General features: G+C 70.9%; 53 protein-coding genes and 3 tRNA genes (1 of these 56 only partly in view). 22 read left to right on the forward strand and 34 right to left on the reverse strand.

Annotated features, from left to right (window positions below):
• From ABD329_RS10860 to pdhA, 3 genes are all read right to left on the reverse strand, one after another.
• The coding region (locus ABD329_RS10860) for a biotin/lipoyl-containing protein (RefSeq protein WP_344316273.1) at positions 1-725 on the reverse strand (725 nt) is incomplete at its 3' end.
• Positions 725-1774, reverse strand: coding sequence for an alpha-ketoacid dehydrogenase subunit beta (locus ABD329_RS10865; protein ID WP_344316274.1), 1050 nt, complete (start codon positions 1772-1774; stop codon positions 725-727). The genes ABD329_RS10865 and ABD329_RS10860, both read right to left, overlap by 1 nt.
• Positions 1774-2916, reverse strand: a complete 1143-nt coding sequence (gene pdhA, locus ABD329_RS10870; protein ID WP_344316275.1) for a pyruvate dehydrogenase (acetyl-transferring) E1 component subunit alpha — start codon at positions 2914-2916, stop codon at positions 1774-1776. The genes ABD329_RS10865 and pdhA overlap by 1 nt, the downstream gene beginning before the upstream one ends.
• Positions 2917-3098: 182 nt before the next feature.
• Between pdhA and ABD329_RS10875 the strand changes: the two genes are divergently transcribed.
• Entirely contained in the window at positions 3099-3587 is a 489-nt protein-coding gene (locus ABD329_RS10875) for an Lrp/AsnC family transcriptional regulator (RefSeq protein ID WP_344316276.1), read from the forward strand.
• 98 nt (positions 3588-3685) lie between these two features.
• On the opposite strand, the gene ABD329_RS10880 is transcribed toward ABD329_RS10875, so the two are convergent.
• Together ABD329_RS10880 and ABD329_RS10885 are read right to left on the reverse strand one after the other, a co-directional pair.
• On the reverse strand, positions 3686-4279 hold the full coding sequence (locus ABD329_RS10880; protein ID WP_086885330.1) for a TetR/AcrR family transcriptional regulator: 594 nt from the start codon (positions 4277-4279) through the stop codon (positions 3686-3688).
• Positions 4280-4281: 2 nt separating this feature from the next.
• Entirely contained in the window at positions 4282-5799 is a 1518-nt protein-coding gene (locus ABD329_RS10885) for a 3-hydroxyacyl-CoA dehydrogenase (RefSeq protein WP_344316278.1), read from the reverse strand.
• Positions 5800-5928: 129 nt separating this feature from the next.
• On the opposite strand from ABD329_RS10885, the gene paaN reads away from it, so the two are divergent.
• Positions 5929-7653, forward strand: coding sequence for a phenylacetic acid degradation protein PaaN (gene paaN / locus ABD329_RS10890; protein WP_344316279.1), 1725 nt, complete (start codon positions 5929-5931; stop codon positions 7651-7653).
• 61 nt (positions 7654-7714) lie between these two features.
• Here the strand turns inward: paaN and ABD329_RS10895 are convergent, their stop codons facing one another.
• Genes ABD329_RS10895 through ABD329_RS10905 form a run of 3 tightly spaced genes read right to left on the reverse strand, consistent with a single transcriptional unit; the run spans position 7715 to position 10294 of the window.
• Positions 7715-8467: a TrmH family RNA methyltransferase gene (locus ABD329_RS10895; protein ID WP_344316280.1), complete on the reverse strand. Its 753-nt coding sequence runs from the start codon at positions 8465-8467 to the stop codon at positions 7715-7717.
• Between the two features lie 4 nt (positions 8468-8471).
• On the reverse strand, positions 8472-9704 hold the full coding sequence (locus tag ABD329_RS10900; protein WP_344316281.1) for an HTTM domain-containing protein: 1233 nt from the start codon (positions 9702-9704) through the stop codon (positions 8472-8474).
• Positions 9701-10294: a DUF5819 family protein gene (locus tag ABD329_RS10905; protein WP_425574311.1), complete on the reverse strand. Its 594-nt coding sequence runs from the start codon at positions 10292-10294 to the stop codon at positions 9701-9703. Before ABD329_RS10905 ends, ABD329_RS10900 begins: the two co-directional genes overlap by 4 nt.
• Positions 10295-10776: 482 nt before the next feature.
• Here ABD329_RS10905 and paaA point away from each other — a divergent pair, with 482 nt between their 5' ends.
• The 6 genes from paaA (at position 10777) to ABD329_RS10935 (ending at position 15628) form a co-directional block, all read left to right on the forward strand.
• Positions 10777-11727, forward strand: coding sequence for a 1,2-phenylacetyl-CoA epoxidase subunit PaaA (paaA, locus tag ABD329_RS10910; protein ID WP_344316283.1), 951 nt, complete (start codon positions 10777-10779; stop codon positions 11725-11727).
• Positions 11724-12020 (forward strand): 1,2-phenylacetyl-CoA epoxidase subunit PaaB, encoded by a 297-nt coding sequence (paaB, locus tag ABD329_RS10915; protein WP_344316284.1) that lies wholly within the window; start codon positions 11724-11726, stop codon positions 12018-12020. The genes paaA and paaB overlap by 4 nt, the downstream gene beginning before the upstream one ends.
• Complete coding sequence (gene paaC, locus ABD329_RS10920; protein ID WP_344316285.1) at positions 12017-12718, forward strand: 1,2-phenylacetyl-CoA epoxidase subunit PaaC; 702 nt, start codon at positions 12017-12019, stop codon at positions 12716-12718. Before paaB ends, paaC begins: the two co-directional genes overlap by 4 nt.
• The gene (paaD, locus tag ABD329_RS10925; RefSeq protein WP_344316286.1) at positions 12712-13260 is read left to right on the forward strand and encodes a 1,2-phenylacetyl-CoA epoxidase subunit PaaD; all 549 of its coding nucleotides are present in this window, start codon (positions 12712-12714) and stop codon (positions 13258-13260) included. The genes paaC and paaD overlap by 7 nt, the downstream gene beginning before the upstream one ends.
• Positions 13260-14366 (forward strand): 2Fe-2S iron-sulfur cluster-binding protein, encoded by a 1107-nt coding sequence (locus ABD329_RS10930; protein ID WP_344316287.1) that lies wholly within the window; start codon positions 13260-13262, stop codon positions 14364-14366. Before paaD ends, ABD329_RS10930 begins: the two co-directional genes overlap by 1 nt.
• A 113-nt stretch (positions 14367-14479) precedes the next feature.
• Complete coding sequence (locus ABD329_RS10935) at positions 14480-15628, forward strand: acyl-CoA dehydrogenase family protein (RefSeq protein WP_344316288.1); 1149 nt, start codon at positions 14480-14482, stop codon at positions 15626-15628.
• A 129-nt stretch (positions 15629-15757) separates the two neighbouring features.
• Here ABD329_RS10935 and ABD329_RS10940 read toward each other — a convergent pair whose 3' ends face one another.
• The 4 genes from ABD329_RS10940 to ABD329_RS10955 all read right to left on the reverse strand — a co-directional run bounded on the left by ABD329_RS10940 (position 15758) and on the right by ABD329_RS10955 (position 19178).
• Entirely contained in the window at positions 15758-16111 is a 354-nt protein-coding gene (locus ABD329_RS10940; protein WP_198282040.1) for a rhodanese-like domain-containing protein, read from the reverse strand.
• Positions 16112-16154: 43 nt separating this feature from the next.
• Entirely contained in the window at positions 16155-16979 is an 825-nt protein-coding gene (locus ABD329_RS10945) for a hypothetical protein (protein ID WP_037954507.1), read from the reverse strand.
• Between the two features lie 96 nt (positions 16980-17075).
• Positions 17076-18566, reverse strand: a complete 1491-nt coding sequence (locus tag ABD329_RS10950) for a DUF2252 domain-containing protein (RefSeq protein ID WP_344316289.1) — start codon at positions 18564-18566, stop codon at positions 17076-17078.
• A gap of 234 nt (positions 18567-18800) precedes the next feature.
• Positions 18801-19178: a winged helix-turn-helix transcriptional regulator gene (locus tag ABD329_RS10955; RefSeq protein WP_198282136.1), complete on the reverse strand. Its 378-nt coding sequence runs from the start codon at positions 19176-19178 to the stop codon at positions 18801-18803.
• 114 nt (positions 19179-19292) lie between these two features.
• Between ABD329_RS10955 and ABD329_RS10960 the strand changes: the two genes are divergently transcribed.
• Positions 19293-19949: an FMN-dependent NADH-azoreductase gene (locus tag ABD329_RS10960; protein WP_198282135.1), complete on the forward strand. Its 657-nt coding sequence runs from the start codon at positions 19293-19295 to the stop codon at positions 19947-19949.
• A 220-nt stretch (positions 19950-20169) separates the two neighbouring features.
• Here ABD329_RS10960 and ABD329_RS10965 read toward each other — a convergent pair.
• Positions 20170-20256: transfer RNA gene (locus ABD329_RS10965), tRNA-Leu, on the reverse strand.
• A gap of 325 nt (positions 20257-20581) precedes the next feature.
• Here ABD329_RS10965 and ABD329_RS10970 point away from each other — a divergent pair.
• The 6 genes from ABD329_RS10970 to pknB all read left to right on the forward strand — a co-directional run bounded on the left by ABD329_RS10970 (position 20582) and on the right by pknB (position 28715).
• Positions 20582-21427, forward strand: a complete 846-nt coding sequence (locus ABD329_RS10970; RefSeq protein ID WP_344316290.1) for an FhaA domain-containing protein — start codon at positions 20582-20584, stop codon at positions 21425-21427.
• Between the two features lie 10 nt (positions 21428-21437).
• Complete coding sequence (locus ABD329_RS10975; RefSeq protein ID WP_198278847.1) at positions 21438-21962, forward strand: FHA domain-containing protein FhaB/FipA; 525 nt, start codon at positions 21438-21440, stop codon at positions 21960-21962.
• A 75-nt stretch (positions 21963-22037) separates the two neighbouring features.
• Positions 22038-23627: a PP2C family protein-serine/threonine phosphatase gene (locus ABD329_RS10980; RefSeq protein ID WP_198278854.1), complete on the forward strand. Its 1590-nt coding sequence runs from the start codon at positions 22038-22040 to the stop codon at positions 23625-23627.
• 22 nt (positions 23628-23649) lie between these two features.
• Complete coding sequence (locus tag ABD329_RS10985; RefSeq protein ID WP_198278848.1) at positions 23650-25062, forward strand: FtsW/RodA/SpoVE family cell cycle protein; 1413 nt, start codon at positions 23650-23652, stop codon at positions 25060-25062.
• Positions 25059-26531: a peptidoglycan D,D-transpeptidase FtsI family protein gene (locus tag ABD329_RS10990; RefSeq protein ID WP_198278849.1), complete on the forward strand. Its 1473-nt coding sequence runs from the start codon at positions 25059-25061 to the stop codon at positions 26529-26531. The genes ABD329_RS10985 and ABD329_RS10990 overlap by 4 nt, the downstream gene beginning before the upstream one ends.
• Positions 26532-26696: 165 nt before the next feature.
• On the forward strand, positions 26697-28715 hold the full coding sequence (gene pknB / locus ABD329_RS10995; RefSeq protein ID WP_198278850.1) for a Stk1 family PASTA domain-containing Ser/Thr kinase: 2019 nt from the start codon (positions 26697-26699) through the stop codon (positions 28713-28715).
• Between the two features lie 137 nt (positions 28716-28852).
• Here pknB and ABD329_RS11000 read toward each other — a convergent pair whose 3' ends face one another.
• From ABD329_RS11000 to ABD329_RS11025, 6 genes are all read right to left on the reverse strand, one after another.
• Complete coding sequence (locus ABD329_RS11000) at positions 28853-29593, reverse strand: class E sortase (RefSeq protein ID WP_198278851.1); 741 nt, start codon at positions 29591-29593, stop codon at positions 28853-28855.
• Positions 29594-29633: 40 nt separating this feature from the next.
• Positions 29634-31304, reverse strand: coding sequence for a class E sortase (locus ABD329_RS11005; protein ID WP_198278852.1), 1671 nt, complete (start codon positions 31302-31304; stop codon positions 29634-29636).
• The gene (locus ABD329_RS11010) at positions 31301-31951 is read right to left on the reverse strand and encodes an aminodeoxychorismate/anthranilate synthase component II (protein ID WP_037954544.1); all 651 of its coding nucleotides are present in this window, start codon (positions 31949-31951) and stop codon (positions 31301-31303) included. Before ABD329_RS11010 ends, ABD329_RS11005 begins: the two co-directional genes overlap by 4 nt.
• Positions 31948-32124 carry a hypothetical protein gene (locus ABD329_RS11015; RefSeq protein ID WP_044572551.1) on the reverse strand — a complete coding sequence of 59 codons (177 nt, stop codon included), beginning with the start codon at positions 32122-32124 and terminating at the stop codon, positions 31948-31950. Before ABD329_RS11015 ends, ABD329_RS11010 begins: the two co-directional genes overlap by 4 nt.
• Positions 32125-32208: 84 nt before the next feature.
• Entirely contained in the window at positions 32209-32886 is a 678-nt protein-coding gene (locus ABD329_RS11020; protein ID WP_198278853.1) for a class E sortase, read from the reverse strand.
• Between the two features lie 53 nt (positions 32887-32939).
• The gene (locus ABD329_RS11025) at positions 32940-33710 is read right to left on the reverse strand and encodes a DUF881 domain-containing protein (RefSeq protein WP_344316294.1); all 771 of its coding nucleotides are present in this window, start codon (positions 33708-33710) and stop codon (positions 32940-32942) included.
• 145 nt (positions 33711-33855) lie between these two features.
• On the opposite strand from ABD329_RS11025, the gene crgA reads away from it, so the two are divergent.
• Entirely contained in the window at positions 33856-34113 is a 258-nt protein-coding gene (crgA, locus tag ABD329_RS11030) for a cell division protein CrgA (RefSeq protein WP_020869949.1), read from the forward strand.
• 320 nt (positions 34114-34433) lie between these two features.
• Here the strand turns inward: crgA and ABD329_RS11035 are convergent, their stop codons facing one another.
• The gene (locus tag ABD329_RS11035; protein ID WP_198280819.1) at positions 34434-35318 is read right to left on the reverse strand and encodes a rhomboid family intramembrane serine protease; all 885 of its coding nucleotides are present in this window, start codon (positions 35316-35318) and stop codon (positions 34434-34436) included.
• 134 nt (positions 35319-35452) lie between these two features.
• Entirely contained in the window at positions 35453-35986 is a 534-nt protein-coding gene (locus ABD329_RS11040) for a peptidylprolyl isomerase (protein ID WP_086886471.1), read from the reverse strand.
• A gap of 296 nt (positions 35987-36282) precedes the next feature.
• On the opposite strand from ABD329_RS11040, the gene ABD329_RS11045 reads away from it, so the two are divergent.
• A complete protein-coding gene (locus ABD329_RS11045) occupies positions 36283-37005 on the forward strand; it encodes a DUF5324 family protein (protein WP_198280820.1) in 723 nt (240 codons plus the stop codon).
• 96 nt (positions 37006-37101) lie between these two features.
• Here the strand turns inward: ABD329_RS11045 and ABD329_RS11050 are convergent, their stop codons facing one another.
• Together ABD329_RS11050 and ABD329_RS11055 are read right to left on the reverse strand one after the other, a co-directional pair.
• Positions 37102-38253 (reverse strand): response regulator, encoded by a 1152-nt coding sequence (locus tag ABD329_RS11050; RefSeq protein WP_198280821.1) that lies wholly within the window; start codon positions 38251-38253, stop codon positions 37102-37104.
• Between the two features lie 187 nt (positions 38254-38440).
• Positions 38441-38513: transfer RNA gene (locus tag ABD329_RS11055), tRNA-Ala, on the reverse strand.
• Between the two features lie 118 nt (positions 38514-38631).
• Between ABD329_RS11055 and ABD329_RS11060 the strand changes: the two genes are divergently transcribed.
• Both ABD329_RS11060 and ABD329_RS11065 read left to right on the forward strand, forming a co-directional pair.
• Entirely contained in the window at positions 38632-39177 is a 546-nt protein-coding gene (locus ABD329_RS11060; protein WP_037954566.1) for a helix-turn-helix domain-containing protein, read from the forward strand.
• A gap of 45 nt (positions 39178-39222) precedes the next feature.
• Positions 39223-40977 carry a serine/threonine-protein kinase gene (locus ABD329_RS11065; protein WP_344316295.1) on the forward strand — a complete coding sequence of 585 codons (1755 nt, stop codon included), beginning with the start codon at positions 39223-39225 and terminating at the stop codon, positions 40975-40977.
• Positions 40978-41040: 63 nt separating this feature from the next.
• On the opposite strand, the gene ABD329_RS11070 is transcribed toward ABD329_RS11065, so the two are convergent.
• From ABD329_RS11070 to dnaA, 11 genes are all read right to left on the reverse strand, one after another.
• Positions 41041-42396 carry a hypothetical protein gene (locus ABD329_RS11070; RefSeq protein ID WP_198282357.1) on the reverse strand — a complete coding sequence of 452 codons (1356 nt, stop codon included), beginning with the start codon at positions 42394-42396 and terminating at the stop codon, positions 41041-41043.
• Positions 42397-42672: 276 nt separating this feature from the next.
• Positions 42673-42807 (reverse strand): DLW-39 family protein, encoded by a 135-nt coding sequence (locus ABD329_RS11075; RefSeq protein WP_003958712.1) that lies wholly within the window; start codon positions 42805-42807, stop codon positions 42673-42675.
• A 191-nt stretch (positions 42808-42998) separates the two neighbouring features.
• Positions 42999-43072, reverse strand: a tRNA-Ile gene (locus tag ABD329_RS11080).
• A gap of 61 nt (positions 43073-43133) precedes the next feature.
• Positions 43134-43904 carry a DUF3566 domain-containing protein gene (locus ABD329_RS11085; protein WP_344316297.1) on the reverse strand — a complete coding sequence of 257 codons (771 nt, stop codon included), beginning with the start codon at positions 43902-43904 and terminating at the stop codon, positions 43134-43136.
• Positions 43905-43907: 3 nt separating this feature from the next.
• Positions 43908-46532 (reverse strand): DNA gyrase subunit A, encoded by a 2625-nt coding sequence (gene gyrA, locus ABD329_RS11090; RefSeq protein ID WP_198276362.1) that lies wholly within the window; start codon positions 46530-46532, stop codon positions 43908-43910.
• A gap of 42 nt (positions 46533-46574) precedes the next feature.
• Positions 46575-48605 (reverse strand): DNA topoisomerase (ATP-hydrolyzing) subunit B, encoded by a 2031-nt coding sequence (gyrB, locus tag ABD329_RS11095; RefSeq protein WP_198276363.1) that lies wholly within the window; start codon positions 48603-48605, stop codon positions 46575-46577.
• A 306-nt stretch (positions 48606-48911) separates the two neighbouring features.
• Positions 48912-49475, reverse strand: a complete 564-nt coding sequence (locus tag ABD329_RS11100; RefSeq protein WP_425574317.1) for a DciA family protein — start codon at positions 49473-49475, stop codon at positions 48912-48914.
• Positions 49476-49483: 8 nt separating this feature from the next.
• Positions 49484-50626, reverse strand: a complete 1143-nt coding sequence (recF, locus tag ABD329_RS11105; RefSeq protein WP_198276365.1) for a DNA replication/repair protein RecF — start codon at positions 50624-50626, stop codon at positions 49484-49486.
• A 55-nt stretch (positions 50627-50681) separates the two neighbouring features.
• Positions 50682-51563, reverse strand: coding sequence for a phosphogluconate dehydrogenase (NAD(+)-dependent, decarboxylating) (gnd, locus tag ABD329_RS11110; protein ID WP_198276366.1), 882 nt, complete (start codon positions 51561-51563; stop codon positions 50682-50684).
• A 105-nt stretch (positions 51564-51668) separates the two neighbouring features.
• Positions 51669-52799: a DNA polymerase III subunit beta gene (gene dnaN / locus ABD329_RS11115; RefSeq protein ID WP_198276367.1), complete on the reverse strand. Its 1131-nt coding sequence runs from the start codon at positions 52797-52799 to the stop codon at positions 51669-51671.
• 860 nt (positions 52800-53659) lie between these two features.
• Complete coding sequence (gene dnaA, locus ABD329_RS11120) at positions 53660-55546, reverse strand: chromosomal replication initiator protein DnaA (protein ID WP_198276368.1); 1887 nt, start codon at positions 55544-55546, stop codon at positions 53660-53662.
• A gap of 436 nt (positions 55547-55982) precedes the next feature.
• On the opposite strand from dnaA, the gene rpmH reads away from it, so the two are divergent.
• The 3 genes in view from rpmH to yidD are tightly spaced (at most 24 nt apart) and all read left to right on the forward strand, a layout consistent with a single transcriptional unit that may run on beyond the window.
• Positions 55983-56120, forward strand: coding sequence for a 50S ribosomal protein L34 (rpmH, locus tag ABD329_RS11125; protein WP_003949374.1), 138 nt, complete (start codon positions 55983-55985; stop codon positions 56118-56120).
• A gap of 24 nt (positions 56121-56144) precedes the next feature.
• The gene (gene rnpA / locus ABD329_RS11130) at positions 56145-56528 is read left to right on the forward strand and encodes a ribonuclease P protein component (RefSeq protein WP_037954594.1); all 384 of its coding nucleotides are present in this window, start codon (positions 56145-56147) and stop codon (positions 56526-56528) included.
• Positions 56525-56727: the 5' portion of a membrane protein insertion efficiency factor YidD gene (gene yidD, locus ABD329_RS11135; protein ID WP_020869966.1), read on the forward strand. It continues 115 nt past the right edge of the window; the window shows 203 of its 318 coding nt (coding positions 1-203); its start codon is at positions 56525-56527; the stop codon falls past the right edge of the window. The genes rnpA and yidD overlap by 4 nt, the downstream gene beginning before the upstream one ends.

Below are 56727 nucleotides of genomic sequence, written 5' to 3' on the forward strand. Positions count from 1 at the left end.
GGCGCGGAGGCGGGCACGGGCGCTACGGGCGCGGAGGCGGCAGGCGCGGGCGCCGTGCCCGCGACCGCTCGCTCGACGTCCGCCCGCAGGATCAGCCCCTCGGGGCCCGAGCCCCTGAGCTGCCGCAGATCGACATCGTGCTCCCGGGCCAGCCGCCGCACCAGGGGCGAGATCACCGGAAGGGGCCCGGCGGGAGCCGTCACCGCCTCACCCACCGGCCCGGCGGGGGCCGCCGCCGTCCCGCGCACGGGCGCGGCAGGGCCCGCCGCCGTCTCGCGCAACCGCGGGGCGGGGGCCCCCGCCGTCTCGGGCAGCGGTCCGCCAGGAGCCGTGGGCATCTCACGCAGCGGCCCGGGGGAGAGCCGGACGCGACGGCGCCGCGCGGCGGGACCGGCCGTGCCATAGCCGACCAGTACATTGCCCGAGGTGCCGTCGATCGCGCTCTCGGTGACCGGCGGCCCGGATCCGCCGTCCGAGCCCTCCGGCACGGCGACCGTGATCAGCGCCGCCCCGACCGGCACCTCCGCGCCCTCCTCGCCGTAACGGGCCGTCACCACACCGCCGTACGGGCACGGCACATCCACCATCGCCTTGGCCGTCTCGACCTCGACCACCGGCTGGTCGACCGCGACCACATCGCCGACCTGGACCAGCCAGCGCACGATCTCGGCGCCGGTCAGCCCCTCACCCAGATCGGGCAGGGTGAACTCCCTTACGACAGCCATCAGACCGCGCTCCCCTCGGTCCACTCCGACTCCCACTGGAGCCGGGCGACGGCGTCCAGCACCCGGTCCACCCCGGGCAGATGGTGCCGCTCCAGCATGGGCGGCGGGTAGGGGATGTCGAATCCGGCCACCCGCAGCACGGGCGCCTCCAGATGGTGGAAGCAGCGCTCGGTGACCCGGGCGGCGATCTCCCCGCCGGGCCCGCCGAAGCCCGTGGACTCATGGACGACGACCGCGCGGCCGGTGCGGCGCACGGAGGCGCACACCGTCTCGTCGTCGAAGGGGACGAGCGAGCGCAGATCGACGACCTCCAGATCCCAGCCCTCGGCCCGGGCCGCCTCGGCGGCTTCGAGGCACACCGGCACGGAGGGGCCGTAGGAGATCAAGGTGGCGCTGCGCCGACCGCCGCTGCCGGGCCCGCGCACCACCGCGCGCCCGATGGGCGGCACCTGCTCGGGGGCGTCGGCCGACCAGTCGGCCTTGGACCAGTACAGCCGCTTGGGCTCCAGGAAGATCACGGGGTCGTCGGAGGCGATGGCGGCGCGCAGCAGCCCATAGGCGTCGGCGACGGTCGCGGGGGCGACGACGTGGAGGCCGGGGGTGGCCATGTAGTAGATCTCGGAGGAGTCGCTGTGGTGCTCGACGCCGCCGATGCCGCCCCCGTAGGGGACCCGCACGGTGATCGGCATGGGCATCGCGCCCCGGGTGCGGTTGCGCATCCGGGAGACATGGCTGATGAGCTGCTCGAAGGACGGATAGGCGAAGGCGTCGAACTGCATCTCGACCACCGGCCGCAGCCCGTACATCGCCATGCCCACGGCGGTGCCGAGGATCCCCGCCTCGGCCAGCGGCGTGTCCGTGCAGCGGTCCTCGCCGAACTCCTCGGCGAGTCCGTCGGTGATCCGGAAGACGCCGCCCAGGGTGCCCACGTCCTCGCCGAGGACGTGGACGGACGGGTCGGCGGCCATGGCGTCGCGCAGCGCGCGGCCGAGGGCCTGGGCCATGGTGGCGGGCTTACGGGCGGTGTCGGTCCCGACTGCGGTGGTCATCACTCCCCCTTCCCGGCGTCCGCGGCCTCGGCGTCGAGCTCGGCGCGCAGCTGGGCCGCCTGCTCGCGCAGCTGGCTGGTCCGGTCGGCGTAGACGTGCTCGAAGAGCGCCATGGGGTCGAGGACCGGGTCCTGGTGCATCCGCGTCCGCAGATCGGCGGCGAGCCGCTCCGCGGACTCCCGCGCGGCCCGGGCCCCCTCGTCGTCCAGCAGATGGCGGTCCCGCATGGCCTCCTCCAGGAGCGCTATCGGGTCATGGGCGCGCCATGCCTCGACTTCGGAGTCGGGGCGGTAGCGGGTGGCGTCGTCGGCGTTGGTGTGCGCCTCCATGCGGTAGGTGACCGCCTCCACCAGGGTGGGGCCGCCTCCGCCGCGGGCCCGGCGCACCGCCTCCGCCAGGACCTCGTGGACGGCGGCCGCGTCATTGCCGTCGACGAGCCGGCCGGGCATCCCGTATCCCACCGCCTTGTGGGCGAGGGAGGGCGCGGCGGTCTGCTTGGCGAGCGGGACGGAGATCGCGAAGCCGTTGTTCTGGACGAGGAAGACGACCGGGGCCTGCCAGACGGCCGCGAAGTTGAGGGCCTCGTGGAAGTCGCCCTCGCTGGTGCCGCCGTCGCCGACCAGCGCGAGGGCCACCACATCGTCGCCCTTGAGGCGGGCGGCGTGGGCGAGGCCGACGGCGTGCGGCAGCTGGGTGGCCAGCGGGGTGCACAGCGGGGCGACGCGGTGGGCGTGGGGGTCGTACCCGGAGTGCCAGTCGCCGCGCAGCAGGGTCAGGGCGTCGACGGGGTCGAGCCCGCGGACCACGGCGGCCAGGGTGTCGCGGTAGCTGGGGAAGAGCCAATCGCGGTCCTCCAGCACCAGCCCGGCCGCGACCTGGCAGGCTTCCTGCCCGGTGGAGGAGGGGTAGACGGCCAGCCGGCCCTGCCGGGTGAGGGCGGTGGCCTGCGTGTTGTACCGGCGGCCGCGCACCAGCTCGCGGTGGAGCCGGATCAGCAGATCCGGGGAGATGTCGGCGGCAGCGGCGGTGCCCAGCAGGCGGTACGGCTCCGCGTCGGGCAGCAGCGGCGCGGCGTCGACGCGGGGCTGCCAGCCGGGCGGGGGAGTGGGCCGGTAGGCACCGGGCTGCTCAAGGACCGTCATGACGCGACCTCCTGGGCGTGGCGTACGGCGGGAGGGCGGGGCGTGCCGGGCGGCATCGCCCTCCCCTACCGATTGTTCGGTCGTTGACGCATTTTGGCTACAGGCGACCCAAGCCTGTGGACAAACGGTTCTGCTGCCCCTGAGATGAAGACAGGACGTCCATGAAGGGGAGGCGGGACGATATGTCGGGCGAACAGATGGCCAATCCGGACGGCAAACCCCCGGCGCGTCCGTTGGACTCCATCGACCGCGACATCCTGCGTCTGCTCCAAATGGACGGCCGCGCCTCCATACGCTCCGTGGCCGAGCAGGTGCACGTCTCCCGCGCCAACGCCTACGCCCGGATCAACCGCCTGCTCGACGACGGAGTGATCCGCGGCTTCAGCGCCCGGGTGGACCAGGAGCGGGCCGGGCAGGGCGCGTCCGCGTACATCACGCTGAAGATCGTCCAGAACTCCTGGCGCACCGTGCGCGAAGAGCTGCGGCAGCTCCCAGGGGCCACCCACCTCGCCCTGGTCAGCGGGGACTTCGATGTGCTGCTGCTGGTGCACACCGAGGACAACCGCTCACTGCGCGAGCTGGTCCTCACCCGCATCCAGGCCATACCCGAGGTGCTGAGCACCCGGACGCTGCTGGTCTTCGAGGAGACGGACCTGGACGCGGAGCCGTAGCGGGGCCAGGGCCGTGGCCGGGGTCCACAACCGGGCGCGGGCGCGGGTGTGGCGCGCCAGGGCCGGGCGCGTGCGTACCGCCCCGCCGACCTCGCGCGTCAGGTCTGCGTGCGCAGGCCCGCGAAGGCCGTACGGATCACGGCCTCGGCCACCTCATGGGAGGTAGCGGCCCCGCCGCGGCCCGGCCGGTACCACTCCACAATGGAGTTGATCATGCCAAAGAGCAGCCGGGTCGCCAGCCGGGCGTCCACGTCGGACCGCAGGTCGCCATCGGCCGCCGCCTGCTTGAGCAGCTCGGCCACCTGGTGGTCGAACTCCCGGCGCCGCTCCATGGCCCACCGCTCGGTGTCCGTGTTGCCCCGGACGCGCAGCAGCAGCGTGACGTAGGGCAGCTCCTCCATCAGCACCTCGGCGGTGCGCCGGGCCACGTGCTCCAGCCGCTCGATCGCCCGTCCCTCGCGCGCGGCGGGCTCCTGGAGGATGCCGAACAGTCCGTCCAGGGCCCGGCTTATGGCCAGCCTGAGCAGCTCCTCCTTGCCCTTCACATGGTGGTAGATGGAGGACTTGGAAATCCCGGCGGCCCGGGACAGGTGCTCCATGGAGGTGCCGTCGTAGCCGCGCTCGTTGAACACCTCCACGGCGACCGCGAGCAGCGATTCGGGCGTGTAGGTGTCGCGCTTGGCCATGGTCATGATTAGAGCAGCCTCTCATCGGCGGCCGCACGCCGGATCAGCGCCTGGGAAGGGGCGTAGCGGCCGGTCGGACAGGCGTGGTGGAGGTTGCGCAGGGTGTCGCGCACCCAGCGGGCGCCGAGCGCGCGTCCCCAGGCCAGCGGCCCGCGCGGGTAGTTGACGCCGGTCAGCATGGCGGTGTCGATGTCCTCGGGGCTCGCCACCCCGCGGGCGACGGCGTCCTCGGCGAAGTCCACGAGCATCGCGACCGTGCGGGCCACGACCATGCCGGGGACGTCCTGGACCACGCTGACCTCCTTACCGAGCGCCTGGAACAGGCCGACCGCGGACCGCAGGGACTCCTCGGGGGCGGCCGCGGACGCCGCGAGCGCGACGCGGGTGGCGGTGCGGTAGTCCAGCGCCAGGTCGAAGCGGACCGACGCGGCGAAGGGGTCGTCGGTGGCGGTCGTGCCGTCGGCCAGGGACAGGCGGGTGCCGTCGGGCAGGGCGAGATGGGCCCCGACGGGCTCGCGGGTCACCGGTATGCCCGCCTCCTCGATGAGGCCGACCAGCCCCTGTGCGGGCCCCAGGTCGCCATGGAGGGCGACCTTGCCGGGCGGCTCGCACGGCTCCGCGGTGTGCGGGGCGGGCCGCCCGGCGCCCTCCGCGTGGTCGTACCAGCCGTGGCCCGTCTTGCGTCCGTGCCGCCCGGAGGCGACGAGCTGCCGCTGGGCGAGGGGCGGGGTGAATTTCGGATCGTGGAACAGCGCTTCCCAGACGGATCGGGTGACGGCCTCGTTCACGTCCTGGCCGATCAGGTCGGTGAGCTCGAAGGGGCCCATTCTGAAGCCACCGGACTCGCGCAGCACGGCGTCCAGGGTGGCGGGGTCGGCGGCGCGCTCCTCGTACGCCCGGAACGCCTCGGCGTAGAAGGGGCGGGCGATCCGGTTGACGATGAACCCGGGGGTGTCGGCGCAGCGCACGGGGGTCTTCCCCCAGGCCGCGACGGTGGCGTGGGCGCGGTCGGCGGCGGGCTCGTCCGTGGCGGCGCCGCGCACCACCTCCACCAGTGGCATCAGCGGGGCCGGATTGAAGAAGTGCAGACCGAGGAGGCGGCCGGGGCGGCGCAGGACGCCGGCGACGGCGGTGACGGAGAGGGAGGAGGTGTTGGTGGCGAGCAGACAGCCGTCGGAGACCACCGACTCCAGCGCGGTGAACAGCTTTTGCTTGGCGTCGAGTTCCTCCAGGATCGCCTCGATCACCAGCTCCGCCCCGGCCAGGTCCGCGAGGTCGGCCACGGGGGTGAGCCGGCCGAGGGCGGCGTCGCGGTCGGCGGCGGAGAGGCGCTCCTTGGCGACCAGCCGGCCGAGCCGGTCCGCGATGGCGTCGGCGGCCCGCGAGGCACGGCCGGGAGCGGCGTCGTAGAGCCGCACCGGATGGCCCGCGGCCAGCGCCACCTGGGCGATCCCCTGGCCCATCGTGCCGGTGCCGACGACGGCGACGAGGCCGGCGCGGTCGGTCCCACGGTCGATCGCAGTCATGCCGCAGATCCTTTTCGACGAAGTTGTCCACAGGTTCGCCAGGCCCTCTTGTCCCGACCGATCGTTCGGTTACTCTAACCCTGTCGCCCATTCCAGCCCAGCCCCAGCTCGACGAGGAGTTGGTCAGTCGTGACCGCCGCACTCACCACCGCGCAGTTGACGCAAGAGCACCGCCCCACCCTCGACCAGGCCCTGGAGGCGATCCGTACCCGCGCCTATTGGTCCCCGCACCCCGAGCACCCGAAGGCTTACGGCGGCGAGGGCCAGGGCGGGCGCCCGAGCCTGAGCGTCGCCGAGGGCCAAGCGGCGTTCGAGGCGCTGCGCGGCAAGCGCTTCGAGCTGGACCAGCCGGGCACCGACGGCTGGGCGGGCTCCGAGGTCTCTCCGTTCGGAGCGGAGATGGGCATGGAGTATCCGCATCCGGACATCGATGCGCTCCTCCCGGCGATGCGGGCGGGGATGCCCGCCTGGCGGGACGCCGGTCCCGAGACACGGGCCATGGTGTGCCTGGAGATCCTGGCCCGGATCGGCGCCCGGTCGCATGAGTTCGCCCAGGCCGTCATGCACACCAGCGGACAGGCGTACATGATGGCGTTCCAGGCCGGCGGCCCCCACGCCCAGGACCGCGGCCTGGAGGCGGTGGCGTACGCGTTCGCCGAGCAGACCCGCACTCCGGGCGCCGCCGACTGGTCCAAGCCGCAGGGCAAGCGCGACCCGCTGCGCCTGCGCAAGACGTTCACGGCCGTCCCGCGCGGTATCGCGCTGCTGATCGGTTGCAACACCTTCCCGACGTGGAACGGCTATCCGGGGCTCTTCGCCTCGCTCGCCACCGGCAATCCGGTGCTGGTCAAGCCGCACCCCCAGGCCGTGCTGCCGCTGGCGCTGACCGTCCAGGTGGCGCGCGAGGTGCTGACGGAGGCGGGGTTCAGCCCCGATCTGGTGGCGCTCGCCGCCGAACGGCCGGACGAGGGGATCGCCAAGGTCCTCGCCGTCCGCCCCGAGATCCGCATCATCGACTACACGGGGTCCACCGCCTTCGGCGACTGGCTGGAGACCCACGCCCGCCAGGCCCAGGTCTTCACGGAGAAGGCGGGGGTCAACACGGTGGTGATCGACTCCACCGACGACTACCAGGGCATGCTCGCCAATCTGGCGTTCTCCCTCTCCCTCTACAGCGGCCAGATGTGCACCACCCCACAGAACCTGCTGATCCCCCGCGACGGCATCACCACCGACGCCGGTCCCAAGACCTATGACGAGGTGGTGGCCGACCTGGCGGCGGCGGTGGACGGGCTGCTGGGCGACGACGCACGGGCGAGCGCGCTGCTCGGCGCGATCGTGGGCCCGCGGGTCCAGGAGCGGCTGGAGGCCGCCCCCGGCCTGGGCGCGGTCGCCCTGGTCTCCCGCACGGTGGCCCACCCCAAGTTCCCGGGCGCCACGGTCCGCACGCCGCTGATGGTCAAGGCGGACGGCGCGCGGAAGTTCTGGGAGGGGGCGGACGCGGACGCGCCGTATCTGGCCGAGTGCTTCGGCCCGGTCTCCTTCGCCGTCGCCGTCGCCTCCACGGAGGACGCGGTGGCGCTGCTGCGCCGGACCACCCGGGACAAGGGCGCGATGACGGTCGGGGCGTACACCACCTCGCCGGAGGCCGAGCGACTGATCGAGGAGGCGTGTCTGGAGGAGTGCGCCCAGCTGTCGCTCAATCTGACCGGCGGAGTGTATGTGAACCAGACCGCGGCCTTCTCGGACTTCCACGGCACGGGCGGCAACCCGTCGGCCAACGCCGCGCTGTGCGACGGGGCGTTCGTGGCCGGCCGCTTCCGGATGGTCGAGGTCCGCCGCCCGGCGGAGTAACGGGCCCAGTGGGCGGGGCGGTGCGGGGCGAATCACCGCGCACGCCCCGCCCGGACAGACCCTAGGCGGGGCCGCCCCAGTGGAAGAGGGCCATGGCCACGCTGGTGGCCAGGTTGTAGCTGGACACCTGTGGCCGCATGGGAAGGGCCACCAGCCTCGTGGCCCGCTTCCGCAGCTCCGGGGAGATCCCGTGCCGCTCGGAGCCGAAGGCGAGCAGCGCGTCATCGGGGATGGTCAGGGACCGGATGTCCGCCCCCTCCGGGTCCAGCGCGTACAGCGGCCCCTCCGGAAGGGCGTCGTCCGGCAGCCGCTCCACCGCCGTGGCGAAGTGAAGCCCGGCGCCCGAGCGCACGGCGTTCGGATGCCAGGGGTCGATATCGCCGGTGGTGACCACGCCCGTGGCCCCGAACCCGGCGGCGAGCCGGACCACGGCCCCGACGTTCCCCAGGTTGCGGGGGTTGTCCAGGACGACCACCGGGGCCCGCCGGGGCCGCCGGGACAGCTCGTCCAGATTCGCCCGACGGCCGCGCCGGACCGCCAGGGCGGCGATCCGGGTGGGATGCACCCTGGGCACCAGATCGCGCAGGATCCCGGCCTCCACCTCCACCAGAAGGTCCGCGATCACCTCGGTGAGGTCGTCGGCCAGGTCCTCGGCGAGTTCCACGGCGGCCGCCTTGTCGCTGGTGACCGCGGCGCGTACCTCCGCACCGAACCGCAGCGCGTGCTTCAGCGCGTGGAAGCCGTCCAGCAGCACGGTGTCGGGGGCCGTCGCGCGCCAGTGCCGTACGGCCCGCGCGGACTCGTCATCGATCATCCCCTCAGCGTACGAGGGTGCCGGCCGGGGATTCCTCGTCGCGCTCCCGCGCTCGCTGCCCCGGCAGCCATACGGCGCGCGCCGCCAGCCGGTCCCGGGCCCGGCCCAGCCGCGCCTCGGCCCAGCGCAGGGCGTTCGTCGGCAGGAAGACCGAGTCAGCCGCGATCACGGCGAGCGAGAAGAAGGGCAGCCCCAGCATCACGGCGATGCCGAGGTGCTCCATCATCAGCAGGACCAGCATCACGTTCTTGGCCCGCCGGTTGAGCAGGGTGAACGGAAACGCCACCTGGACGATGACCGTGCCGTAGGTCAGCACCATCACCAGGGTGCCGCTGGACGCCATGGTGTCGGCCAGCCAGGGCCAGGGCGAGAAGTAGTCCAGGTGCAGTGGGTAGTAGAGGGCGGTGCCGTCCTGCCAGCGCGAACCCTGGATCTTGTACCAGCCGGCCGAGGCGTACAGCAGACAGACCTCGGCCATGATCACCAGCAGGGCGCCGTTGTGCGCCACATTGGCGAGCACGTCCAGGACGGTGCGCGGCTCCCCCGGCGCGTAGCGCCGGACGAACCACCATCCGGCCTGGACGAGCCACAGCCCCCACAGGACGGTGCCCCAGCCCAGCCCGGGCAGCGGGCCGTCGGCGGTCAGGAACAGCCGGGCACCGGTGAACAGCTGCGCCCAGAGCAGGGCGGTCCCGGTGACGGCCCACAGCACGATTCCGGTGGTGTCGCGCGGCGGCCATGCGCGGTCCGCCCACCGGGCCGCCCGGCGCGCGTCCAGGGACCACACCTGGCCGCACCGGGTCAGCACCAGATACATCGACATCAGATGGATGAGATTGTCGCCGCCGTCCCCCACGAAGATGCTGCGGTTCTGTAGCGACAGCACCCCGATCATGAACAGCACGGACATGGTGCGGGTGCGCCAGCCCACCAGCAGCAGCGCGCTGGAGACGATGGCGAGGGCGTAGACGATCTCGAACCACACCGTGCTGTCGGCCCACATGAGCGCGGTGAAGGCGCGGTTGCCGTCGATCAGCCGGGCGGCCATGTCCCAGTTCCACGGGCCGTCCGGCCCGTACAACTCACGGCGGTGGGGCCATTCGCGCACCAGGAAGAGCAGCCAGGTGAAGGAGAAGCCGATGCGCACGACGGCGCTCTGCCGGGGGCCGAGCGCGGATGCGGTGACGCGCGTGTAGCCACGCGCCACGGCGGTCTGGAGGCGGGCGGAGGGGGTCACCGGCGCTTCGCCTCCGGGAGGTCGTCGGAGGTCACGGTCCACCACGGCAGCGTGCGGTAGACCGTCTTGGTGTCGATCTTCTCGTCGCTCCAGGACGGTGGGGCCACCGGAGTGGTCGCGGAGCGCACCTGTATTCGCTCGACCGTGCCGCCGTCCTCCTCGCGGCCGAGGCGGAGCATCACGATCCGGCGGATGTACTGCTCGGAGAGGTTGCCGCGCATCCCCTGCGGCCGCTCCCGCACATCATGCGAGCCGACGTAGAACTCCCAGCCGCGGCGCAGCTCGTTCTGCTGGGTGTGGCTGGGCAGCGGGTTGTGGTGGATGGCCGCGCCGTCCTGGGCCGAGAGGTCGCGCCAGCCGGTGGTCGCGGTGCCGCCGTCGGAGGTGCGGATCTCGGCGCGGGCCTGGACGGCGATGTTCTGCTGGAGGGGGTTGGGGGCGAAGAGCTTCCAGACCCGTTCGAACTCCGGATAGACGTAGTCGTCTATCGCCGCGCCGTGCCGCTTGGTGAGGGTGTTGGGCGGTGAGACGTTCAGGAAGGCCGCCGAGAGGTGGATCGCGGCGGCGACGGCGGCGACCGCGATGGCCACCGCGATGATCAGTTGTGCGGGCAGGGAGAGCGTGGTGAGCGGTTCCGCCGCGTCGCCGTCCGGTGCCGGATCAGTCAGTTCCGTCGGTTCCGATTCGCTCGGCTCCGGGTCTGTCTGTTCCGGTCCCGTTGGTTCCGATCCCCTCGACTCCGATCCCCGCGGCTCCGGCCCCGTCGGTTCGGGGGCCGTCGGCTCCGCTTCCCGCGGCTCCGGCCCCGTCGGCTCCCCATCCGCCGGTTCCGGCTCCGTGTCCGCCATACCCCGCCCCGCTCCCGATGGTCCAGGTCTTCGCGCACGCCGGTCGACCGCGCGCCCCCGTGGCCCCCACGCCCCCGGCACCGTACCGATGCGGAACCACTCGGCACAGCGTCCTCAGCGTTATCCACAGGGTTGACACCCTACGTTCCTCAGCACACCATTGAACCGAACGATCGGTCGGTCGGCTGACCGGTCGGCGGAGACGAGTGGCGGAGGGGCTTCGCATGACGACGATGGCGGCGGACGCGGGGGCGTACGAGGCGGTGTTCGACGCCGCCCTGGCCGCGGATGAGCGCATCGAGCCGCGTGACTGGATGCCCGACGAGTACCGGGCCACGCTGGTGCGGCAGATGGCGCAGCACGCCCACTCCGAGATCATCGGCATGCAGCCGGAGGCGAACTGGATCACCCGCGCCCCCTCGCTGCGGCGCAAGGCGATCCTGATGGCCAAGGTCCAGGACGAGGCGGGCCACGGCCTGTATCTCTACAGCGCGGCGGAGACCCTGGGCACCAGCCGGGACGAGCTGCTGGACAAGCTCCACAGCGGCCGCCAGAAGTACTCCTCGATCTTCAACTACCCCACGCTGACCTGGGCCGACGTCGGCGCCATCGGCTGGCTGGTGGACGGCGCCGCGATCACCAACCAGGTCCCGCTGTGCCGCTGCTCCTACGGGCCCTACGCGCGGGCGATGGTCCGCATCTGCAAGGAGGAGTCCTTCCACCAGCGCCAGGGATACGAGCTGCTGCTGGCCCTGAGCCGGGGCACCGAGGCCCAGCACGCCATGGCGCAGGACGCGGTGGACCGCTGGTGGTGGCCATCGCTGATGATGTTCGGCCCGCCGGACGACGCCTCGGCCCACTCCGCCCAGTCGATGGCCTGGAAGATCAAGCGCCACTCCAACGACGAGCTGCGCCAGCGCTTCGTCGACATCTGCGTCCCCCAGGCCGAATCCCTCGGCCTCACCCTCCCCGATCCCGAGCTGCGCTGGAGCGAGGAGCGGGGGCATTACGACTTCGGCCCGATCGACTGGGACGAGTTCCGCGAGGTGCTGCGGGGAAACGGGCCGTGCAACACACAGCGGATCACCCAGCGGCGCCGGGCCCATGAGGAAGGCGCCTGGGTGCGCGAGGCGGCCGCGGCGTACGCGGCCAAGCACGGGGAGGCACAGGCATGAGCGGCAGCCCGAGCACCGAGTGGCCGCTGTGGGAGGTGTTCGTCCGCAGCAGGCGCGGACTGTCGCACACCCACGCCGGTTCCCTCCACGCCCCGGACGCGGAAATGGCCCTGCGGAACGCACGGGATCTGTACACCCGCCGCTCCGAGGGTGTCTCGATCTGGGTGGTGCCGTCCGCCGAGATCACCGCCTCCTCGCCGGACGAGCGGGATCCGTTCTTCGAGCCGTCCGCCGACAAGCCCTACCGGCACCCCACCTTCTACGCGATCCCCGAGGGGGTGCGGCACCTGTGACCGCGGCACTCGCCCTGGGCGACGACGCGCTGGTGCTCTCCCACCGGCTGGGGGAGTGGGCCGGGCAGGCACCCGTGCTGGAGGAGGAGGTCGCGCTCGCCAATATCGCCCTCGACCTGCTCGGCCAGGCCCGGGTGCTGCTCTCCCTCGCCGGCGACGAGGACGAGCTGGCGTATCTGCGCGAGGAGCGGGCGTTCCGCAACGTCCAGCTGGTCGAGCAGCCCAACGGGGACTTCGCCCGGACCATCGCCCGTCAGCTCTACTTCTCCACCTACCAGGAGCTGTTGTACGAGCGGCTGGCGCGCGGCACCGGCCCCTTCGCCCCGCTGGCCGCCAAGGCGGTCAAGGAGGTGGCCTACCACCGCGACCACGCCGAGCACTGGACCCTGCGGCTCGGCGACGGCACGGATGAGAGCCATGAGCGGATGCGGCGCGGGCTGGACGCGCTCTGGCGGTTCACCGGTGAGCTCTTCGAGCCGGTCGAGGGGTGCGAGGTGGAGTGGAGCACCCTGCACGACGCCTGGCTGACCCGGATCACCTCGGTCCTGGAGCGCGCCACCCTGGCGGTGCCCGAGGGGCCGCGGCGCGGCGGTTGGGCGGCCGGCGCGGGGCGCCAGGGCATCCACACCGAGCCGTTCGGCCGGATGCTCGCCGAGATGCAGCATCTGCACCGCAGCCACCCGGGGGCGACATGGTGACGCCCAGGCCCTCCGTGGCGCCCACGCCTCCGGCGTCCGGCGCCGGGCTCACCCCGCTCGAGGAGGAGCTGCTGCGGCTGGCCGGATCCGTACCGGACCCGGAGCTGCCGATGGTCTCCCTGGCCGAGCTGGGGGTGATGCGCGGGCTGCGGCTGGTGGGGCCGGGCCGGGTCGAGGTCGAGCTGACCCCCACCTACACCGGCTGCCCGGCGCTGGAGTCGATGGCCACCGATATCGAGCGGGTGCTCCATGACCACGGCGTCCCCGAGGTCGCCGTGCGCACGGTCCTCTCCCCGCCCTGGACGACGGACGCGATCAGCGCCGAGGGCCGCCGCAAGCTGGCGGAGTCCGGGATAGCGCCGCCCGCGCCGCTCGACGCGACGGCGGGCGGCGGCCCGGTCCCGGTGGCCCTGGCGGTGCGCTGCCCGCACTGCGGCTCCACCGAGACCGAGCTGCTCAGCCGCTTCTCCTCCACCGCCTGCAAGGCGCTGCGCCGCTGCGCGGCCTGCGGCGAACCGTTCGACCACTTCAAGGAGTTGTGATGGCCGCGGAGGCGGTGCAGCGGGTCACACCCCGCCACGGCGCGTTCCACCCGCTGCGGGTGGCGGCGGTCGACCGGCTCACCGATGACGCGGTGGCGGTCACCCTCCTGGTGCCGCCCGCGCTGCGGGAGACGTTCCGCTTCGCGGCGGGGCAGCACATCGCGGTGCGCCGGTTCGCCGATGGCGCGGAGATCCGCCGGACGTACTCGATCTGCACCCCGGCCCCGGGCCCGGAGGGCCCGGAGTTCCTGCGGATCGGGGTGCGGCTGGTCGAGGGCGGCGAGTTCTCGACCTATGCCCTCAAGGAACTGGCGGTCGGCGAGGTCATGGAGGTGATGGCCCCGGCCGGCCGGTTCGTCCTGGAGCCCCGCCCCGGTCACTTCGCGGCGGTCGTCGGCGGCAGCGGTATCACCCCGGTGCTGTCCATCGCCGCCACACTGCTCAGCCGGCAGCCCGAGGCGCGCTTCTGCCTGATCCGCAGCGACCGCACCGCGGCCTCGACGATGTTCCTGGAGGAGGTCGCCGACCTCAAGGACCGCTGGCCCGACCGGTTCCAGCTGGTGTGCGCGCTCTCCCGGGAGGAGCAGCAGGCCGGGCTGGTCTCCGGGCGGCTCGACGAGGAGCGGCTGACCGGGCTGCTCCCGGCGCTGCTGCCGGTCGCCTCGGTGGACGGCTGGTTCCTGTGCGGGCCCTACGGTCTGGTGCGCGCCGCCGAGCGGGCGCTGCGCGGTCTCGGGGTCTCCCGCGGCCGGGTCCACCAGGAGATCTTCCATGTGGACGCGGCCCCCGCCGAGGGCGTCCCCATACCGGGCCCGGCCCTGGCCGCCTCGCACAGCTCGGTCACGGCGACCCTGGACGGCCGCTCGGGCACCTGGCCGGTCCAGGACGGGGAGCCGCTGCTGGAGACCGTGCTGCGCAATCGGTCCGACGCGCCATACGCGTGCAAGGGCGGGGTCTGCGGCACCTGCCGGGCCTTCCTGGTCTCCGGCGAGGTGCGGATGGACCGGAACTTCGCGCTGGAGCCGGACGAGGTGGAGGCGGGCTATGTGCTGGCCTGTCAGTCCCACCCGGTGGGCGAGCGGGTGGAGCTGGACTTCGACCGCTGACGGGCCCGGGCGCGGCACCGGCATTCGGGGGCGGCACCGGCGTTCCCTTCTTGTAGAACCTGTTCTATCTTGACGGGCCGTCAGCTATAGCCGCGGCGCGGGAGGTACGGACAGTGGACTTCACCTTCACCGAGGAGCAGCAGGCGGCCGTCGAGGCGGCGAAGGCCGTCTTCTCCTCCGTCACGCCGGACAGTGTGCCCAGCCCCGCCCTGACCGCGGGCGCCGTCGCCGACGACTTCGACCGCGCGCTGTGGCGGAAGCTCGCCGAGGGCGATCTGCTGGGCCTGACCCTCGACCCCCGGTACGGCGGCTCGGGTCTGGACCCGCTCGCCCTCTGCCTGATGCTGCGGGAATGCGGCCGGGTGCTGGCCCGGGTGCCGCTGCTGGAGTCCAGCGCCGCCGCACTGGCCGTGCAGCGCTACGGCGGGGACGAGTTGTGTGCCGATGTGCTGCCCCGGGCCGCCCGCGGTGAGCTGGTCCTCACCGCCGCCTCCAGCGGCCGCACCGGCCATGGCCCGGCCGAACTCGCCGTCCAGGCACGGCGGACCGGCGAGGGCTGGGCGCTGGACGGCGTCCAGACCGCGGTCCCCTGGGCCCATGGCGCCGATCGCGTGCTGATTCCGGCCCACACCGGGGAGGGCGGTACGGTCCTCGCCCTGGTCCCCCGCGACCATGAGGGCGTCGCCCTCGAGGAGCAGATCTCCACCAGCGGTGAGCGGCAGGCCGAGTTCCGGCTGGACGGGGCGCGGCTCACCGACCGCGAGGTGCTGACCGCGGACGGCGCCTGGGAGTGGCTGCGCGATCTCCTCACCACCGGCACCTGCGCCCTCGCCCTGGGCCTCGGCTCGGCGGTGCTGGACCTCACCAGCTCGTATGTGAGCAATCGCGAGCAGTTCGGCTTCCCGCTCGCCACCTTCCAGGCGGTCGCCGTGCAGACCGCCGACCGCTATATCGATCTGCGGGCCATGGAGGCCACGCTGTGGCAGGCGGCCTGGCGGCTGTCCCTGGACGAGGAGCGGCCCACGGTGAGCGGGACGCTGCCCCTCGCGGGAGACGTCGCCGTCGCCAAGATCTGGGCCGCCGAGGGCGTGCGCCGCGTCGTCCAGACCGCCCAGCATCTGCACGGCGGCTTCGGCGCGGTCACCGACTACCCCCTGCACCGCTATCACGCCTGGGGCAAGCAGCTGGAACTGTCGCTGGGATCCGCCGCCGCCCATGAGGAGGCACTGGGCGAACTCCTCGCCGCCCACCCCCTCGGCTGACCGTCCCCCTCGGCTGACCGCCGTCCCCCTTGCCTGATCGGCGCGCCCCGCCGATCAGCGGGAAAGACCCACCGATCAGCGAGGAAGATCCGCGGGGAAGATCCGCGAGGAAGATCAGTAGGGAAACCTCTAGAGCACAAAGGCCCCTTCGGCGGTGCCGTCGGGGCCGCTCACCATCGGCCGGCCCGCCGCGTCCCAGGCGAGCATCCCGCCGTCCACATTCACCGCGTCCAGCCCCTGCGCGACCAGATACTGCGTCACCTGCGCGGAGCGGCCGCCGACCCGGCACATCACATGCACCCGCTGCCCCTCGCCGGCCGCCGCGGTCAGCTCGTCGAACCGCGCCACGACCTGGCCCATCGGGATGTGCAGCGCGCCCTCGACATGCCCGGCCGCCCACTCGTCGTCCTCCCGGACGTCCAGCAGCAGGCCATCGGCCGGTACCGCCGCCGCCTCCACCTGGGGAAGCTGGGCAAAATGCATCGGACACACCTCTCACACGACATCGGCAACTGCGGCAAACCTACTACCGCACCAGCTCCGCGAGCCGGGCCTCCTTCTCCGAGACCTGGGCCAGCAGCTGCTCGGCGATCTCGTCCAGCAGCCCATCGGGATCCTCGGGCGCCATCTTGATCATCGCGCCGATCGCGCTCGACTCCAGCTCCGCGGCGACCGCGGCCAGCATCTCCTTGCGCTCGGCCAGCCACTCCAGCCGGGCGTAGAGCTCCTCGCTGCGGCTCGCCCGCCGCTCCGGCGGCGGCGGTCCGGCCTCCCACTCCTCGGCCAGTGCCCGCAGCGCCTCCTCGTCCCCGGCCGCGTACGCCGCGTTGACCCGCACGATGAAGGCACCGCGCCGCTCCCGCTCGGCCTCCTCCTCGGCCAGATCCGGATGGGCCTTACGGGCCAGCTCCCGGTAGATCCGGCGGGCCTCCTCGCTCGGCCGCACCCGCGGCGGCGGCTGCACCGGCCGCTCGGTGAGCATGGCGGCCGCCTCCGGCGAAAGCCCCTCCGAGTCGATCCAGCCGTGGAACAGCTCCTCCACACCCGGCATCGGCTGCACCAGCCCCCGCGCCTCGCGGGCCTTGCGGAGGTCCTCCGGATCGCCGGTGCGGGCCGCGAGCGCCTCGGCGATCAGCGCGTCCAGCTCGTCGAGGCGTGAGTACATGGGCCCGAGCCGCTGGTGGTGCAGCCGGGAGAAGTTCTCCACTTCCACCCGGAAGGTCTCCACCGCTATCTCGAACTCGATCAGCGCCTGCTCGGCCGCGCGCACCGCCCGCTCCAGCCGCTCGGCGGCCTGAGTCTCCTCCTGCGACCGGTCGTGCGACTCCGCCTGGGGCTCCGCGTCCGACATCGACTGCCGTGCCTGCTGCTGCGCTTCCGGATTCGTCACCCGCTCAGACTACGTCCGGCGGTGATCGACGACGGAGGTCACACCCCCGCCCGCGCCTCACACCCCCATCTCGGCCGCTATCCGTCCATTGCGCACCGCCATGACCAGCGCGGAGTGATCCGCTTCCGTGCGATCCGCGTACGCCACCGCGAAGGCGGCCACCGCCTCGTCCAGCTCCTCCCCCTTGCCGCAGTAACCGGCCAGCATCCGGGGGTCCGCGCTGTGGGAGTGCGCCCGGGCCAGCAGGGCCCCGGTCATCCGCCCGTAGTCGTCCATCTGGTCCGCGGCCAGGGCCGCCGGGTCCACGCTTCCCTTGCGGTTGCGGAACTGCCGCACCTGGTAGTGCCGCCCCCGCACCGTGGTCCACCCCAGCAGGATGTCGCTGACCACCTGCATCCGCTTCTGGCCGAGCACCACCCGCCGCCCCTCGTGTGTGACATCCGGCACCTCGAACCCGATCTTCGCCAGATGCGGCAGCAGCGCGGACGGGCGCGCCTCCTTCACCTGGAGCACCAGCGGCTCGCCCCGGTGGTCGAGCAGCAGCACCACATAGGAGCGGGTGCCCACGCTGCCCGTGCCGACCACCCGGAACGCCACGTCGTGCACCTCGTACCGCGAGAGCAGCGGCAGCCGGTCCTCCGGCAGTGTGCCCAGATACCCGGCGAGCGAGGAGGCCACCGCCGCCGCCTCCTCGTCCGGCACCCTCCGCAGCACCGGCGGCGCGTCCACGAAGCGCCTGGCCTCCGGCCGGCCGGAGGCGCCCTCATCGCCCGGCACGGGTTCGGTGGCCCGGGCGGCGTACCGCGCGCTGGTGTTCCGCCGGGCCTTCTCGGAGATCCGCTCCAGCGTGCCCACCAGGTCCTTGGCATCCGTGTGGGAGACCAGCTCCTCGTCCGCGATCGCGTTCCACGCCTCCGTCGCCGGGAGCTTGGCCAGCAGCCGCACCGTGCGCCGATAGGCGCCCACCGCGTCCTGGGCGGCCGCCCGGCAGGTGTCCTCGTCGGCGCCCGCCTCCCGGCCGGCCAGCACCAGCGAGACCGCGAGCCGCTTCACATCCCACTCCCACGGACCGTGGACGGTCTCGTCGAAGTCATTGAGATCGATGATCAGGCCGCCGCGCGCATCCCCGTAGATCCCGAAGTTGGCGGCGTGGGCATCGCCGCACAGCTGGGCCCCGATACCGGTCACCGGCGTGGTCGTGAGGTCGTGCGCCATCAGCCCGGCGGCCCCGCGCAGAAAGGAGAAGGGGTTCGCGGCCATCCGCCCCACCCGGATCGGGGTGAGCTCCGGCAGCCGCCCGGCGTTGGACCGCTCGACCGCCGCCACCGGATCCGGCCGCCCGGTGTCCCTCGGCGCCTCGGCATGCGCCGAGCGCGGCAGGCTCTTGCGCAGCGCCTTGCCCCGCTGCCGGGGAGAGGGGCCCGCACCGTGCCACACGGCGAAGCCCGGAACCGGCGGCAGCCGCCGGGCCGCCCCGCCCACGGCATCCCCGCCGCCAGATCCCCGCTCGCCGCCGCCGTCGCCCGCAACGCTCCGGTCGTCCGTCATCGCGCCCCCGCCCTTCTCGCACACGACATCGACTGAATCGACTGAGCCGACCGTACCCCCTGTCGACCCACCCCGTCAGAGCCTGTGGAAAACCTTGACGATCATGGCGAAACCGCAGATCAGAAGGGTGCGCCCCGGGCAGGAATGCTGACTTCGGGTCAGAACGGCAGCCCCAGACCAGAAGGCGAACCTCCAGATCAGAAGGCGGGCCCCGGGATCAGAAAGTGATCCGGCTCAGCCCCGGAACTGCTTCGGGCAGTCCTCGCCGCCCGAGGGCAGATGGCTCTCCGCCCACCGCGACAGCTCCTTCAGCGCGGGCTCCAGCGCCTTCCCCGCGTCCGTCAGCCGGTAGGCCACCCGCAGCGGCGGCCCGGCGTCGACCTCCCGCACCACCAGGCCCGCCGTGGTGAGCTCGGTGAGCCGGTCCGACAGCATCCGCTCGCTGATCCCCGGGATGGCCCGCCGCAGGTCGGCGAAGTACGCGCCCTGCTCCGTCAGCACAGCCACGATCAGGCCCGTCCATCGCTTGCCGAACAGCTCGAAGAACCGCGTCATCTCGCCGTCGACCTGCTTGCAGGCCTGTTCGCTGTGGTCCCCACGATCCTTCGCCATGGAATACACAGTACTGCGTTCTGGTTCGGGACTACGAAAAAGTAAGCTACTGTGCCTTCTGTAGGTACGTAGGTATTACTGGCTCCTTCCCGAGCCTTGTCACTGGAGGCATCCATGCCGACTCTTCTGCACCTCGACACGTCCGTCTTCCCCGGTGAAGCCTCCGCTTCCCGCTCGGTCACGGCCACCTTCCGCAAGGAATGGGAAGCCCAGCACCCGAACGGCACGGTGATCTATCGCGATCTGGCCGCCGAGCCGCTGCCGCACCTGGACGGCCTCGCGGCCGCCGCCGGTTTCGCCGCTCCCGACCAGCGCTCCCCCGAGCAGCACGCCGCCTTCGCCCTGCGGGAGACCCTTGCCGGCGAGCTCGAGCAGGCCGACGTGGTCCTGATCGGCGCCCCGATGTACAACTTCACGATTCCCTCCACCCTCAAGGCGTGGCTGGACCACGTGATCATCATGGGCCGCACCGCGGGCGCCGAGCAGACCACCACCTCGGGCACCCCGGCGATCGTCGTCGCCAGCCGTGGCGGCGGTTACGGCCCGGGCACCCCGCGGGAGAGCTTCGAGTTCGTGACGAACTACCTCGGGAAGGCCCTGGGCGACGGCCTCGGCCTCGATGTCACCTTCGTTGTGCCGGAACTCACGCTGGCCCGCAGCAATCCGGCCATGGCCGACCTGGTCGAGCTCTCGGACGCCTCCAAGGCGAAGGCCCATGAGGACGCCGCGGCCAAGGCCAAGGAGCTCGCCACCCGCTTCGCCGCCGCCTGAACCGACCGCTCCGCCTGAACCGACCGCTCCACCCGGTCCAACCGATCCGACCGGTCCAACCGACCTGCCCGATCCGATCCCACCGGGCATCGAGCCGCAGGGGCCTCCTCTTCCCGGGAGGCCCCTGCCGCTTTCCCAGGAAGCACGGAAGACCCCTGCCACAAACGCGAAGCGGGCCCCTCCGAGCGACTTTCGTCACTCCGGAGGGACCCGCTCCGACTGGTGCGCGAGGGGGGAGTTGAACCCCCACGCCCTTTCGGGCACTGGAACCTGAATCCAGCGCGTCTGCCTATTCCGCCACCCGCGCATGGGTGCTGCCGTCCGGTCGCTCTTCCGCTCCCCGGCCCGATCTTCTTGATCCGTCCGGTTCGTGTGGAGCGCCTTCCGACATCCAGAACACTAGCACGCCCCTCGGGGTGCAATCACACCCGTTACCGAGGCCTCCGCCCCCACCCGTCCGTAGAGCGTCACGGTTGCGGGACACTGTCGTCAGGGCACCTCTACGATCCCTGTGAGAGGTGACACTGCTCCACAGGGCCAGGAAGGGGAACCACCCGATTTCCCGACGCGTGGATACGATCAGTAAGCAGTACCAGGACGACCCAGAGCACGACTGAGGAAGGAGGTGCCCGGTGGGAGTACTGAAACGCTTCGAGCAGCGTCTCGAGGGCCTCGTGAACGGCACCTTCGCCAAGGTGTTCAAGTCCGAGGTCCAGCCGGTCGAGATCGCCGGCGCGCTCCAGCGCGAGTGCGACAACAACGCCACGATCTGGAACCGCGACCGGACGGTCGTCCCGAACGACTTCATCGTCGAGCTGAGCGCGCCCGACTACGAGCGGCTCAGCCCGTATTCCGGACAGCTCGGCGACGAGCTGGCCGGTATGGTCCGCGACTACGCCAAGCAGCAGCGATACACCTTCATGGGCGGCATCAAGGTGCATCTGCAAAAGGCCGAGGACCTCGACACCGGCCTGTACCGGGTGCGCAGCCGGACCCTGGCCTCCAGTGAGTCCCAGAGCCCGGAGAGCCCGCAGGCGGCGGGGCGCGCCGGAGCGGCCCCGCAGCAGCGCCCCGGCGGTTACGGCTACCCCGCCCAGCCCGCCGGTGCCCCGCCGATGCCGTCCGCGCCCCCCGGCGCCCGTCCGGCGCCCCGCAGCGGTCCAGCGGCGGCCGGCGTCGGAGCCCAGCCGCAGGGTCAGACCCGCCGCTGGATCGAGATCAACGGCACCCGCCACCAGATCTCCCGGCCCACGCTCGTTCTGGGCCGCTCCACCGACGCTGACGTGCGGATCGACGATCCCGGTGTCTCCCGCAGACACTGCGAGATCCGGGTCGGAACCCCACCGACCATCCAGGATCTCGGGTCGACGAACGGCATCGTGGTGGACGGACAGCACACCACGCGCGCTACGCTCCGCGACGGCTCGCGGATCGTCGTGGGCAGCACCACCATCGTTTACCGGCAAGCCGAAGGGTGAAGCGGGGGCAATGTCAGAGCTGACCCTCACGGTCATGCGGTTGGGTTTCCTCGCCGTACTGTGGCTGTTCGTCATCGTGGCCGTCCAGGTCATCCGCAGCGACCTGTTCGGGACCCGCGTGACCCAGCGCGGTTCGGCGCGGCGCGGCGCCCCCGACCGGCCGCAAGCACAGCAGCAGCAGCGGCAGCAGAGCGCGCCGCCGCCACAGCGCCAGCAGTCCGGGGGCCGCCGCGGCCGCGGTGCCCCCACCAAGCTGGTGGTCTCCGAGGGCACGCTCACCGGCACCACAGTCGCCCTACAGGGGCAGACCATCACTCTCGGCCGTGCGCACGATTCAACAATCGTGCTGGACGACGACTACGCCTCCAGCCGGCATGCCAGGATCTACCCGGACCGTGACGGCCAGTGGATCGTCGAGGATCTCGGGTCCACCAACGGCACCTATCTCGACCGGACCCGACTCACCACACCGACACCGATTCCGCTGGGTGCGCCGATCCGTATCGGCAAGACCGTCATCGAGCTGCGGAAGTAGTAGGACCATGACGACCGGAGGGTGGGCAGCGTGGTTGGCAAGGGGCTGTACCCGGAGCCGACGGGCGAGGTGCGCATGAGTCTGTCACTGCGTTTCGCGGCCGGATCACACAAGGGCATGATCCGGGAGGGCAACGAGGACTCGGGCTACGCCGGCCCCCGGCTGCTCGCGATCGCCGACGGCATGGGTGGCCAGGCCGCCGGCGAGGTCGCCAGCTCCGAGGTGATCTCCACCCTCGTCCAGCTCGACGACGACGTCCCGGGCTCGGACATCCTGACCTCCCTCGGCACCGCCGTGCAGCGGGCCAATGACCAGCTGCGCGTCATGGTCGAGGAGGACCCGCAGCTCGAGGGCATGGGCACCACGCTCACCGCCCTGCTGTGGACCGGCCAGCGGCTCGGTCTGGTGCACGTCGGCGACTCGCGCGCGTATCTGCTGCGCGACGGGGTGCTGACCCAGATCACCCAGGACCACACCTGGGTGCAGCGCCTGGTCGACGAGGGCCGGATCACCGAGGAGGAGGCGGGCACCCACCCGCAGCGCTCCCTGCTGATGCGCGCGCTGGGCAGCGGCGACCACGTCGAGCCCGATCTGTCCATCCGCGAGGTCCGGGCCGGCGACCGCTATCTGATCTGCTCCGACGGCCTGTCCGGCGTCGTGAGCCACCAGACCCTCGAGGACACCCTCGCCAGCTACCAGGGCCCGCACGAGACCGTGCAGGAGCTGATCCAGCTCGCCCTGCGCGGCGGCGGCCCCGACAACATCACCTGCATCGTCGCCGACGTCCTGGACGTCGACGGCGCCGACACCCTCGCCGCCCAGCTCAACGACACCCCCGTGATCGTGGGCGCGGTCGCCGAGAACCAGGTCCCGCTCGGGGACGGCGGCGCCGCGCACACCCCCGCGGGCCGCGCCGCCGAGCTCGGCCGGTCCGTACCGCCGCAGCAGGGCGACGCGCACGGCGGCTTCGGACCGCCCGGCAGCGGCGATCCGGCCATCGGCGGTATGCCGCAGGGCAGTTACGGCGACTACGCCGACGGAGACCTCACCAAGAAGAGCGGCCGCAAGACATGGGCCAAGCGGTCGCTCTTCATCGTGCTCGGCCTCGCCGTGATCGGTGGCGGCCTCTACGGCGGCTACCGCTGGACCCAGACGCAGTACTACGTGGGCTCCAACGGCGACCATGTCGCGATCTACCAGGGCATCAGCCAGGATCTGGCCTGGATCAAGCTCAACAAGGTCCATGAGGACCACCGGGAGATCGAACTCAAGTACCTCCCGGCCGACCAGCGCGGCCGTGTGGAGGACACCATCACGGTCAGCGGGCTGGGCCAGGCCCAGGACAAGACCAAGGACCTCGCCACCCTCGCCAGCGCCTGCAAGAAGGCCGATGCCCAGGAGAAGGCCGAGGAGAGCCAGAAGGACCTCACCGGCGGCGACAAGGGCAAGGGCGGCAAGGCAGGCGATGCCTCCAGCAGCGCCGACCCGACCCAGAACAGCAGCGGCAAGCCCGGGGACCAGAAGACCGAGAACCAGCTCGGGACGCGCGCCGCCAAGGCCACCACCAAGCCCACGCCGACGACGTCTCCCACTCCGAAGCCCGGCCCCACCCTCTCGGAGGAGGAGAAGAAGTTGGTCCCGCAGTGCAGCAGCACCCAGCAGTGAAGCCGTAAGGGGCCGTCCACCCATGAGCAGTAGTACGACCAACACGACGACGATCAGTACGGCCGGGCCGCCGAGCAGGCGGAACACCGAGCTGGCCATGCTCGTCTTCGCGGTGATCATTCCGGTCTTCGCCTACGCCAACGCGGGTCTGGCGCTCAGCGACGAGATGCCCTCGGGCATGCTCAGCTACGGCCTCGGCCTCGGGCTGTTGGCCGCCGTCGGCCATCTGGTGGTCCGGAAGTTCGCGCCGTACGCGGACCCGCTGCTGCTGCCGATCGCCACGCTCCTCAACGGGCTGGGCCTGGTGCTCATCTGGCGGCTGGACCAGTCCAGGCGGCTGGCCCAGCGGGCGAAGGACGCCGGCATGGCCTTCGCGCCCTCGGCCCCCAACCAGCTGATCTACTCGGCGCTGGGCGTCGCCCTCTTCGTCGGCGTCCTGATCCTGCTCAAGGACCACCGCATCCTCCAGCGCTACACCTACATCTCCATGGTGGTGGCGCTGATCCTGCTGATCCTTCCGATGTTCTTCCCGGCGCGTTTCGGCGCCCGCATCTGGATCACCCTCGGCAGCTTCTCCATCCAGCCCGGTGAGTTCGCCAAGATCATCATCGCCGTGTTCTTCTCCGGCTATCTGATGGTCAAGCGGGACGCGCTCGCCCTGGCCAGCCGCCGCTTCATGGGGCTGTACCTGCCGCGCGGCCGCGACCTCGGCCCGATCCTGGTGGTCTGGGGGATGAGCATCCTCATCCTGGTCTTCGAGACCGACCTGGGCACCTCACTGCTGTTCTTCGGCCTCTTCGTCGTGATGCTGTACGTCGCCACCGAGCGCACCAGCTGGATCGTCTTCGGTCTGCTGATGTCCGCGGCCGGCGCGGTCGGCGTCGCCACCTTCGAACCGCACGTCCAGTCGCGTGTGGACGCCTGGCTCCAGCCCTTCGAGGTGGCCAAGAACGGAGGCAGTGACCAGATCGCCCAGGCGCTGATGGCCTTCGGCTCCGGCGGTGTCTTCGGCACCGGCCTCGGCCAGGGCAACTCCGACCTCATCGGCTTCGCCGCCAACTCCGACTTCATCCTGGCCACCGTCGGCGAGGAGCTCGGGCTCGCGGGCACCATGGGGCTCCTGCTGCTCTACGGCCTGATCGTGGAGCGCGGTGTGCGCACCGCCCTCGCCGCCCGTGACCCGTTCGGCAAGCTGCTGGCCATCGGCCTCTCCGCCGCCTTCGCCATCCAGGTCTTCGTCGTGGCGGGCGGTGTGATGGGCCTCATCCCGCTGACCGGTATGACCATGCCGTTCATCGCGCAGGGTGGTTCGTCCGTCATCGCCAACTGGGCGCTCGTCGCCATCCTGATCAAGGTCAGCGACACCGCGCGCCGCCCGGCGCCGACGCCCGCTCCCACCACAGACGCCGAGATGACCCAGGTGGTCCGACCGTGAACAAGCCCCTGCGCCGAATCGCGATCTTCTGCGGACTCCTCGTCCTCGCCCTGCTGGTGCGGGACAACTGGCTCCAGTACGTCCGGGCCGACGAGCTGAAGAACCGCGACGGGAACCACCGGGTACTGATCGCCCGTTACAGCCAGCCGCGCGGCAACATCATCGTCGACGGCCAGCCGATCACCGGGTCCGCCGAGACCAACGGCATCGACTTCAAGTACAAGCGCACCTACAAGGACGGCCCCATGTGGGCGCCGGTCACGGGCTTCGCCTCGCAGGCGTACGGCGCCAACCAGATCGAGAACATCGAGGACGGCATCCTCACGGGCAACGACGACCGCCTCTTCTTCAACCGGACGATCGACATGATCACCGGCAAGAAGCAGAAGGGCGGCGACGTCATCACCACCCTGAACCGCAAGGCCCAGGAGGCCGCGTTCGAGGGCCTCGGTGACAAGAAGGGCGCCGTCGCCGCGCTCGACCCGCGCACCGGCAAGATCCTCGCCCTCGCCTCCACCCCGAGCTACGACCCGTCGAAGATCGCGGGCGCCACCTCCAAGGACAAGGAGGCGTGGCTCGGGCTCCAGCCGAAGAAGGACAAGGACGACCCGATGCTCAACCGGGCGCTCCGTCAGACCTACCCGCCCGGCTCGACCTTCAAGGTCGTCACCGCCGCGGCCGCGCTGGAGAACGGCAAGTACACCGACATCGACGCTCCGACCGAATCGCCGGACCCCTGGAAGCTCCCGCTGTCCACCCAGAACCTGCCCAACGAGGGAAACATCCCCTGCAAGAACGCCTCGTTGCGGCAGGCACTCCGCTACTCCTGCAACACGGTCTTCGGCAAGCTCGGTGACGACCTCGGCAAGAAGGCGATGCGGGAGCAGGCCGAGAAGTTCGGCTTCAACGAGACGGTCGACACCCCCGTCCGCGCCTATGCCAGCGTCTACCCCGAGGACATGGACCGGCCGGGCAACGCGATGTCGTCCATCGGCCAGTTCGACAACCGGGCCACCCCGCTCCAGATGGCGATGGTCGCCTCCGCGGTCGCCAACGACGGCAAGCTGATGAAGCCGTACATGGTCGACTCGCTGCGCGCCCCCAACCTCAACACCATCGAGCAGACCGACCCGGAGCAGATGAGCCAGCCGCTCAGCTCGGAGAACGCCCAGAAGCTCCAGAGCATGATGGAGACCGTGGTCAAGGAGGGCACCGGGACCAGCGCCCAGATTCCGGGCGTCACGGTCGGTGGCAAGACCGGCACCGCGCAGCACGGCGTCGCCAACAGCAAGAACCCCTACGCGTGGTTCATCTCCTACGCCAAGGGGGACGACGGCTCGCCGGTCGCGGTCGCGGTCGTCATCGAAGGGTCCGACACCCTCCGCGGCGACATCGCCGGTGGCAAGCTGGCCGCGCCGATCGCCAAGCACGTGATGCAGGCCGTACTGGAATCCGAGCGCGACAAGTGACCCCCGTCACGTCCGGATACCAATCCCGCACGTCGCCGTACCGGTCCGGTATCAGATAGCCACTGAGGCCGGGTCCCGTAAGACGTGCCGGGTACGGTATGCGCGAGCAGCACTTCGCCGGCCCACAGGTGCGGCCGGGAACCACGGAAGAGGGCTGGAGTAGCTATGGAAGAGCCGCGTCGCCTCGGCGGCCGGTATGAGCTGGGCTCAGTGCTCGGCCGCGGTGGCATGGCGGAGGTCTACCTCGCGCACGACACCCGCCTCGGCCGCACTGTCGCTGTGAAGACGCTCCGGGCGGACCTTGCCCGTGATCCGTCCTTCCAGGCCCGGTTCCGCCGAGAGGCCCAGTCGGCCGCCTCGCTCAACCATCCCGCGATCGTCGCGGTCTACGACACCGGCGAGGACTACGTCGACGGCGTCTCGATCCCGTACATCGTGATGGAGTACGTCGACGGTTCCACGCTGCGTGAGCTCCTTCACTCGGGCAGAAAGCTGCTCCCCGAGCGCTCGCTGGAGATGACCACCGGCATCCTCCAGGCCCTCGAGTACTCGCACCGCAACAACATCGTCCACCGGGACATCAAGCCGGCCAACGTCATGCTCACCCGGAGCGGCCAGGTCAAGGTGATGGACTTCGGCATCGCCCGGGCCATGGGCGATGCCGGTATGACCATGACGCAGACGGCCGCCGTCATCGGCACCGCCCAGTACCTCTCCCCCGAGCAGGCCAAGGGCGAGACCGTCGACGCGCGCAGCGACCTCTACTCCACCGGCTGTCTCCTCTACGAGCTGCTGACCGTAAGGCCGCCGTTCGTGGGCGACTCCCCGGTGGCCGTCGCCTACCAGCACGTGCGGGAGGAACCGCAGCCGCCGAGCACGTACGACCCCGAGATCACCCCGGAGATGGACGCCATCGTCCTGCGGGCGCTGGTCAAGGACCCCGACTACCGCTACCAGTCGGCCGACGAGATGCGCGCCGACATCGAGGCGGCCCTGGAGGGCCAGCCGGTGGCCGCCACCGCCGCCCTGGGCGCGGTCGGCTACGGCTCCGACGACCAGCCCACCGCGATGCTGCGGCCGCAGAACTCCGGAGCCGGGGCACAGACCTCGATGCTCCCGCCGATGCGCGAGGACGACGGCGGCTTCGGCTACGACGAGCGACCGGACCGCGGGCGGGGGCGCGGGGGCCCCGACAAGAAGAGCAACCTCTCCACGATCCTGCTGATCATCGCCGGGATACTGGTGCTGGTCGGTGCGATCTTCATCGGGAAGTCGATTTTCGCCGGCGGTAAGAACGACGACATGGTCCCGGTCCCCAATCTCGTCGGCAAAACGCTCGAGGAGGCCAAGAGCCAGGGCGAGAACGGCGACTTCAAGGTCGAGAACGTCGGCTCCAAGTTCTGCGAGAACGCGGACAAGAACACCGTCTGCGAGCAGACCCCCAAGAGCGGCGACGAGGTCAAGCGGTACGGCACGGTCGAGCTGACCATGTCCAAGGGCCCCAAGCCCGCGGCCAGGGTCGAGGTTCCCGACGTCCTGAACGTGCAGTACGAGTCGGCCAAGCAGCAGCTCGAGGCCAAGGGCTTCAAGGTCGATCAGAAGACCGAGCAGTCGGACCAGACCGCCGGCAAGGTGATCGACCAGGACCCGAAGGGCGGCAAGAAGGTCGCCAAGGGCGCCACGATCACCCTGACCGTCGCCGAGGCCCAGCAGAAGGTCGTCGTCCCGGACGTCACCACGCAGAAGGTCGAGGACGCCACGAAGTCGCTCCAGGGGAAGGGCCTCAAGGTCCAGACCCAGGAGGTCGAGAACGGCGACGTCGACGCCGGCACGGTCACCGACCAGACGCCCAAGGGCGGCCAGGAGGTCCTGCCCGGTTCGACGGTCACGCTGACCGTCGCCAAGGAGCCGGCACAGGACGAGAACGTGCCGGTGCCCAACCTGGGCGGCCAGAAGCTCAAGGACGCCAAGAAGGCGCTCCAGGACCTGGGGCTCAACGTGGGCAACATCGCCGGCCCGCAGGACGACAACGCCACCGTGGTGGCCAGCCAGCCCGGCGCGGGCACCCAGGTGCCCAAGGGCCAGTCCGTGAACCTCATCACGGTCGCCGGCCAGGGTGGCAACGGCGGGAACGGCGGCGGTGACAACGGCGGAGGCATCTTCGGCGGCCAGAACGGCTTCTAGCCGCCTCCGGGCACCGTGACACGGGAAGCCCCCGGCACCCTCTCAGGGCGCCGGGGGCTTCTCCGTGCTCGGGACCTGTCCGCGCTCGGGTCTTCTCCCTGCTCTGGGCTTCTCCGTGCTCGGGGCCTGCCGGGTGGCTAGCGCAGTTCCTCGGGGGGCGTACGGGCCGCGTCGACCTTCTCGGTGCGCTCCAGCTCGCCCCACACGACGTAGCGGTGGCGGGAGGTGTAGACGGGGGTGCAGGTCGAGAGCGTGATGTAGCGGCCCGGCCGCTTCCGGCCCGACTCCTTCGGGACCGCGTCCAGCACGTCCACGTTGTACTTCGAGGTCTCCGGCAGCGTCGCGTAGACCTTGTAGACGTACCAGGTGTCGCGGGTCTCGAAGACCACCGGGTCGCCCTCGTGGACCTTGTCGATGTTGTGGAACTTGGCGCCGTGCCCGTCCCGGTGCGCGGCCAGGCTGAAGTTGCCCTTCTTGGCCCACGGCATCGCGGACTTGACCGGCTTGGTGTAGTAGCCGGCCACGCCGTCGTTGAGGGTCTCGGTGCTGGTGCCCTTCTTGACCAGCACCTCGCCGTTGTGCATGGACGGCACGTGCAGAAAGCCGATGCCGCTCTTGGTGTCCAGCTTTCCCGGCCCCTGCTGCGCCCAGTGCCTGCGCACCTGGTCGCCCTGCTTCTTCGCCTCCCGGTCGGCCAGGACGTTGGTCCACCACAGCGAGTAGACGACGAACAGGGCGAGGATGATCCCCGCGGTGATCAGCAGCTCGCCGAGGACGGCGATGGCCGCGGCCACCCGTCCACGGCCGGGGCGGCGGCTGGGCGTTGCGGGCGGGCCGGGGTGCCGGTCCTGCCGCTCGTCGTGGTCGGTCCGTGCCACCGCGTCGTACCCCTTTTTCTGGTTACCCGGCTGTTCCCGCTCATTCGACCAGCGCGTCCGGCTTTCCCTCGCTACGCGGCCGCTCCTCGACCATCTTGCCCCAGACGATCATCCGGTAGGTGCTGGTGAACTCCGGGGTGCAGGTGGTCAGCGTGATGTACCGCCCCGGTTCGGTGAAACCGGAGCCGGGCGGCACCGGCTTGATGACGCCCGTGTTGGACGGCGATGTCTGCGGCAGGATGCTGCGCATCGCATAGGTGTAGTACCGGCTCTGCGTCTCGACGACGATCTCGTCGCCGGGCTTGAGGCGGTTGATGTAGCGGAACGGCTCCCCATGGGTGTTTCGGTGCCCGGCGAGCGCGAAGTTGCCCTTCTTGTCCCACGGCATCGCGGTCTTCAGCGGGCTCTTGCCGTAGTGGCCGACCATGCCGCGGTCGAGGACCTTGTGCTTGTCGATGCCCTCCGCGATCGGGGTCTTCACATCCAGCTTGGGGATGTAGATGATCGCGAACCCCTGTCCGGGCGAGAAGGTGCCCGGGTCCCGCTCGTCGCCGCTCTCGTCCCACTTCTTCTGGAGGTTGTTCGCGGCGCCGTTGGCCTGCTGATGGGCAAGGATGTTCGTCCACCACAGCTGATAGGTGACGAAGAGCAGCATCACCACGCCGAGCGTGATGAACAGCTCGCCGACCACCCGGCTCGCCACCACCCCGGGGCTGTCCTTGCGCGCCCGCGCGGCGCGCCTGGCCTCCATACGGGTGCGGGGCCGGGCGTCCGCGGCGCTGCTCCCCGTGCCCTCCACGCCCTCCGCGCCCTGTGTGGCGCCCGCGTCCGCCGTGCCGCGCCGGGCGCGGGAGCCATGCCTTCCGGCGCGCTTCCCGGCCCCCTGGGCGGCCTTGCGGCGGGCGGCCCGGCCGCCGGGCGCGGGGTCGGGGTCGGGGTCGGGATCGTCGTCACCGTCGGCCTCGACCTTGCGCAGCAACATGGTCCGGTCGGCGGGCGGCGCCTCCACGGCGCGCAGCGCGACTGTCTCGTCGTCGCCCCGTGGCGGCACCGGGGGCAGGACGGCCGTCTCGGCGGCCTCCGGGGCGCGTACGGACGCCTCGCCCGACCGTGGGGACGTCGCGCCGGAGCGTGGGGACGGCCCCGGGGCGCGGGTGGGCGTCGGCGTCGGCGTCGGCGTCTGGGCGGCGTATGTGGGTCCTGAGAGCCCCGTGGGGCCCGTACGGGCGCGACGGCGCCCGGTGGGCGGCCCGGCCGCTTCAGCGGCCTCCTCCGCCCCCGAGGGGGCCGTACGGGCGCGTCTGCGCCCCGTGGGCGGCCCGGCGGCCTCGTCCGTCGAGGGTGCCGTACGGGCGCGGCGGCGCCCCGTGGGCGGCCCAGCCGCCTCAGCGGCCTCATCCGGCCCCGCGGCGGCCGGGCGGGCGCGCCGCCTGCGGCCGGTGGGCGGCGGCACCGAGAGCGACGCGGTGCCCACGGCGCGCCCCGTGGGCCCGGCCGGGGCGGAGTCCGGCAGCGGATCGGCCAGCGGGTCCCGCGGGCCCTCCGCAGCCGCCGCCGGGAACGCGTCCTGGTCCCCCTGGGCGCCATGCGCGCCAGGGGCGGCGTGCGCGCCAGGGGCGCCATGCCGCTCATGAGACCCGTACGGCGCGTACGGGGCGGGCTCCCGGGCACCCTGGGCGGCGCCCTCGCGCTCGGGGCGCGGTCCGGTCACTCGCCGGCCTTACCGCCGACCGCCCCGACCACCGGGGCGAGCCCCGCGGACCGCCCCACGGCATCCGTGTCCCCGCACTCCACCAGCCAGTTGGCGAGCATCAGGTGGCCCCATTCGGTGAGGACCGACTCGGGGTGGAACTGGACGCCCTCGACCCGCAGTTCACGGTGGCGCAGACCCATGGCGATGCCGGTCTCCGTCCAGGCGGTGATCTCCAGCTCGGGGGGTACCGTCCCCCGTTCCACGGCCAGCGAGTGATAGCGGGTGGCGGTGAAGGGGGTGGGCAGCCCGCTGAAGACGCCGGCTCCCTCATGGGTCACCAGCGAGGTCTTGCCGTGCAGCAGCTCCGGGGCCCGTCCGACGACGCCGCCGTACGCGACGGCCATGGACTGCATCCCCAGACAGACGCCGAACACCGGTACGCCGGTGCCCGCGCAGTGCCGCACCATGTCGACGCAGACCCCGGCCTCCTCCGGGGTGCCGGGCCCGGGGGACAGCAGGACGCCGTCGAAGCCGTCCTGGGCGTGTCCGAGGGAGACCTCGTCGTTCCGCACCACCTCGCACTCGGCGCCGAGCTGGTAGAGGTACTGGACGAGGTTGAAGACGAAGCTGTCGTAGTTGTCGACGACCAGGATGCGCGCGCTCATCGCGGACCCGCCATTCCCTCGTCGACCGTCACGTCGTTGAACGGCAGCAGGGGCTCCGCCCAGGGGAAGACGTACTGGAAGAGCACGAAGACGATCGCCAGCACCAGCACGAGCGAAATCAGCGCCCGCACCCATGCGTTACCCGGCAGATGCCGCCAGATCCAGCCGTACATGCCATCCCTACTCACCGATGACGAAGTCGATTGCAGCACCGGAGTGCAGCACCAGAGTAAGGGGCGAGGGGTGGGGCCGGAGGGTCAGCTGTACAAAGCCTTGGGCTTGCCTTGGGCTACGGATTGGGTCGCGTCGAGGTGTGCCCAGGTGATCAGCCGGTGGCTGTGGCCCCACTCCGGCTCGCAGGTCGTCAGCGTGAGATAGCGGCCGGGGCGCCGGAAGCCGGATGCGCGCGGCACCGGATCGATCACCCCGGTGTCGGTCGGCAGGGTGCGGTAGGGCCGCCGGTCGACGCGGTAGGTGAACCAGGTGGTGCCGTCGGTCAGCACCACCGCGTCACCGGGGCGCAGCTCGGGGAAGTCCTTGAAGGGGTCGCCGTAGGTGCGGCGGTGCCCGGCGACGGCGAAGTTGCCGAGGGCTCCGAGGCGGGCGGTGCGGGAGTAGTGGCCGAGCCCCTTCTTCAGGGTGTCGGTGGCGGTGCCCTCGAGGACGGGCTTGGCCCAGTCGGCGCCGAAGCGCGGGATGTACATGATCGAGAAGGAGGCGCCGGGCTGGTAGCGGCGGGGCTCCGAGGAGGGCTCGGCACCGGCGCTGACCGTGCCGGTGGCCCAGCGGTCCTGGAGGTGGTCGATCTCGCCGTCCATGGCGCGGTCGGCCCGTACGGAGGTCCAGTACAGGACGTAGACCACCAAAAGGATGATCACAGCTCCGACGGTGACGCAGATCTCACTGAGCGTCCTGACGATCAGCCGCGTTCTCATCGGCCCCCACTGTCCGCCCCGCCGACCCGGTGCCGCGCGCCGGTCCGCCGGTGCTATCCGATGGGCTGTGCCTGGTGCAGATCCACTGTGCCGGAGTAGCCGGGAAGAGTCACCGTGTCGTGCTGGTCGACTTTCCAGCCGAGGCCGTACGCGTCGACATAGCTGCGGTAGTTCTGGATCGCGGGCGAGGCGGCGAGGGCGGCACCCAGCTTGTCCCGGTCACCCACGGCGGTGACCTTGTAGGGCGGCGAGTAGACCTGGCCCTGGAGGATCAGGGTGTTGCCGACGCAGCGCACCGCGCTGGTGGAGATCAGCCGCTGGTCCATGACCTTGATCCCCTCGGCGCCGCCCTGCCACAGCGCGTTGACCACGGCCTGGAGGTCCTGCTGGTGGATGACGAGATCGTTGGGCTGGGGATCCGGGACGCCGGGGATCTGCGGGGTGGCGTTCGGCGGGGCGTCGGTGAGGGTGACGGTGAGCCCGGGGCCGGTGAGCTTCCTGGTGCCGGCGGTCTCCTCCAGTTCGGCCAGCTTGCGGCGCTCGGCCTCGGTGCTGCCGTTGTCCCGGCGGGCGAGGGCGTCGACCTCGGAGCGTATTTTGCCCGTGCTGTCGCCCAGGGTGCCGTTCTTACGGCTGCGCTCCTGGATGAGATCGGAGAGCCGCAGCATCGATTCATCACTGCGGAGGTTGGTGCCCTGTGCCGTGTTGAAACTGGTCCAGAAGATCAGTCCGGCCAGCGCGAAGACCGCTCCGGTCAGCAGCCGTACGGGGCGGAACCGGGGGCGGCGGGACGCCGGGGTGGGGGAGTCAGCGGAATTGCTCAACGTACCCTTACTCCTTACGACGCCGCGGAAGGACTACGCTAACGGACGTGTGGGGGAGGGACGTGGTCCCCGTCGCTGTCCCGCCCCGGCGCCGTCCGTACACATCCCCGCGCGGTCACGCAGCGCATCGACAGGAGAGTTCCTCGTGCCGAAGTCACGGATCCGCAAGAAGGACGACTTCACGCCGCCGCCGGCGAAGCAGGCAGCCAGCATCAGTCTGAACAGTGGCCGCCGGTGGGTGGCACCGCTGATGCTGGCCATGTTCCTGATCGGCCTCGCGTGGATCGTCATCTTCTACGTGACCACGGGGGACATGCCGGTCGAATCGCTGGGCAACTGGAACATCGTGGTCGGCTTCGGCTTCATCGCCGCGGGGTTCGTCGTCTCCACCCAGTGGAAGTGACCGGGCGGTCCACCCGCTCGTCCCCAGGTTGTCCACAGAGTTATCCACAGCCGGGGAAAACTCAGAAGATCTGTGGATAACCTCTGCCGTGTTGACGCCGGTGTGACCGGCGACGGGCATCTGTTCGATCGTTCATACCCCCGCCTTCCTGCGAAAACGCAGGTCAGTCGGGGGGCGTACGCGAGTTCTCCACAGGTTGCGTAAGATCCGCCACGCGCTGTGGACAACTGACCGGATACGGCTCGCCCCAGGTGGCCCATGGCCGACCGCTCATCGGTCGGCCACCCCGCTCATCCGGTGTACTTCCTCGGCGGATGGCTTCACCCGGTGAGCTGCACCGTCCGGATCCACACCATCGCGACGATCGCGAGCAGCACCAGGACGCAGGTCCCCCGCTGCACCAGCGCCCGCTTCTCCCGGGGCGCGTGCACCATCCCGTACGCCACCACGGTGCCCGCGACCAGGCCGCCGACATGGGCCTGCCAGGCGATACCGGACCAGGTGAAGGTGAAGAGCAGATTCAGCGCCAGCAGCGCGATGACCGGCCGCATGTCGTAGTTCAGCCGGCGCATCAGCACGGCGGTGGCGCCGAGCAGACCGAAGATCGCGCCGGAGGCGCCCAGCGACGGCTGGTTCTGCGCGGCCAGGAGATACGACAGCGCGCTGCCGCCAAGGCCCGACAGCATGTAGAGCACGATGAAGCGGACCCTGCCGAGCGCGGCCTCCAGCGGGCCGCCGATCCACCACAGCGAGAGCATGTTGAAGGCGATGTGCATCAGCTGCTGGTGGAGGAAGACCGAGGTCACCAGCCGCCACCACTGGCCCTCGGCGACGCCGACGATCTGCACCGTGCCGGGGTCGTAGGCCCGGCCGACCAGGTCCAGATCGTTCACCAGCCGGTCGCCCGCGGACAGCGCGGCGAGCCATACCGCGATGTTGACGGCCACCAGGATCTTGGTGATCAGCCGGGGGTCCGAGGCCATCGTGCCGCCGGCCAGGGTGCGCGGCTGGGCGGCGCGCGGCGGGGGACCGGCGGCCGAGGCCCCGGACCCGGCGGACGCCCGTCCGCTCACACACTCGGGGCACTGGAACCCCACAGACGCGCTGATCATGCACTCGGGGCAGATCGGGCGCTCACAGCGGGTGCAGCTGATGCCGGTCTCCCGCTGGGGGTGCCGGTAGCAGCAGACCGCCTGGTCCTCCATGGTGTCCCCTCGCCCCTTGTCCACTTCTGATCGGGCGTTCCCCCGCCCCGCTTGTTCACACGGACACTTGTTCACACGGACAAGCGGGGCCTGAAAGTTCCCCGTACCGGGGCGTGAAAGTTCCCCGTACGGGTTCAGCCCTCGCGCGTCTCGATGACGACCGACTCGATGACGACGTCCTGGAGCGGACGGTCGGTGCGCGGGTTGGTCGCGGTGCCCGCGATCGCGTCGACGACCTTCTTGCTGCCCTCGTCGACGACCTCGCCGAAGATGGTGTGCTTACCGGTCAGCCACGCGGTCGGGGCGACCGTGACGAAGAACTGCGAGCCGTTGGTGCCCGGGCCGGCGTTGGCCATCGCCAGCAGGTACGGCTTGTTGAAGGCCAGGTCCGGGTGGAACTCGTCGCCGAACTCATAGCCGGGACCACCGGTCCCGTTGCCCAGCGGGTCACCGCCCTGGATCATGAAGCCACTGATCACCCGGTGGAAGACGGTGCCGTCGTAGAGCTTCTCCTTGGCCTTCTTGCCGGTGGCCGGGTGAGTCCACTCGCGCGTGCCTTCGGCCAGTTCGACAAAGTTCTTGACCGTCTTGGGCGCGTGGTTCGGCAGCAGCCGGACCACGATGTCGCCGTTGTTCGTCTTCAGGGTGGCGTATAGCTGCTCGGCCACGATCAACCTTCCATCGTTTTCACTTACGTCTCCTGATCCTCGCACGGACGCAAGGCGGACGAGTAGCCGCTGAGGCGGCCCCGGGCGCGCCGATCCGCGCGGTTTCCTCAAGAATCCTCCCTTTGACCCAGATGCCCGATCGCACATGCTGGCCATGCTGCGAACGGGCATGATCTCCACAAACAGGCATGATCTTTCTTGGGATGGAAACACGAAAGTGGGCAAATAGAGCGCGCAACAAGAACGCACGACTCTGAACCCCGGAGCTTGACCACGCCACCGAGGAGGAGGATCCCGTGACCCGCATTGACAGCGTGCGAGCCGCGACCGGCACCGCCAAGGGCAGCGTCCTGCACGCCGCGGAGGCGGTGGCGCCCTATGCCGGCACGGCCAAGGACACCGCGACGCGCTACGCGCACGAGGCCCGCGTCCGGCTGGTGCCGAAGGTCTCGACCGCGGCACACCAGGCCCGCTGCACGGCCGGTGCCCAGTACCACGCCCATGTCGCACCACGGCTTGACCAGGCCCGCGGCACCCTGCCGCCGAAGGTGGACCAGGCCGCCACACGGGCCGCCAAGCGGACCCGTAAGGCGGCACGCCATGCCGCCGACTACACGGCACCGCGGGTGGAGCAGGCGGTGGCCGGGGTGCGCGCCGCCGCTGGACCGGCGCGCGAGGAGGCGGCCGTCCGCACGGCCGCGGCCATCGCGGCGCTGCGCACCCATGTGACGGCGGCGGAGATCGAGAAGCTCGCCCGGAAGCACCGCCGCCGGGCCCGGGCCGCCCGCTTCGCCAAGCGGGCGACCTTCATCGGGCTGGTCGGCGCGGGGGTCTACGCCGCGTGGAAGTGGTGGGACAAGCAGGCCAACCCCGACTGGCTGGTCGAGCCCCCGGCGGCGACCGAGGTGGGCGACCGCGAGCGGCTCTCCGCGGTAGACGGCAGCGACCAGAGCGCCCTGGACCCCGAGGTGCAGGCCAAGCAGGCCGAGGCCGAGGCCCGCAGGGACGACGAGCGCTGAGGGCGCCGCTCACGGCGCCCGGCGTGAGCCCTCCACGAGGGGCGGGAGATCAGCCGGTCTCCCGCCCCTCGTCCTTTGCTCCGGGGCGGCTCCGGCTCAGTCCGCCGGGTCCTCCCCCTGGGAGCGGCGCTGCCGCCGCTCCAGGAAGATCTCGGTGAAGACCGAGACCTTGGCCCGCAGCGCCCAGGGGTCGAACGGCTTGGCCATGTAGTCCACCGCACCGGCCGCATAGCCCCGCGAGGAGTGCTCGGGGTCGGAGCCCATCGCGGTGAGGAAGATGATCGGGATGTCGCGGTTACGGGAGCGCCGCTTGATGTGGGCCGCCGTCTCATAGCCGTCCATCTCGGGCATCTGCACATCCAGCAGGATCACCGCGAAGTCGTCATGGTCGAGCAGCGCCTTGAGGGCCTCCTGCCCGGAGGTCGCGGTCACCAGCTCCTGGTCGAGCGTGGCCAGCACGGCCTCCATGGCCAGCAGATTGTTCTGCTGGTCGTCCACCACGAGGATCTTCGGCCGCGGCCCCACGGCCCGCTGGGACGCCGCGGGCCCCTCCTGTCCCATCGGCCCCTCCTCCTGCTGTGGCATCGCGGCCGGGCGCTGGGACTCCACCATGGCCAGCTGCCGCTCAAGGACCAGACAGCGCTCCTCCGCCAGCCGGCCGCGCAGCCGCACCTCGTCCAGCTCCTCGGTGAGCCGCCGCACCTCCTGCTGAAGCAGGTCCCGCTCCTTGATCAGCTCCTCCCGGTCCGGCAGATCCCGCTCCAGCGCGTCCGCCCGGGCCCGCTCCGTCGCCCAGGCCGCCTCGGCCTGGCTCAGCCGTACCTCGAGATCGGCGATGCGGTGCTTGCGGTCCAGCAGCGCCTCGCCCAGCACGTCCTGGTGCGCCAGGGAGACCCGCGCGTACCGGTCGGCGTCGGCCAGCTGGATCTGAAGGATCTCCATGGCATGGCCGGGGGAGCGGCTGGTGCGGACCGCGGCCCGGTGCAGCTCCCGCACCAGCTCGATGGCGGCGGGGGTGGGAGGGACGCCGCGCCGCGCCGCGAGATCGGTGAACAGATCGAAGACGAATTCCCACGGCGGGATCCGGGTGCCGCTCAGAAACCGCGAGATGGTGCTCGGGTCCCGGTGCCTGCGCACCGCGTATCTGCGCATCGAGACCCCCAGCCCCAGGAACAGCTTCCTCAGCTCCACAGCGAACGCCCGGCACTCCTCGGGCAGGTTCTCGCCCAGCGGATGCAGCCCACTCATCGTGTCCCCCTGTACGGCGCACCGCGCCGATCAGACGACTCCCGGGCGATCTGCCCGAGTTGTGGAAAACACCCTGGAGCATCCCGCGGGTGTTGCGCCGGGCAATGACAAGAGTGGCAACACCGATATCAGGGGAGAAAACACATCAGCCAGGACACCGGTCCGGCGTCCTGGCTGGTGATGGAGGTGGAGCCTAGGAGAGTCGAACTCCTGACATCCGCCATGCAAAGACGGCGCTCTACCAACTGAGCTAAGGCCCCTTCGCCGATCAGGATACCTGGTACCGACCAGCATTCCCGACCGGGTATCGCTCGCGCGTAGCGCTCTCCGTAGGATGCCACGCAAGATTCGCGGCAGCGAAGCGAAGGGGAGAGCGAGATGGACGCAACACAGCAGGATGCCACCGCGCGCGCACGAGAGCTTCAGCGCAGCTGGTACGGGGAGCCGCTGGGGGCGCTCTTTCGCCGTCTCATCGACGATCTCGGTCTGAACCAAGCCCGCCTCGCCGCCGTCCTCGGTCTGTCCGCACCCATGCTCTCGCAGCTCATGAGCGGCCAGCGCGCCAAGATCGGCAACCCCGCCGTGGTCCAGCGGGTGCAGGCGTTGCAAGAGCTGTCCAGCCAGGCCGCGGACGGCAGGGTCAGCGCCGCCGAGGCCGCCGAGCGCATGGAGGAGATCAAGAAGTCCGCGGGCGGCTCGGTCCTCAACTCCACCCAGACCACGGCGAGCACGGGTGCCCCGACCGTACGGCGAGTGGTACGCGAGATCCAGTCGCTGCTGCGGTCCGTGGCGGCCGCGGGGGACATCATCGATGCCGCCGACTCCCTCGCCCCCACCCACCCCGAGCTGGCAGAGTTTCTCCGTGTGTACGGCGCCGGGCGGACCGCCGAGGCGGTCGCCCACTACGAGGCGCACCAGAGCTGACGGGCTGAACTGCTGACGAGTCGATGACGGGGCGGGCACGGCGCGATGGGTGAGATCTTCGCGGGCCGGTACGAGCTGGTGGACCCGATCGGGCGCGGCGGCGTGGGCGCGGTATGGCGCGTCTGGGACCACCGCCGCCGACGGTACGTGGCAGCGAAGGTGCTCCAGCAACGCGACGCCCACACACTGCTGCGCTTCGTCCGGGAACAGGCCCTGCGGATCGATCACCCCCATGTGCTGGCACCGGCCAGCTGGGCGGCCGACGACGACAAGGTGCTGTTCACCATGGACCTGGTGGGCGGCGGCTCGTTCGCCCATCTCATCGGGGACTACGGCCCGCTGCCGCCCCGTTATGTGTGCACCCTGATCGACCAGCTGCTCTCCGGACTGGCCGCGGTGCACGCCGAGGGCGTGGTGCACCGGGACATCAAACCCGCGAACATCCTGCTGGAGTCCACCGGGACCGGGCGGCCGCACGTCCGGCTGTCCGACTTCGGCATCGCGCTGACCAAGGGCGAGCCGCGCCTCACCGAGGCCAACTACGTGATGGGCACGCCCGGCTACTTCGCGCCCGAGCAGATGATGGGCGACGACCCCGACTTCCCGGCGGACCTCTTCGCCGTCGGGCTGGTGGCGCTCTATCTGATCACCGGGCACAAGCCGGACGGGGAGGCGCTCGTCAAGCTCTTCGAGCAGGGGGTGCCGAACGCGCCCACCGGGGTGCCGGAACCGCTGTGGCAGGTGATCGCGGGGCTGCTGCAACCGGATCCCGAGAACCGCTTCCGCACCGCCACGGGCGCGCGGAAGGCGCTGGCGACCGCGGTCGACCTGCTGCCCGAGGCCGACCTGGATGACGACGCCATCGAGGTCTTCGACCAACTCGGGCCGCTGCCCAACGGATTCGGCCCCGAAGGCCCCACCCGGCCGCGCCGCCGCCACGCGAAGGCCGACCCGCCCCAGGGCAACGGCGCGGCGCCGCCCCGGCCCCAGTCCGCTGCCGACTCGGGCCCCGCCGGCGAGGCGGCCCCCGGCCCCGACGCGGCCGCACCCCAGCATCCGGCCGCCCCACGGCCGTCCATGTCCGACACCGGCAGCTTCACCCTCCCGCCGCCGCTCCCCCGCAACGATCAGTCGCGCGCACCGCACGGCGAGGCCCCCGGCGCCCCCGGGACACCGCAGACCGAGACCCCCGGGACTCCCCGGACTCCTGGGCTTCCGTCCTCCGGCGCCTCGCCCGCCGAGGTCCGGCACCCCGAACCTCCGCACGCCCAGACGCCGCTGAACCGGACCCCACCGCACCACCAGACCCCACCGCCCCGGCCCGCGGGCCCACCGACGCCGACGCCCCCGCCGCCGACCGCCCAGCCCGCGACTCCGCCCCCGCCGGTCCAGCGGCCGTCGATACCCCACCCGCTGACCCCGCCGACCCCTTCGACCGCGGCCCCGATCCCACCGGCCCCACAGCCGCCCGTGCACCACCCGCACCACGCACAACAGCAGCCCCCACACCCCGCACAGCCGGTGCAGCATCCGCACCCGCATACGCCCACCCCCGCTCCCGCTCCGAACGCGGCACACACGCCGACACCGACACCAACGCCGACACCCACGCCGACCCCGACCCCGACGCCGCTCCCGCGTGACTTTCCTTCTACTCGTCCATACACCGCGGAGCGGCCGCGGGTTCCCTCCACGGCGCGGCGGCGCCCCGGACCGTCCAGGAAAGCGACGCTCTCGATCCTGATCGTGGCGGCGCTGTGCTTCGCCATCGGCGCATGGGCCCTGGTGGCAGCGGGCTGACCCCACCCCAGGCCCGCAGCGGACTGACCCCACCCCAGACCGCAGCCAAGAAACGGCCCCTGACTACCAAGCAGGCGGCGGCCCGTACCGCTGCCGCGCAGAGGCCCGCCGCCGGGCGGTGAGCGTCCACACCCCGAGCCCCAGCACCAGCGCTGTCCCGGTGCCGATCCCCGCGTACCCCACCACCCGCAGCGCGTCCTTCGAGTCGGCGGCGCCGGAGCCGGAACTCCCCATCCGGTCGCCGTCCGCCGCGACCGGATGCCGCTTGGCCGCCCGCCGGTCGGCCGCCGTGAGGCCGAACCCCGCCTTGACCGGGTCCTTGTCGTAGGTGGGCCCGCCGCGCGCGTCGCCCGCGACCCGTACCCGCAGCACGACCGGCACCGAGCTGTTCAGATGGGGTGCCACCTGCGGCGGGTTGAGGGTGACCGCCAGGAAGTACCCACCGCTGAAGCTCATCGCGCGGACCGTGGAGCCGGTGTTCGCATACCGGTTTCCGTAGGCCACCGGCGCGGTGGCCACCTGAGTGCGGGGCGACTCACCCTCCTGCGCGGCGGGGGTACCGCGCTTCGCGAGCCCGCGCGCCGGGTTGTAGGCGTGCAGCGCCAGGGCGCGGTCGAGCAGACGGGTGCTCTGGTCCTTGCCGTCGGCGGACAGTTCGGCGACGGCGGAGAGGCGCTGCCCCCAGTCCACGGGCACCCGGTAGAAGTGCGTCTCCCCCGGCGTGATCTCGTCCCTCCACACCCCGGTCCCCAGGGTCGGCGCGTCGTTGAAGCCGCGCCCGCCACGCCTCGGCAGGGGAGTGCCGTCCAGCGGCTCGGGCGACGGCGAGCTCGAACTCCCCTCCGGGGCCGCCCCCGTGGCCCCGCCCTTCACCGGTGGCTCCACCATCAGCCGGAGCTCCACCGGCCAGCGCTCCGGATCCGGTGACCCGTCCTCGCGCTCCACCGTCGCCACGTAGCGCCCCGCCTGGTGGCAGGAGGCCGGGCCGGAGTCGATCTGGCGGGCGGCGTAGTCGGCCAGGGGATAGGCCACGCCGGTCGTCTCGATCTTCGGGGAGGCGGTGCCGCAGATGCCCCCGTCGGGGCTCTCCAGGGTCACCTTCACGCCATCGCGGTACGAGGTCACCTCCGCACCCGGCCGGGGTGCCGCGACCGCCGAGACATAGGCGGCTGACTTCGTGTCGAGCGTCACGCCGTAGTACCGCTTCTCGCCCGGCCCGACGCTGTCGACATAGGTGCGGCCTGCCGTCAGGGAAGGGGCGCCCGCGTCACCGTCGGAGCCGGATATCCGGGTGCCGCGGGTCTCGTACGCCCGGGCCCCGGCGGCGCCGTCGGCGAGGGACGTGCCCGGTGCCGCGGCCACCGCGCACAGCGCCGCCGCCGCGGCGAGACCGGCCCTGACCTTGCGACGGTCCTTCATCGCGCGTCACTCCTCGTCGTACCGGCCGGTCGGCCCGCTCAACCCCGGCCTGGTCGGCGCGTTCGCCCCGGCCCGGCCGGCCCGCTCAACTTTGCCTGTGCAAGCCATTCGTTTGCGAGAGTGAAACACGAAGGTCCCCCGTCGTCCCATCCCCCGCCGCCCCCACCGCTTGCCCGCCGCGGCGCCACGGCGCCAAAGCGCCACCGCGCCAGTAAAGCCGACGGGGCCCCGACCGCTCCAGCGGCCGGGGCCCCGTACTGGGACTGTTGTAGGAGCTCACACACCCGAACCTGCGGGCACGGAGTCGGTCGCCTCCGTCCACAGATCCTGCTCGGCGCGATCCGCCTGGATCTGGCGGTACACGAGGAGCCCGCCGATGGCGGCCAGTGCGACCAGGAGCAGCTTCTTCACCGCGCTACCTCGTCTCTTTCTTGACGTAGGGGACCTCTGGCGCCCGATGATACACACCGACCGATACCGATCGGTGACCTATGACCGGCATTGGCCGATGAGAAACCGGGAAGGAAGCGGGGATCAACTCCCTGCCCCCATACGACATCAGCCTGGACGGAGAAGATCTCCATCCAGGCTGATCGCTACGGTGGGGCTAACAGGACTTGAACCTGTGGCCTCTTCCTTATCAGGGAAGCGCTCTAACCGTCTGAGCTATAGCCCCGCGCTGCACCGAAAGATTAGCGCACCACCTGCCCTGTCCCAAAATCGGTAACGGCGGGCCGCTACTCGTCCTCGGCCAAGGTCAGCTCGACGCCGCCCACGAAGCCCGCGGACAGGTTGTAGATGAAGGCCCCGAGCGTCGCCAGCGCGGTCGCCAGCACCACATTGATCACGGCGATGAGCCCGGTGAACCCCAGGACACGCGGAAGCGACAGGAAGGACTCCAGGTCGAACCCGCTGCCCTTCTGCGACTCCGTGGCATCGCTGATGGTGCCGCCCACCGCGCTGAAGACGCCCATGGCGTCCATGACCATCCACAGCACCGCCACCGCGATCACCGTGCAGATCCCCAGCGCGATCGCCAGCAGGAAGCTGACCTTCATGACCGACCACGGGTCGACCCTGGCGACCCGCAGCCGCGCCTTGCGGGTCCGCGGCGCCGGACGGGCCCCCGCGGGCGTACGGGGGCGGCGGACGGCCGTGGCGGCCTGCTGGTGCCCCGTCTGGGCGGTCTGGGCCGACTGCCCCGGCACCGAGCCGCCCCGTCCGGCCCCGCCGCCGGGCGGCGGGGCGTATGCCTGCGGCGGGTGGTACGGCTGCGCGGGCTGGGCGGGGGCGGGACGCTCGTTGGGGAGCGGGCTGGAGTACTGGGGCTTGGGGTTCGGATCGCGCTGCGGCCGCAGCTTCCGGGTCTCGGTCACCGCCGCGGCGGCGGAGTCCCCGGCCGGACCACGGGCGCCGTCCCCAGCGGTGTGACCGCCCGTCGGGGCTCCTGATCCCGGACGCCCTCCGGCGTCCGCACCGCCGCCCGCGGCACCCGTGGCTCCACTCACGACTTACTCCTCGGTCTCGTCGGCCGGGGGCGCTGTGCCCTCGGCCGCCTCGGACTCGGCCTCCTCGGCCGGCTCGTTCATGGCCGCGGTTTCTTCCTCGACCTCTTCAGCCTCACGACCGGCCTCGGCGTTCCGGGCGACGCCGACGACGGCATCGCGCTTGCCCAGGTTGATCAGTTGGACGCCCATGGTGTCACGGCCCGTCTCCCTGACCTCATTGACCCGGGTGCGGATCACGCCACCGCTGAGCGTGATGGCGAGGATCTCATCGGTCTCCTCGACCACCAGCGCCCCGACCAGGGAACCGCGGTCCTCGACGATCTTCGCCGCCTTGATACCGAGACCGCCGCGCCCCTGGACGCGGTACTCGTCGACATCGGTCCGCTTCGCGTACCCGCCGTCGGTGGCGGTGAACACGAACGTACCGGGCCGGACGACATTCATCGAGAGGAGTTCGTCGCCCTCGCGGAAGCTCATGCCCTTCACACCGGAGGTCGCGCGGCCCATCGGCCGCAGCGACTCGTCGGTCGCCGTGAACCGGATCGACTGGGCCTTCCGGCTGATCAGCAGCAGATCGTCCGCGGAGGAGACCAGCTCGGCGCCGATCAGCTCGTCCTCGCGGCCGTCCTCCATCTCCCGGAGGTTGATCGCGATCACACCGCCCGAGCGGGGCGAGTCGTAGTCCTTCAGCGGGGTCTTCTTGACCAGGCCGGACTTGGTGGCCAGCACCAGATACGGCACCGCCTCGTAGTCCCGGATGGCGAGAATCCGCGCGATCTTCTCATCGGGCTGGAAGGCCAGCAGATTCGCCACATGCTGGCCGCGCGCGTCACGTCCCGCGTCCGGGAGCTCGTACGCCTTCGCCCGGTAGACCCGGCCCTTGTTGGTGAAGAACAGCAGCCAGTGGTGGGTGGTCGAGACGAAGAAGTGGGAGACGATGTCGTCCTGCTTCAGCTTCGTCCCGCGCACGCCCTTGCCGCCGCGCTTCTGCGAGCGGTAGTCCTCGGTCTTGGTGCGCTTCACATAGCCGCCACGCGTGATCGTGACGACGATGTCCTCCTCGGCGATCAGGTCCTCGATGGACATGTCGCCGTCGAAGGGGACCAGCTTGGTGCGCCGGTCGTCGCCGAACTTCTCGACGATCGCGGTCAGCTCCTCGCTGATGATCTGCCGCTGCCGCTCGGGCGAGGCCAGGATCGCGTTGTACTCGTTGATCTTCGCCTGAAGCTCGTCGTGCTCCTGGACGATCTTCTGACGCTCCAGGGCGGCCAGCCGCCGCAGCTGCATCTCGAGGATCGCGTTCGCCTGGATCTCGTCGATCTCCAGCAGGCCCATCAGGCCCTCGCGCGCGGTCTCCACCGTGTCGCTGCGCCGGATCAGCGCGATGACCTCGTCGATCGCGTCCAGGGCCTTGAGCAGACCGCGCAGGATGTGCGCCCGCTCCTCGGCCTTGCGCAGCCGGAAGCGGGTCCGGCGGACGATGACCTCGACCTGGTGGGTGACCCAGTTGCGGATGAACGCGTCCAGCGAGAGGGTGCGCGGCACACCGTCGACCAGGGCCAGCATGTTGGCGCCGAAGTTGGTCTGTAGATCGGTGTGCTTGTAGAGGTTGTTGATGACGACCTTGGCGACCGCGTCCCGCTTGAGCACGATGACCAGGCGCTGGCCGGTGCGCGAGGAGGTCTCGTCACGGACGTCGGCGATGCCGCCGACCTTGCCGTCCTTCACCAGGTCGGCGATCTTCTGCGCGAGGTTGTCCGGGTTCACCTGGTACGGCAGCTCGGTGACCACCAGGCACTGCCGGCCCTGGATCTCCTCGACCTCCACCACCGCGCGCATGGTGATCGAGCCGCGCCCGGTGCGGTACGCCTCCTCGATGCCCTTGCGGCCGACGACCAGCGCCCCGGTCGGGAAGTCCGGGCCCTTGATCCGGTCGATCAGGGCGTCGAGCAGCTCTTCCTGGGTGGCCTCGGGGTTGGCCAGGGCCCACTGGGCGCCCTCGGCCACCTCGCGCAGGTTGTGCGGCGGGATGTTGGTGGCCATGCCGACCGCGATCCCCGCCGAGCCGTTGATCAGCAGGTTGGGGAACCGGGCCGGCAGGACCGTCGGCTCCTGGTTGCGGCCGTCGTAGTTGTCCTGGAAGTCGACGGTCTCCTCGTCGATGTCCCGGAGCATCTCCATCGACAGCGGCGCCATCTTGCACTCGGTGTACCGCATGGCCGCCGCGGGGTCGTTGCCCGGGGAGCCGAAGTTGCCGTTGGAGTCGACCAGCGGCATCCGCATGGACCACGGCTGGGCCAGCCGCACCAGCGCGTCGTAGATCGACGAGTCGCCGTGCGGGTGGTAGGTGCCCATGACGTCGCCGACGACGCGGGCGCACTTGTAGAAGCCCTTCTCGGGGCGGTACCCGCCGTCGTACATCGCGTACAGCACCCGGCGGTGCACCGGCTTGAGGCCGTCCCGGACGTCGGGCAGCGCACGGCTGACGATCACGCTCATCGCGTAATCGAGGTACGAGCGCTGCATCTCCGTCTCGAGGCCGACCGGCTCGACGCGGAGGGCGGCGCCCTCGGCGAGCTCGTCGGGGGTCAGATCGTCGGGCGTGTTCGGGGTGTTCTCGTCGGCCATTGCTGGTCAAAGTCCTTCTGTCGTCTGCGGCTGGGGGCCGACTCAGATGTCGAGGAAGCGGACGTCCTTGGCGTTGCGCTGGATGAACGAGCGCCGTGCCTCGACGTCCTCACCCATGAGGACCGAGAACAGGTCGTCGGCCTGGGCCGCGTCGTCCAGCGTGACCTGGCCGAGGACGCGGTGGTCCTGGTCCATCGTGGTCACCCGCAGCTCTTCGGCGTTCATCTCGCCCAGACCCTTGAAGCGCTGGACCGAGTCGTCCCTGATGCGCTTGCCCTGCTCCCGGCCGGCCTGGATCAGCGCGTCCCGCTCCCGGTCCGAGTACGCGTACTCGACCTCGTCCCGGCCCCACTTGATCTTGTAGAGGGGCGGACGGGACAGGAAGACGTGCCCCGCCTCGACCAGCGGGCGCATAAAACGGAAGAGGAAGGTCAGCAGCAGGGTGTTGATGTGCTGGCCGTCGACATCGGCGTCCGCCATCAGGATGATCTTGTGATAGCGGAGCTTGGCGATGTCGAAGTCCTCGTGCACCCCGGTGCCGAAGGCGGAGATCAGCGCCTGGACCTCGTTGTTCTGGAGGATCTTGTCGACCCGGGCCTTCTCGACGTTGAGGATCTTGCCTCGGATCGGGAGGATCGCCTGATACTGCGGGTTACGGCCGGACTTGGCCGAGCCGCCGGCGGAGTCACCCTCGACGATGAAGATCTCGCACTTCGACGGGTCGTTGGACTGGCAGTCGCTGAGCTTGCCCGGCAGCGAAGCGGTCTCCAGCAGCCCCTTGCGGCGGGTCAGATCGCGCGCCTTGCGGGCCGCGACGCGGGCCGTGGCCGCCTGGATGCCCTTGCGGACGATGTCCGCGGCCTCATTGGGGTTACGGTCCAGCCAGTCGGCGAGATGCTCGTTGACGATCTTCTGGACGAAGGTCTTGGCCTCCGTGTTGCCCAGCTTGGTCTTGGTCTGACCCTCGAACTGGGGCTCGCCCAGCTTGACCGAGATGATCGCGGTCAGACCCTCGCGGATGTCCTCACCGGTGAGGTTGTCGTCGCGCTCCCGGAGCAGCTTCTTGTCGCGCGCGTACTTGTTGATCAGGTACGTCAGCGCGGCGCGGAAGCCCTCCTCGTGGGTGCCGCCCTCATGGGTGTGGATGGTGTTCGCGAAGCTGTAGACACCCTCGGTGTACTGCGCGTTCCACTGCATCGCGATCTCGAGGGAGAGCATCCGCTCCTTGTCCTCGGCCTCGAAGCCGATCACCGTGGGGTGGACCAGCTCGCCCTTGCGGGAGTTGAGGTAGGTGACGAAGTCGACGATGCCGCCCTCGTAGTGGTACTTCACGGAGAGCGGCTTGCCCTCCTCGTCCACATGGGCCGCTCGCTCGTCCGTCAGCGAGATCGACAGGCCCTTGTTGAGGAACGCCATCTCCTGGAAGCGCCGGGCCAGCGTCTCGAAGGAGTACTCGGTGGTCTCGAAGATGTCCGGGTCCGCCCAGAAGGTGACCGTGGTGCCGGTCTCCTCCGTGGCCTCGTTCCGGGCCAGGGGCGCGGTCGGCGCTCCCGTCTTGTAATCCTGGGTCCAGCGGTATCCGTCCGTCTTGACCTCGACCGACACCTTCGTCGACAGGGCGTTGACGACGGAGACGCCGACGCCGTGCAGACCGCCGGAGACGGCGTAGCCGCCGCCGCCGAACTTGCCGCCCGCGTGCAGCACGGTCAGCACGACCTCCACGGCCGGCTTCCCCTCCGAGGGGACGATGCCCACGGGGATGCCGCGGCCGTTGTCCACGACGCGGACGCCGCCGTCGGCGAGGATCGTGACCTCGATGCTGTCCGCGTGACCGGCCATGGCCTCGTCGACGGAGTTGTCGACGACCTCCTGGACGAGGTGGTGGAGGCCGCGCTCACCGGTGGAACCGATGTACATACCGGGTCGCTTGCGGACCGCCTCCAGCCCCTCCAGAACGGTGATCGCACTGGCGTCGTACGACGGCGGAGCCAGGGCCTCGCCGTCGGGCGTGGACGGGATGTTTTCGATGGGGTTGCCGGAATCGGCCACGAAGCGCCCTTTCTGGCACAGCACAAGCCGTCTCCGGGCAGGCGGGAGCGGCTGCGTCGTTCAACATGTGTCCGCAAGCGCTCGGTGCGCCAGCGGCGACGGTGTACGGCCCCAGTCTACCGGTAGCGCCGACAAGAATGGGGGCTTGCTGCCGCCTGAGTCCGCATGTGCCGCCCTGAACCGGCCGCCACCGACTCCCCATATGCGGGGACGGGCTCCAAGAGGCTCACGCCGCCACTCAGCGCTTCGGGCTGTCAACCACCGGCTACCGTGACCGGGGTCTCAGCAGTCACCCTGTTACCCCCGGTTAACACCAGCGCTCGAACCCGGTCAGCCGTAGGTGTCCCCCGGGCCCGTGGACCCCGGGGAGCGCAGCGGGCCATAGCGCCGGGGCGGGCCACCGGGGCCCAGCACCTTGATCAGCTTCACCGTGCCCTGGCCCAGATCGGCGTTGAGCCGGGCCACGAGCTGGGGCGCGAGCAGCCGCAGCTGGGTCGCCCACGCCGTGGAGTCACAGCGCACCGTGAGCACCCGGGCGTCCTCGTCATAGCGCTGGGGCTCGCAGTGCTGGGCCACCTCGGGGCCCACCATCTGGGGCCAGCGGCCCATCACCCCGCCGACCGCCGCCGGGGTCTCCCAGCCACGCTCGGTGATCAGCCGGTTGATCGCCGCACCGAGTGGAAGCGGATCGCGGCCATCGGCGCGCGCGCCGGAGCGCAGGCCCCCTCTGCGCGCCTGCTTCTTCTGCTGGGCCGCGGCTCCCCGAGCGCGCGCCTGCTCCTTGGCGGCGCGCAGCGCCACCCGCGCGAGATCGACCCCCGAGGGCTCGGGCACCGGCGAGGGCCCGGGTGCCGCCGAGGACCCGGGCGTCGAGGGCCGCGCGGGCCGGTCCATCCCGTCCGTCATACGCGCCGCACCTCGCCCTCGGACACCGCGTAGCGCGTACCGGTCAGCACATGCGGGACGTCGTCCTCCACCGCCGCGGTCACCAGCACCTGCTCCCCGGGGGCGACCAGCTCGGCCAGCCGCTCCCGGCGCCGCTCGTCCAGCTCCGCGAAGACGTCGTCGAGCACCAGCACCGGCTCGCCCGCCTCGGTGCGCAGCAGATCGTAGGAGGCCAGCCGCAGGGCGAGGGCGTACGACCAGGACTCGCCATGGCTGGCGTAGCCCTTCGCCGGGAGCCGGCCCAGCTTGAGCACCAGGTCGTCGCGGTGCGGGCCCACCAGCGTGACCCCGCGCTCGATCTCCTGCTTGCGGGCCTCGGTGAGGGCGGCCATCAGCAGCTCGTACAGCTCCTCGCGGCTGCCCGCGTCGGCCAGCCCCTCACCGGCCGAGCCGCGGTACTCCAGCAGCACCGGGCCGCCGCCGGGGGCGAGCTGCTCGTACGCCTTGTCGGCCAGCGGCTGGAGCACGGAGATCAGATCGAGCCGCTGGGCGAGCAACTCGGCACCGGCCCGGGCCAGATGCTGGTCCCAGACGTCGAGGGTGGACAGCGCCGCGTCGCCGCCCCCGCCGCGCGAACCGTGGCGCCGGGCCAGGGCGGCGGTCTTCAGCAGGGTGTTGCGCTGCTTCAGCACCCGGTCGTAGTCGGAGCGGACCCCCGCCATCCGGGGTGCCCGCGCGGTGATCAGCTCGTCCAGGAACCGGCGGCGCTCGCCCGGATCGCCCTTGACCAGGGCCAGATCCTCGGGCGCGAACAGCACCGACCTAAGGATCCCCAGCACATCACGCGGCCTGACCTGCGACGATCGATTGATACGGGCGCGGTTGGCCTTGCCCGGGTTGAGCTCGAGCTCGATCAGCTGCTGCCGGTCCCCCTGGACGACCGCGGCCCGGACCACGGCCCGCTCCGCGCCCATGCGCACCAGCGGGGCGTCGGAGGAGACCCGGTGGCTGCCGAGGGTGGCGAGATAGCCGACGGCCTCGACGAGGTTGGTCTTGCCCTGGCCGTTGGGCCCGACGAAGGCCGTGACGCCCGGGTCGAGCGCCACCTCGGCCCGGACGTACGAGCGGAAGTCGGCGAGCGAGAGATGCGTGACGTGCATGGTGGGCTGCGCCGACCTCCCCCGGCAGTACTGCTTGATCCACCCCGGGGGGTGGTTACTTCTCGTTGCTCTCGACCGCGTGGCCACCGAACTGATTGCGCAGCGCGGCGACCATCTTCATCTGCGGCGAGTCCTCCTGGCGGGAGGCGAACCGGGCGAAGAGCGACGCGGTGATCGCGGGCAGCGGCACGGCGTTGTCGATCGCGGCCTCCACGGTCCAGCGGCCCTCTCCGGAGTCCTCCGCGTAGCCCCGCAACCTGCCCAGGTGCTCGTCCTCGTCCAGGGCGCGGACGGCCAGGTCCAGCAGCCAGGAGCGGATGACCGTGCCCTCCTGCCAGGAGCGGAAGACCTCGCGGACGTCGGTGACCGAGTCCACCTTCTCCAGCAGCTCCCAGCCCTCGGCGTACGCCTGCATCATCGCGTACTCGATGCCGTTGTGGACCATCTTGGCGAAGTGGCCCGCGCCGACCTTGCCGGCGTGGACGGCGCCGACCTCGCCCTCGGGCTTGAGCGCGTCGAAGATCGGCTGGACCTGGGCCACATGGTCGGCGGCGCCGCCGTACATCAGCGCGTAGCCGTTCTCCAGGCCCCAGACACCGCCGGAGACACCGCAGTCGACGAAGCCTATGCCCCTGGCGTTGAGCTGCTCGGCGTGCTTCTCGTCGTCGGTCCAGCGGGAGTTCCCGCCGTCCACGACGACATCGCCGGGCGACAGCAGCTCGGCCAGCTCATCGATGGTGATCTGGGTGGGGACGCCCGCCGGGACCATGACCCACACCACCCGCGGGCCCTTGAGCTTGTTGACGAGCTCATCGATGCTGTGAACATCGGCGACGTCCGGGTTGCGGTCGTATCCGATGACGGTGTGGCCTGCGCGGCGGATGCGCTCGCGCATGTTGCCGCCCATCTTGCCGAGGCCGATGAGACCGAGCTCCATCAGTGATCCTTTGTGCCGTAGTCCGTTGCGTTTCGCGGTGAATCCGAGCCTACGCCCGCGGGTAGCCGCACAGATGTGGGCTACACCTGCTCATTCGCTCGGCTTTCAGCCGCTCAGTCGGACCGGCATGATCAGGTACTTGTACGCCTCGTCCGCCTCGGCGTCCATGGCGGGCTTGCCACTCAGCAGGGCGGGCTTGGTCGAGGTGGTGAAGGACAGCTGGGCGACCGGCGAGTCGATCGCGCTGAGCCCGTCCAGCAGGAACGTCGGGTTGAAGGCGATCGAGATGTCGTCGCCGTCGAGCTGGGCGTCGACCCTTTCCACAGCCTGTGCGTCGTCGCTGGATCCGGCCTCCAGGATCAGCACGCCCTGCTCGAAGCTGAGCCGCACCGGGGTGTTGCGCTCGGCGACCAGGGCCACGCGCTTGACGGCCTCGACGAACGGGGAGGTCTCGATCACCGCGACCGAGTTGAACTCGGTGGGGAAGAGCGTGCGGTACTTCGGCAGGTCGCCCTCGAGCAGCCGGGTGGTCGTACGGCGCCCGGCGCCCTCGAAGCCGATCAGGCCCTCGCCGGCACCGGAGCCGGAGAGCGCGAGAGCGACGGTGTCACCGCTGGTCAGCGACTTGGCGGTGTCGAGGAGCGTCTTGGCGGGCACCAGCGCGACGGCGGAGATGTCGGGGGTCTCGGGCTTCCACAGGAACTCGCGGACCGCGAAGCGGTAGCGGTCGGTGGAGGCCAGCGTGACGGTGTCGCCCTCGATCTCGATCCGCACACCCGTGAGCACCGGCAGGGTGTCGTCACGGCCGGCGGCGATGGCGACCTGGGCCGCGGCGGAGGCGAAGACCTCACCGGGGACGGTGCCGGTCGCGGTCGGCATCTGCGGCAGCGCCGGGTACTCCTCCACAGGAAGGGTGTGGAGTGTGAATCGCGAGGAGCCGCAGACCACGGTCACCCGCACACCGTCGCTGGAGATCTCCACAGGGCGGTTGGGGAGGGCGCGGCAGATATCGGCGAGGAGGCGGCCGGAGACGAGGACGGTGCCGTCGTCCTCGATGTCGGCCTCCACCGAGACGCGGGCCGAGACCTCGTAGTCGAAGCCGGAGAGGCTGAGCGCGCCTTCCTCCGCCTTCATCAGGATCCCCGCGAGGACGGGCACCGGCGGTCGGGCCGGGAGGCTGCGGGCCGTCCAGGCCACTGCCTCCGCGAGTACATCGCGCTCCACCCGGATCTTCACCGTAAGCCGCCTCCTGCTGTTGCTGGCTCGCCCTGCTGGCCTTCGTCGTCGGCTGTGTCGCCGGAGACCAGTCTGACGCACGCCGCCGACACTCGGTGCGGCTCGGGGTCAAGTCGGTGCGCGGGGTGTCGGGCGGCTCAGCCCGAGGTTGTGCACAGGCCCCACTTCGAAGCGATTTCCTCGCTATCTCTATGTGGTCGTAGTAGTAGGCCCTGTGGAAACCGTGGAAAACTCGATCGGCCCTGGTCAGAGGCGATTTTTTGTCCACCGGGCCTGTGGGTGGAGCCGGTGGACAACCAGGGCTTTCTGTGGACACCGAAAAGTTCTGCACATGCGATGCACAGACATCGCCCGGTTCTCCCCAGCGCCGTCCCCAGTTTTACCCACCTTCCCCACAGCCCAACCCGCCTCTTCGGTGTGACGCCTTTCACTCGGGCTGGTGACCGTGGCCGTTTCGTTGCCGAACAGTGGACAGCGGTGTGGAGAAGCTGTGGGCAACGGGCCTTCGGCTGTGGGTTGCCGGTGGACAAGCTGATGCGCGGCCTGTGGGCATCTCGATCATCCACAGTCTGTGGACTCCCGTTAGCCACAATTCCACAACCGGCTGACCTCGGAGGATCCCCCTTCCACCGGATGCCCTGTGGACGCTATCGGGACAACTCCCATGTCCCCAGGGTGTGGACGGTGGATGAGCTGTGGATCTGTGGAGAACCGGGTCGGCCGGGCAGGTAATCGAACAGCTTCGTGGCGGTGAACGACGAGGGAGGGCGACGCAACGAGGGAGGACGACGAAGGGCGCCCCGGGGAATGTCCGTCCCGGAGCGCCCTTCAGCGGTTCGTAGTGGCCCAGAGGGCCCCTCTCAGCCGTTCTTGATGCGGTTGGTCAGCTCGGTCACCTGGTTGTAGATGGAGCGCCGCTCGGCCATCAGTGCCCTGATCTTGCGGTCGGCGTGCATCACCGTCGTATGGTCCCGGCCGCCGAACTGCGCGCCGATCTTGGGCAGCGAGAGATCGGTCAGCTCCCGGCAGAGGTACATCGCGATCTGCCGCGCGGTGACCAGCACCCTGCTGCGGGAGGCGCCGCACAGATCGTCGACCGTGTGCCCGAAGTAGTCGGCGGTCGCGGCCATGATCGCGGTGGCGGTGATCTCCGGGGCCGCGTCCTCGCCGCCGGGGATCAGGTCCTTCAGCACGATCTCGGTGAGTCCGAGGTCCACCGGCTGCCGGTTCAGGCTCGCGAAGGCCGTCACTCTGATCAGCGCGCCCTCCAGCTCACGGATGTTGCGGGAGATCCGCGAGGCGATGAACTCCAGCACCTCCGGCGGGGCGTTCAGCTGCTCCTGCACCGCCTTCTTGCGGAGGATCGCGATGCGCGTCTCCAGCTCCGGCGGCTGCACATCGGTGATCAGGCCCCACTCGAAGCGGTTGCGGAGCCGGTCCTCCAGGGTGACCAGCTGCTTGGGCGGCCGGTCGGAGGAGAGCACGATCTGTTTGTTGGCGTTGTGGAGCGTATTGAAGGTGTGGAAGAACTCCTCCTGCGTCGACTCCTTGCTCGCCAGGAACTGGATGTCGTCGACCAGCAGGATGTCCATGTCGCGGTAGCGCTTGCGGAACGCGTCCGCCTTGCCGTCGCGGATGGAGTTGATGAACTCGTTGGTGAACTCCTCCGAGCTCACATAGCGCACCCGGGTGCCGGGGTAGAGGCTGCGCGCGTAGTGCCCGATGGCGTGCAGCAGGTGGGTCTTGCCGAGCCCGGACTCGCCGTAGATGAACAGCGGGTTGTACGCCTTGGCCGGGGCCTCGGCGACGGCGACCGCCGCGGCGTGCGCGAAGCGGTTGGAGGCGCCGATGACGAAGGTGTCGAAGAGGTACTTGGGGTTCAGCCGCGCGGTCGGCTCACCGGGGCCGGACGCGGGCGCGGGCTGAGCGGCAAGCGGACCGGGGGCGCCGGTCTGCGAGGGCAGCACGGGCGGGCCGCCGCGGGCGCGCTCGAGCGGGTCGGGCAGATCGTGGCGCTGCTCGTACGGCGGGCGCTCGGGGCTCGCCCCGGGGCCGGGGATGCCACCGGGGCCGTGGCCGTGGCCCGGCCCGGAGCGCTCGGCACCCGGGCCGCGGTAGTCGCCGCGCGGCTGCTCGTACGGCTGCTGGTCATAGCCCGATTGCTGGTCGTAACCGGTCTGCTGGTCATAGCCGGGCTGCTGGTCGTAGCCGGAGGAGGCGCGCTGGGAGGCGTACGGGTCGCCCTCGGGGAAGCCGCCGAGCCGGGGCTGCTGCCAGCCGTAGTCGTCACGGCCCCGCGGCCAGGCGCCCGGTTCGGGGCGCGACTGCTGATACCCGGGGTACGCGGGGCGGGCCGAGGGAAGATCGTCCGGCGCCTGGCGGCCATAGCCGTCCCGGCCGTCGTAGCTCTCGTAGGACTCGCGCTGCTCGCGCTGGGGCTGCGGCGGAACGATCGGTTCGCCGGCGGACTCGTCCACGGTGATCGCGATCCGGATCGGGCGGCCGCACTCCCGGCTCAGCGTCTCGCTCACGACGGGGGCCAGCCGGCCCTCCAGTACGCCCTTGGCGAATTCATTGGGGACGGCGAGCAGCGCGGTGTCGGCGACCAGCGCGAGGGGCTGGCACCGCTTGATCCAGTGCTCGTCCTTGGCCTCGACGCCTTGTCCGCCCTGCCCGGAGCCCTCTCCCAGCAGCCGCTCGAGCACTCGTGGCCACACTGCGGCAAGATCGGCGGGTACGTCAGCCACAGGGCACGCTCTCTCACTCGCTGGGTGGGGGACGCCGACAGGTCCCACGAATGCGTGGTTCTCGGGACGGGCGTGAAGGAATCGGAGCCCAGCCACGGTAGTCAGGCCGGGGTACACGGTTCAAGTCGTTGTCCACAGGGTGTGTACAAATGTGCCATGCGATGTCGCCGGGCGTTCCCTTGCCCCTAGGCTGGGGGTGGATAGCGCGCTGTCAGGGTGTCGGCCACCGGTTTGACCGGATGGCGTAACCGCGCGTACCGTAACCAGGTCGAGTTGTCGATGGCTGCTGCCGCCTGCCTCCGATGGGCAAGGATTCACGGGCTGATGATCCGTGGTCGTGAAGCGGTGCACTCGGGCGTATTGCGAGCTACTCGTGGGCGCACGGTGACAGCCAAGCGATAGACCGCCACCATCGATTCATTTCTGGAGCCCCCGAGTGAGCAAGCGCACCTTCCAGCCGAACAACCGTCGTCGCGCGAAGACCCACGGCTTCCGGCTGCGGATGCGCACCCGTGCCGGCCGCGCGATCCTCGCGTCCCGCCGTGGCAAGGGTCGCGCCCGCCTGTCGGCCTGAGCAGCCTGACCCAAGGTCCATGACGTGCTGCCTACCGAACATCGGCTGAGGCGGCGCGAGGACTTCGCGGCCGCGGTACGCCGAGGACGCAGGGCCGGGCGCCCGCTCCTTGTCGTGCATCTTCGCACCGGCCTCACCAGCGGTGATACGGACCCGCACGCATCCGGGGAGAGTGCTCCTCCGGCGCGTGCGGGTTTCGTCGTAAGCAAGGCGATCGGCGGTGCCGTCGTCCGCAATCTGGTGAAGCGGAGACTGCGCCATCTGATGCGGGACCGCATCGACCGATTTCCCGCAGGTAGCCTTGTGGTCGTACGGGCGCTGCCCGGCGCGGGTGAGGCGGGTCACGACCAGCTGGCCCGCGATCTCGACACGGCAGTGCAGCGGCTACTGGGAGGGGTGCCGCGATGAAGTACCCGCTGCTGTGGTTGATCAAGCTGTACCAGTGGACCATCAGCCCGATGCTGGGACCGGTCTGCAAGTACTACCCGTCGTGCTCGCACTATGGCTATACGGCCATCAACCGGCACGGCGCGGTAAAAGGAACGGCGCTGACGGCCTGGCGCATCCTGCGCTGCAACCCATGGTCACTCGGTGGCGTCGACCACGT

It is taken from the genome of Streptomyces javensis (assembly GCF_039525925.1).
GTDB lineage: Bacteria > Actinomycetota > Actinomycetes > Streptomycetales > Streptomycetaceae > Streptomyces > Streptomyces asiaticus.

Bases quoted from the DNA above. Each gene is read 5' to 3' on its own strand.
- ABD329_RS10865 (WP_344316274.1), bottom strand. From the start codon at position 1,774: ATGACCACCGCAGTCGGGACCGACACCGCCCGTAAGCCCGCCACCATG.
- pdhA (WP_344316275.1), bottom strand. From the start codon at position 2,916: ATGACGGTCCTTGAGCAGCCCGGTGCCTACCGGCCCACTCCCCCGCCC.
- ABD329_RS10875 (WP_344316276.1), top strand. From the start codon at position 3,099: ATGTCGGGCGAACAGATGGCCAATCCGGACGGCAAACCCCCGGCGCGT.
- ABD329_RS10880 (WP_086885330.1), bottom strand. From the start codon at position 4,279: ATGACCATGGCCAAGCGCGACACCTACACGCCCGAATCGCTGCTCGCG.
- ABD329_RS10885 (WP_344316278.1), bottom strand. From the start codon at position 5,799: ATGACTGCGATCGACCGTGGGACCGACCGCGCCGGCCTCGTCGCCGTC.
- ABD329_RS10895 (WP_344316280.1), bottom strand. From the start codon at position 8,467: ATGATCGATGACGAGTCCGCGCGGGCCGTACGGCACTGGCGCGCGACG.
- paaA (WP_344316283.1), top strand. From the start codon at position 10,777: ATGACGACGATGGCGGCGGACGCGGGGGCGTACGAGGCGGTGTTCGAC.
- paaB (WP_344316284.1), top strand. From the start codon at position 11,724: ATGAGCGGCAGCCCGAGCACCGAGTGGCCGCTGTGGGAGGTGTTCGTC.
- paaD (WP_344316286.1), top strand. From the start codon at position 12,712: ATGGTGACGCCCAGGCCCTCCGTGGCGCCCACGCCTCCGGCGTCCGGC.
- ABD329_RS10930 (WP_344316287.1), top strand. From the start codon at position 13,260: ATGGCCGCGGAGGCGGTGCAGCGGGTCACACCCCGCCACGGCGCGTTC.
- ABD329_RS10940 (WP_198282040.1), bottom strand. From the start codon at position 16,111: ATGCATTTTGCCCAGCTTCCCCAGGTGGAGGCGGCGGCGGTACCGGCC.
- ABD329_RS10945 (WP_037954507.1), bottom strand. From the start codon at position 16,979: ATGTCGGACGCGGAGCCCCAGGCGGAGTCGCACGACCGGTCGCAGGAG.
- ABD329_RS10950 (WP_344316289.1), bottom strand. From the start codon at position 18,566: ATGACGGACGACCGGAGCGTTGCGGGCGACGGCGGCGGCGAGCGGGGA.
- ABD329_RS10955 (WP_198282136.1), bottom strand. From the start codon at position 19,178: ATGGCGAAGGATCGTGGGGACCACAGCGAACAGGCCTGCAAGCAGGTC.
- ABD329_RS10960 (WP_198282135.1), top strand. From the start codon at position 19,293: ATGCCGACTCTTCTGCACCTCGACACGTCCGTCTTCCCCGGTGAAGCC.
- ABD329_RS10975 (WP_198278847.1), top strand. From the start codon at position 21,438: ATGTCAGAGCTGACCCTCACGGTCATGCGGTTGGGTTTCCTCGCCGTA.
- ABD329_RS10980 (WP_198278854.1), top strand. From the start codon at position 22,038: ATGAGTCTGTCACTGCGTTTCGCGGCCGGATCACACAAGGGCATGATC.
- ABD329_RS10985 (WP_198278848.1), top strand. From the start codon at position 23,650: ATGAGCAGTAGTACGACCAACACGACGACGATCAGTACGGCCGGGCCG.
- pknB (WP_198278850.1), top strand. From the start codon at position 26,697: ATGGAAGAGCCGCGTCGCCTCGGCGGCCGGTATGAGCTGGGCTCAGTG.
- ABD329_RS11010 (WP_037954544.1), bottom strand. From the start codon at position 31,951: ATGAGCGCGCGCATCCTGGTCGTCGACAACTACGACAGCTTCGTCTTC.
- ABD329_RS11015 (WP_044572551.1), bottom strand. From the start codon at position 32,124: ATGTACGGCTGGATCTGGCGGCATCTGCCGGGTAACGCATGGGTGCGG.
- ABD329_RS11020 (WP_198278853.1), bottom strand. From the start codon at position 32,886: ATGAGAACGCGGCTGATCGTCAGGACGCTCAGTGAGATCTGCGTCACC.
- ABD329_RS11035 (WP_198280819.1), bottom strand. From the start codon at position 35,318: ATGGAGGACCAGGCGGTCTGCTGCTACCGGCACCCCCAGCGGGAGACC.
- ABD329_RS11050 (WP_198280821.1), bottom strand. From the start codon at position 38,253: ATGAGTGGGCTGCATCCGCTGGGCGAGAACCTGCCCGAGGAGTGCCGG.
- ABD329_RS11060 (WP_037954566.1), top strand. From the start codon at position 38,632: ATGGACGCAACACAGCAGGATGCCACCGCGCGCGCACGAGAGCTTCAG.
- ABD329_RS11065 (WP_344316295.1), top strand. From the start codon at position 39,223: ATGGGTGAGATCTTCGCGGGCCGGTACGAGCTGGTGGACCCGATCGGG.
- ABD329_RS11070 (WP_198282357.1), bottom strand. From the start codon at position 42,396: ATGAAGGACCGTCGCAAGGTCAGGGCCGGTCTCGCCGCGGCGGCGGCG.
- gyrA (WP_198276362.1), bottom strand. From the start codon at position 46,532: ATGGCCGACGAGAACACCCCGAACACGCCCGACGATCTGACCCCCGAC.
- ABD329_RS11100 (WP_425574317.1), bottom strand. From the start codon at position 49,475: ATGGACCGGCCCGCGCGGCCCTCGACGCCCGGGTCCTCGGCGGCACCC.
- recF (WP_198276365.1), bottom strand. From the start codon at position 50,626: ATGCACGTCACGCATCTCTCGCTCGCCGACTTCCGCTCGTACGTCCGG.
- gnd (WP_198276366.1), bottom strand. From the start codon at position 51,563: ATGGAGCTCGGTCTCATCGGCCTCGGCAAGATGGGCGGCAACATGCGC.